General features: G+C 67.2%; 53 protein-coding genes and 1 tRNA gene (1 of these 54 running past the window's edge). 39 read left to right on the plus strand and 15 right to left on the minus strand.

Annotated elements, in window-relative coordinates; translation table 11 throughout:
* From AB3147_RS01735 to AB3147_RS01805, 15 genes are all read left to right on the plus strand, one after another.
* Nucleotides 1-624: the 3' portion of a MetQ/NlpA family ABC transporter substrate-binding protein gene (locus tag AB3147_RS01735; RefSeq protein WP_367351314.1), read on the plus strand. 183 nt of this gene lie to the left of the window's left edge; the window shows 624 of its 807 coding nt (coding positions 184-807); its start codon lies off the left edge, out of view; its stop codon occupies nt 622-624.
* A gap of 22 nt (nt 625-646) precedes the next feature.
* Nucleotides 647-1,240: an NADPH-dependent FMN reductase gene (ssuE, locus tag AB3147_RS01740; RefSeq protein ID WP_218342287.1), complete on the plus strand. Its 594-nt coding sequence runs from the start codon at nt 647-649 to the stop codon at nt 1,238-1,240.
* 14 nt (nt 1,241-1,254) lie between these two features.
* Nucleotides 1,255-2,427, plus strand: coding sequence for an FMNH2-dependent alkanesulfonate monooxygenase (gene ssuD / locus AB3147_RS01745; RefSeq protein WP_218342286.1), 1,173 nt, complete (start codon nt 1,255-1,257; stop codon nt 2,425-2,427).
* Complete coding sequence (locus tag AB3147_RS01750; protein WP_367351315.1) at nt 2,427-3,266, plus strand: ABC transporter permease subunit; 840 nt, start codon at nt 2,427-2,429, stop codon at nt 3,264-3,266. Before ssuD ends, AB3147_RS01750 begins: the two co-directional genes overlap by 1 nt.
* Nucleotides 3,266-4,486, plus strand: a complete 1,221-nt coding sequence (locus tag AB3147_RS01755) for an acyl-CoA dehydrogenase family protein (protein WP_367351316.1) — start codon at nt 3,266-3,268, stop codon at nt 4,484-4,486. Before AB3147_RS01750 ends, AB3147_RS01755 begins: the two co-directional genes overlap by 1 nt.
* Before the next feature lie 10 nt (nt 4,487-4,496).
* Nucleotides 4,497-5,297: a methionine ABC transporter ATP-binding protein gene (locus tag AB3147_RS01760; protein ID WP_367351317.1), complete on the plus strand. Its 801-nt coding sequence runs from the start codon at nt 4,497-4,499 to the stop codon at nt 5,295-5,297.
* A complete protein-coding gene (locus AB3147_RS01765; protein WP_056566920.1) occupies nt 5,297-5,959 on the plus strand; it encodes a methionine ABC transporter permease in 663 nt (220 codons plus the stop codon). The genes AB3147_RS01760 and AB3147_RS01765 overlap by 1 nt, the downstream gene beginning before the upstream one ends.
* 15 nt (nt 5,960-5,974) lie before the next feature.
* The gene (locus AB3147_RS01770; RefSeq protein WP_367351318.1) at nt 5,975-6,808 is read left to right on the plus strand and encodes a MetQ/NlpA family ABC transporter substrate-binding protein; all 834 of its coding nucleotides are present in this window, start codon (nt 5,975-5,977) and stop codon (nt 6,806-6,808) included.
* Between the two features lie 34 nt (nt 6,809-6,842).
* Nucleotides 6,843-7,742, plus strand: coding sequence for an ATP-binding cassette domain-containing protein (locus AB3147_RS01775; protein ID WP_218342282.1), 900 nt, complete (start codon nt 6,843-6,845; stop codon nt 7,740-7,742).
* Nucleotides 7,743-7,809: 67 nt separating this feature from the next.
* Complete coding sequence (locus AB3147_RS01780) at nt 7,810-8,025, plus strand: TOBE domain-containing protein (RefSeq protein WP_175123743.1); 216 nt, start codon at nt 7,810-7,812, stop codon at nt 8,023-8,025.
* Between the two features lie 132 nt (nt 8,026-8,157).
* Entirely contained in the window at nt 8,158-9,678 is a 1,521-nt protein-coding gene (locus AB3147_RS01785; RefSeq protein ID WP_367351319.1) for a DUF3300 domain-containing protein, read from the plus strand.
* Between the two features lie 23 nt (nt 9,679-9,701).
* Entirely contained in the window at nt 9,702-10,550 is an 849-nt protein-coding gene (locus tag AB3147_RS01790) for a DUF2950 family protein (protein ID WP_367351320.1), read from the plus strand.
* Nucleotides 10,551-10,746: 196 nt separating this feature from the next.
* Nucleotides 10,747-11,727 (plus strand): YVTN family beta-propeller repeat protein, encoded by a 981-nt coding sequence (locus tag AB3147_RS01795; RefSeq protein ID WP_056565095.1) that lies wholly within the window; start codon nt 10,747-10,749, stop codon nt 11,725-11,727.
* Nucleotides 11,711-12,511 carry a polysaccharide deacetylase family protein gene (locus AB3147_RS01800; protein ID WP_367351321.1) on the plus strand — a complete coding sequence of 267 codons (801 nt, stop codon included), beginning with the start codon at nt 11,711-11,713 and terminating at the stop codon, nt 12,509-12,511. Before AB3147_RS01795 ends, AB3147_RS01800 begins: the two co-directional genes overlap by 17 nt.
* Before the next feature lie 2 nt (nt 12,512-12,513).
* A complete protein-coding gene (locus AB3147_RS01805) occupies nt 12,514-13,521 on the plus strand; it encodes a sterol desaturase family protein (protein ID WP_175123739.1) in 1,008 nt (335 codons plus the stop codon).
* 128 nt (nt 13,522-13,649) lie between these two features.
* Here the strand turns inward: AB3147_RS01805 and AB3147_RS01810 are convergent, their stop codons facing one another.
* On the minus strand, nt 13,650-14,156 hold the full coding sequence (locus AB3147_RS01810; protein ID WP_056319320.1) for an acyl-CoA thioesterase: 507 nt from the start codon (nt 14,154-14,156) through the stop codon (nt 13,650-13,652).
* Between the two features lie 77 nt (nt 14,157-14,233).
* Entirely contained in the window at nt 14,234-15,847 is a 1,614-nt protein-coding gene (locus AB3147_RS01815) for a DUF1254 domain-containing protein (protein WP_367351322.1), read from the minus strand.
* A gap of 286 nt (nt 15,848-16,133) precedes the next feature.
* Between AB3147_RS01815 and fdnG the strand changes: the two genes are divergently transcribed.
* From fdnG to AB3147_RS01850, 7 genes are all read left to right on the plus strand, one after another.
* Nucleotides 16,134-19,202, plus strand: a complete 3,069-nt coding sequence (gene fdnG / locus AB3147_RS01820; protein WP_367351323.1) for a formate dehydrogenase-N subunit alpha — start codon at nt 16,134-16,136, stop codon at nt 19,200-19,202.
* Between the two features lie 10 nt (nt 19,203-19,212).
* Entirely contained in the window at nt 19,213-20,112 is a 900-nt protein-coding gene (gene fdxH, locus AB3147_RS01825) for a formate dehydrogenase subunit beta (protein ID WP_175139597.1), read from the plus strand.
* Nucleotides 20,105-20,737: a formate dehydrogenase subunit gamma gene (locus AB3147_RS01830; protein WP_175139596.1), complete on the plus strand. Its 633-nt coding sequence runs from the start codon at nt 20,105-20,107 to the stop codon at nt 20,735-20,737. The genes fdxH and AB3147_RS01830 overlap by 8 nt, the downstream gene beginning before the upstream one ends.
* 77 nt (nt 20,738-20,814) lie before the next feature.
* A complete protein-coding gene (fdhE, locus tag AB3147_RS01835; RefSeq protein WP_175186559.1) occupies nt 20,815-21,747 on the plus strand; it encodes a formate dehydrogenase accessory protein FdhE in 933 nt (310 codons plus the stop codon).
* A gap of 24 nt (nt 21,748-21,771) precedes the next feature.
* Nucleotides 21,772-23,202 (plus strand): L-seryl-tRNA(Sec) selenium transferase, encoded by a 1,431-nt coding sequence (gene selA, locus AB3147_RS01840; RefSeq protein ID WP_367351324.1) that lies wholly within the window; start codon nt 21,772-21,774, stop codon nt 23,200-23,202.
* Complete coding sequence (selB, locus tag AB3147_RS01845; protein ID WP_367351325.1) at nt 23,199-25,208, plus strand: selenocysteine-specific translation elongation factor; 2,010 nt, start codon at nt 23,199-23,201, stop codon at nt 25,206-25,208. The genes selA and selB overlap by 4 nt, the downstream gene beginning before the upstream one ends.
* A 12-nt stretch (nt 25,209-25,220) precedes the next feature.
* A tRNA-Sec gene (locus AB3147_RS01850) sits at nt 25,221-25,316 on the plus strand.
* 469 nt (nt 25,317-25,785) lie between these two features.
* On the opposite strand, the gene AB3147_RS01855 is transcribed toward AB3147_RS01850, so the two are convergent.
* The gene (locus tag AB3147_RS01855; RefSeq protein WP_367351326.1) at nt 25,786-26,433 is read right to left on the minus strand and encodes a TlpA disulfide reductase family protein; all 648 of its coding nucleotides are present in this window, start codon (nt 26,431-26,433) and stop codon (nt 25,786-25,788) included.
* Between the two features lie 111 nt (nt 26,434-26,544).
* Between AB3147_RS01855 and selD the strand changes: the two genes are divergently transcribed.
* Nucleotides 26,545-27,606, plus strand: coding sequence for a selenide, water dikinase SelD (selD, locus tag AB3147_RS01860; protein ID WP_367351327.1), 1,062 nt, complete (start codon nt 26,545-26,547; stop codon nt 27,604-27,606).
* A 144-nt stretch (nt 27,607-27,750) separates the two neighbouring features.
* Here the strand turns inward: selD and AB3147_RS01865 are convergent, their stop codons facing one another.
* Nucleotides 27,751-28,668 carry a LysR substrate-binding domain-containing protein gene (locus AB3147_RS01865; protein WP_367351328.1) on the minus strand — a complete coding sequence of 306 codons (918 nt, stop codon included), beginning with the start codon at nt 28,666-28,668 and terminating at the stop codon, nt 27,751-27,753.
* A gap of 144 nt (nt 28,669-28,812) precedes the next feature.
* Between AB3147_RS01865 and AB3147_RS01870 the strand changes: the two genes are divergently transcribed.
* The 3 genes from AB3147_RS01870 to AB3147_RS01880 all read left to right on the plus strand — a co-directional run bounded on the left by AB3147_RS01870 (nt 28,813) and on the right by AB3147_RS01880 (nt 30,093).
* Nucleotides 28,813-29,115 carry a DUF2917 domain-containing protein gene (locus tag AB3147_RS01870; RefSeq protein WP_367351329.1) on the plus strand — a complete coding sequence of 101 codons (303 nt, stop codon included), beginning with the start codon at nt 28,813-28,815 and terminating at the stop codon, nt 29,113-29,115.
* A complete protein-coding gene (locus AB3147_RS01875) occupies nt 29,112-29,762 on the plus strand; it encodes a 2-hydroxychromene-2-carboxylate isomerase (protein WP_367351330.1) in 651 nt (216 codons plus the stop codon). Before AB3147_RS01870 ends, AB3147_RS01875 begins: the two co-directional genes overlap by 4 nt.
* 157 nt (nt 29,763-29,919) lie before the next feature.
* Nucleotides 29,920-30,093 carry a hypothetical protein gene (locus AB3147_RS01880; protein ID WP_279975273.1) on the plus strand — a complete coding sequence of 58 codons (174 nt, stop codon included), beginning with the start codon at nt 29,920-29,922 and terminating at the stop codon, nt 30,091-30,093.
* Nucleotides 30,094-30,099: 6 nt separating this feature from the next.
* Here AB3147_RS01880 and AB3147_RS01885 read toward each other — a convergent pair whose 3' ends face one another.
* Nucleotides 30,100-30,477, minus strand: a complete 378-nt coding sequence (locus AB3147_RS01885; protein WP_175123723.1) for a DUF779 domain-containing protein — start codon at nt 30,475-30,477, stop codon at nt 30,100-30,102.
* Nucleotides 30,478-30,567: 90 nt separating this feature from the next.
* Complete coding sequence (gene adh, locus AB3147_RS01890) at nt 30,568-32,097, minus strand: aldehyde dehydrogenase (protein WP_175123722.1); 1,530 nt, start codon at nt 32,095-32,097, stop codon at nt 30,568-30,570.
* 222 nt (nt 32,098-32,319) lie between these two features.
* Here adh and AB3147_RS01895 point away from each other — a divergent pair, with 222 nt between their 5' ends.
* Complete coding sequence (locus AB3147_RS01895) at nt 32,320-34,326, plus strand: sigma-54-dependent Fis family transcriptional regulator (RefSeq protein ID WP_367351331.1); 2,007 nt, start codon at nt 32,320-32,322, stop codon at nt 34,324-34,326.
* 122 nt (nt 34,327-34,448) lie between these two features.
* Here the strand turns inward: AB3147_RS01895 and trpC are convergent, their stop codons facing one another.
* From trpC to rpe, 6 genes are all read right to left on the minus strand, one after another.
* Nucleotides 34,449-35,237: an indole-3-glycerol phosphate synthase TrpC gene (trpC, locus tag AB3147_RS01900; protein ID WP_367351332.1), complete on the minus strand. Its 789-nt coding sequence runs from the start codon at nt 35,235-35,237 to the stop codon at nt 34,449-34,451.
* The gene (gene trpD / locus AB3147_RS01905; protein WP_056565041.1) at nt 35,234-36,265 is read right to left on the minus strand and encodes an anthranilate phosphoribosyltransferase; all 1,032 of its coding nucleotides are present in this window, start codon (nt 36,263-36,265) and stop codon (nt 35,234-35,236) included. The genes trpC and trpD overlap by 4 nt, the downstream gene beginning before the upstream one ends.
* Before the next feature lie 11 nt (nt 36,266-36,276).
* Nucleotides 36,277-36,843, minus strand: coding sequence for an aminodeoxychorismate/anthranilate synthase component II (locus AB3147_RS01910; RefSeq protein ID WP_105237103.1), 567 nt, complete (start codon nt 36,841-36,843; stop codon nt 36,277-36,279).
* Between the two features lie 57 nt (nt 36,844-36,900).
* Nucleotides 36,901-38,421: an anthranilate synthase component I gene (gene trpE, locus AB3147_RS01915; protein WP_056565035.1), complete on the minus strand. Its 1,521-nt coding sequence runs from the start codon at nt 38,419-38,421 to the stop codon at nt 36,901-36,903.
* A 287-nt stretch (nt 38,422-38,708) separates the two neighbouring features.
* On the minus strand, nt 38,709-39,416 hold the full coding sequence (locus AB3147_RS01920; RefSeq protein WP_056319270.1) for a phosphoglycolate phosphatase: 708 nt from the start codon (nt 39,414-39,416) through the stop codon (nt 38,709-38,711).
* A gap of 10 nt (nt 39,417-39,426) precedes the next feature.
* Nucleotides 39,427-40,155 (minus strand): ribulose-phosphate 3-epimerase, encoded by a 729-nt coding sequence (gene rpe / locus AB3147_RS01925; RefSeq protein ID WP_056565028.1) that lies wholly within the window; start codon nt 40,153-40,155, stop codon nt 39,427-39,429.
* A 126-nt stretch (nt 40,156-40,281) separates the two neighbouring features.
* Here rpe and apaG point away from each other — a divergent pair, with 126 nt between their 5' ends.
* From apaG to AB3147_RS01950, 5 genes are all read left to right on the plus strand, one after another.
* Complete coding sequence (gene apaG, locus AB3147_RS01930; protein WP_056319266.1) at nt 40,282-40,656, plus strand: Co2+/Mg2+ efflux protein ApaG; 375 nt, start codon at nt 40,282-40,284, stop codon at nt 40,654-40,656.
* Nucleotides 40,657-40,696: 40 nt separating this feature from the next.
* Complete coding sequence (mltA, locus tag AB3147_RS01935; RefSeq protein WP_175123719.1) at nt 40,697-42,007, plus strand: murein transglycosylase A; 1,311 nt, start codon at nt 40,697-40,699, stop codon at nt 42,005-42,007.
* The gene (locus AB3147_RS01940) at nt 42,004-43,173 is read left to right on the plus strand and encodes a UbiH/UbiF family hydroxylase (RefSeq protein ID WP_367351333.1); all 1,170 of its coding nucleotides are present in this window, start codon (nt 42,004-42,006) and stop codon (nt 43,171-43,173) included. The genes mltA and AB3147_RS01940 overlap by 4 nt, the downstream gene beginning before the upstream one ends.
* A gap of 225 nt (nt 43,174-43,398) precedes the next feature.
* Nucleotides 43,399-44,187, plus strand: coding sequence for a DsbC family protein (locus tag AB3147_RS01945; RefSeq protein ID WP_175123717.1), 789 nt, complete (start codon nt 43,399-43,401; stop codon nt 44,185-44,187).
* Between the two features lie 68 nt (nt 44,188-44,255).
* On the plus strand, nt 44,256-45,212 hold the full coding sequence (locus tag AB3147_RS01950) for a D-2-hydroxyacid dehydrogenase family protein (RefSeq protein WP_367351334.1): 957 nt from the start codon (nt 44,256-44,258) through the stop codon (nt 45,210-45,212).
* Between the two features lie 77 nt (nt 45,213-45,289).
* Here AB3147_RS01950 and ttcA read toward each other — a convergent pair whose 3' ends face one another.
* Together ttcA and folB are read right to left on the minus strand one after the other, a co-directional pair.
* Nucleotides 45,290-46,258, minus strand: coding sequence for a tRNA 2-thiocytidine(32) synthetase TtcA (ttcA, locus tag AB3147_RS01955; protein WP_191576457.1), 969 nt, complete (start codon nt 46,256-46,258; stop codon nt 45,290-45,292).
* Between the two features lies 1 nt (nt 46,259).
* The gene (gene folB, locus AB3147_RS01960; protein ID WP_056565007.1) at nt 46,260-46,619 is read right to left on the minus strand and encodes a dihydroneopterin aldolase; all 360 of its coding nucleotides are present in this window, start codon (nt 46,617-46,619) and stop codon (nt 46,260-46,262) included.
* 121 nt (nt 46,620-46,740) lie between these two features.
* Between folB and AB3147_RS01965 the strand changes: the two genes are divergently transcribed.
* From AB3147_RS01965 to AB3147_RS01985, 5 genes are all read left to right on the plus strand, one after another.
* Nucleotides 46,741-47,643 (plus strand): NAD(P)/FAD-dependent oxidoreductase, encoded by a 903-nt coding sequence (locus AB3147_RS01965; protein ID WP_175123714.1) that lies wholly within the window; start codon nt 46,741-46,743, stop codon nt 47,641-47,643.
* Nucleotides 47,644-47,866: 223 nt separating this feature from the next.
* Nucleotides 47,867-48,835, plus strand: coding sequence for a Bug family tripartite tricarboxylate transporter substrate binding protein (locus AB3147_RS01970; protein ID WP_175139583.1), 969 nt, complete (start codon nt 47,867-47,869; stop codon nt 48,833-48,835).
* Nucleotides 48,836-49,501, plus strand: coding sequence for a 3-oxoacid CoA-transferase subunit A (locus AB3147_RS01975; protein ID WP_175123712.1), 666 nt, complete (start codon nt 48,836-48,838; stop codon nt 49,499-49,501).
* 1 nt (nt 49,502) lies between these two features.
* Nucleotides 49,503-50,213, plus strand: a complete 711-nt coding sequence (locus AB3147_RS01980; RefSeq protein ID WP_367351335.1) for a 3-oxoacid CoA-transferase subunit B — start codon at nt 49,503-49,505, stop codon at nt 50,211-50,213.
* A 176-nt stretch (nt 50,214-50,389) separates the two neighbouring features.
* Entirely contained in the window at nt 50,390-51,361 is a 972-nt protein-coding gene (locus tag AB3147_RS01985) for a Bug family tripartite tricarboxylate transporter substrate binding protein (protein WP_343739190.1), read from the plus strand.
* A gap of 1,008 nt (nt 51,362-52,369) precedes the next feature.
* Here the strand turns inward: AB3147_RS01985 and AB3147_RS01990 are convergent.
* The gene (locus tag AB3147_RS01990; RefSeq protein WP_367351336.1) at nt 52,370-54,142 is read right to left on the minus strand and encodes a M61 family metallopeptidase; all 1,773 of its coding nucleotides are present in this window, start codon (nt 54,140-54,142) and stop codon (nt 52,370-52,372) included.
* A 28-nt stretch (nt 54,143-54,170) separates the two neighbouring features.
* Here AB3147_RS01990 and AB3147_RS01995 point away from each other — a divergent pair, with 28 nt between their 5' ends.
* Nucleotides 54,171-54,947 (plus strand): enoyl-CoA hydratase, encoded by a 777-nt coding sequence (locus AB3147_RS01995; RefSeq protein ID WP_175139475.1) that lies wholly within the window; start codon nt 54,171-54,173, stop codon nt 54,945-54,947.
* A 258-nt stretch (nt 54,948-55,205) separates the two neighbouring features.
* Nucleotides 55,206-56,759 (plus strand): DUF1254 domain-containing protein, encoded by a 1,554-nt coding sequence (locus AB3147_RS02000; protein WP_175125097.1) that lies wholly within the window; start codon nt 55,206-55,208, stop codon nt 56,757-56,759.
* Nucleotides 56,760-56,921 lie beyond the last annotated feature (162 nt).

The following is a 56,921-nucleotide window of genomic DNA, read 5'->3' on the forward strand; positions in this document are numbered from 1 at the left end:
AAATTCAACGACTACCAACTCCCCAACGCCGCCCTCAACGCCGGTGACCTCGACGCCAACGCCTTCCAGCACAAGCCCTTCCTGGACAACCAGATCAAGGCACGCGGCTTCGACATCGTTCCCGTCGGCCTTACCGTCACCGCGCCGCTAGGCTTCTACTCCCGCAAAATCAAATCGCTCGACGAACTGCCCGAAGGCGCGTCCGTGGGCATTCAGAACGATCCCTCCAACGGCAACCGCGCCCTGCGTCTGCTAGCCGCCTACAAGCTCATCACCCTCAAGCCCGAGGCCGAGCAGAAGAACACCGCCACGCCGCTTGACGTCGTCTCCAACCCCCGAAAGCTCAAGCTGATTGCGCTCGACGCCGCGCAGCTGCCGCGGTCTCTTGATGATCTGACCGCCGCGTCCATCAACAACGACTACGCCGAACAGGCCGGTCTGGTGCCTGCCCGCGACGCCATCGGACGAGAGGCTGCCGATGGCCCCTATGCCAACCTCATCGCCGTGCGCACCAAAGACCGCGACCAGCCCTGGGTCAAGAAGCTGGTCTCCGCGTATCAATCGCCCGAAGTCCGCGCCTATATCGAGCGCGAATTCAAAGGCTCGCTTGTCCCCGCCTTCTAACGCATCGCCCCGGCAGATCACCATGAGCATCCTCACCCTGGCGGGCAGTCCGTCGCAGCGGTCCCGTTCCTCCGCGTTGCTCCGCCACGCCGCGCAGATCCTGCGTGCACGCGGGCTAGGCATCAGCGAACTCGGCCTGCGCGACATCCCCGCCGAAGAACTCATCGAAGGGCATTACACCGGCGCGGCCGCCAACGCCCTGCGTGCGCGGGTTGCGGCCGCCGACGCCGTGCTCATCTCCACGCCCGTCTACAAAGCCTCGTTCTCCGGCGGTCTCAAAGCCGTGCTCGACCTGCTCGATGAAAAGGCGCTCGCCGGCAAAGTCGTCCTGCCGATTGCCACCGGCGGCAGTCCCGCGCATCTGCTTGCCCTCGAGTACGGCCTCAAGCCCGTGCTGTCCGCGCTCGGTGCGCGGCACATCCTGGCCGGCGTCTACGCCACCGACAAACAGGTGCGGCTCGATGAGTCGGGCAACGCCGACATCGACGACGACGTGCGCGGACGGCTCGAGGATTCCGTCGAGCGTCTGTCCGAACACGTGCAGCCGCGCGCTGGCGCCGTCCACCCTGCCTACGACCTTGGCCGTCTCGCCCTTGCGGGCGGCTTCAGCGTCTGATCCGGAGTTTCAGCATGGATGTTTTCTGGTTCATCCCCACGCACGGCGATTCCCGTTACCTTGGCACCAGCCGTGGTGCGCGCGCCGCCAGCTATGACTACTTCCGCCAGGTCGCCGTCGCCGCCGACACCCTCGGTTATGACGGCGTCCTGCTGCCCACCGGCCGGTCCTGCGAAGATGCGTGGGTCGTTGCCTCCAGCCTCATCGGCGCTACCCGCAACCTGAAGTTCCTGGTCGCCATCCGCCCCGGCGTCAGCTCGCCGCAAGTGTCCGCGCGCATGGCCGCCACCTTCGACCGCCTGTCCGAAGGCCGGCTGCTCGTCAACGTCGTCACCGGCGGCGATCCCGGCGAGCTCGAAGGCGACGGCGTCTTCGTCAGTCATGACCAGCGGTACGCCATCACCGCGGATTACCTCAAGATCTGGCGCGGCATTCTTGAAAACAGCCACCAGGCTGAAGGCTTCAGCTTCGAAGGCGAGCAGCTCGTCTCCAAGGGCGGCAAGGTCATCTATCCGCCCGTCCAGAAACCGTACCCGCCGTTGTACTTTGGCGGCTCGTCCGAAGCCGCGCACGAACTCGCGGCCGAACAGCTCGACGTCTACCTGACCTGGGGCGAACCGCCCGATGCCGTTGCGCGCAAGATCGCCGACGTGCGCGCCCGCGCCGCGCGGCATGGGCGCACCGTGCGCTTCGGCATCCGGCTGCACGTCATCGTGCGCGAGACCAACGAAGCGGCGTGGGCCGCGGCCGATGAACTCATCAGCCATCTCAGCGAAGACGCCGTGCAGGCCGCGCAGGCCGCGTTCGGCAAAATGGATTCCGAAGGCCAGCGCCGCATGGCCGCGTTGCATGGCGGCAAGCTGACCGACGGCAACGGCGGCCGCGCGCACCTGGAGATCTCGCCCAACTTGTGGGCGGGCGTCGGGCTCGTGCGCGGCGGCGCCGGCACCGCGCTGGTCGGCGATCCCGAAACCGTCGCCGCCCGCATCCAGGAGTACGCCGACCTCGGCATCGACACCTTCATCTTCTCCGGCTATCCGCACCTGGAAGAGTCGTACCGCTTTGCCGAACTGGTGTTCCCGCTGCTGCCCGGCAAGGGCGAGCGCAAGCCGGGCAGCACCGTGCTCACCGGCCCCTTCGGCGAAGTCATGGCGACCGAGCTGGTGCCCAAGGAGTCGGCAAGCTGATGTCTGCCCCGCGCAAGCCTCCCAGCCCGAACCTGCGGGCCGCGCCTTGGCTGGTGTCCGTTCTGGCTCCCGCGCTGTCTCCACTGCTGGCCTCCCTGCTCGTTCTCGCCGCATGGCAGGCCGCCGCGCAGGCCGGCTGGCTGTCCGGCCGCCTGCTGCCCGCGCCATCGACGGTTGCCGCCGCCGCGGTGGCGCTGGCGCGCAGCGGCGAGCTGTGGAGCCATGCGGGCGCCAGCCTGCTGCGCGTGCTCGCAGGCCTGGTGTTGGGTGGCGGTGCGGCCTTGATCCTGGGCGCGATGAACGCCACCGCCCGGCGCGCCGGCAAGCAGGCCGACACCTTGCTGCAGGCGTTGGGCCTCGTGCCCGTGCTCGCGTTTGCGCCGCTCATCCTGCTGTGGCTCGGCGTGGGCGAGACGGCCCGGCTGGCGCTGTTGTCGCTGGGCGCATTCTTTCCGATCTACCGCCAGACGGTGCGCGGTATCCGCGCGGTGGATCCCGGATTGATCGCCACGGGCAGGTCTCATGGCTTGCACGGCTGGGCGCTGTTCCTGCACGTCATCCTGCCTGGCGCACTGCCGTCGATCCTGACGGGGCTGCGGCAAGGCCTGGGACTCGCGTGGCTGATCCTGGTGGCGTTGGAAGTGTTCGCGGCGCCGTCGGGCGTTGGCATCCTGGCCGAGCAGGGCCGCATCGCCGCGCGCGCCGACCTGCTGTTGCTCGGCATTGCGCTGTACGCCGCGATGAGCGCGGCGTCGCAGGCGCTGGTGCACCTGCTTGCGCGCCACCTGCTGCGCTGGAGCCCGGTGCATCGGCCCGAACTGTTTTCAAGGACCGATTGATGGCCAAGATTTCCCTGTTGCGCCAAGCGCGCCACGATGAAGGCGCCAGCGCCGATGCGGCCCATGCGGTCGGCGCTGCGTTGGAAGCGTTGGTGGCCGAGCTGGCCGCCACCGCCGTCGAACGCGACCGCGCTGGCGGTCATGCGGCCCATGAGCGCGAACGCATCCGCGCCAGCGGACTGCTTCGCCTGTCCATTCCCACCGCCTACGGCGGCACGGGCGCGGACTGGTCCACCGTGCTGGCGGCGGTGCGCCGCCTGGCCGAAGTCGACAGCGCGCTCGCGCACGTATTCGGCTTTCATCATCTGCAGGTCGCCGGCGTGCTGCTGTACGGCACGCCCGAGCAGCAGGCCTACTTTCTGGCGCCCACCGCCGAGCGCCAGCTCTTCTGGGGCAACGCGCTCAATCCGCTGGACCGCCGCGTCATCGCCCGCGCGGAGCTGGACGGCTACCGCATCGACGGCGTGAAAAGCTTCAGCTCCGGTTCGGTCGGGTCGGATCTGCTGACGTTCTCGGCCTGGCACAAGCCTTCGAGCACCGCGCTGATCGCCGCGCTGCCCACGCAGGCAGACGGCATCACCGTCAATCCCGACTGGGATGCGTTCGGCCAGCGCCAGACCGACAGCGGCACGGTGCGCTTCGATCACGTGCGCCTGGAGGCCATCCAGGTGCTGCAGGCGCCGGGCGTCACCCCAACCGCCCGCGCCACGCTGCGTTCGCAGGTGGCGCAGCTCATCATGACCAACCTTTATCTGGGCATCGCGCGCGGCGCCTTTCACGAGGCGCGCCGCTACGTGCGCGACGAGGCGCGGCCGTGGTTCGCATCCGGCGTCGATCGCCATGTCGACGATCCCTACGTGCAGGAGCGCTTCGGCGAATTCTGGCTGCGCGTGCAGGCGGCAGAGGCGCTGGCCGATCTGGCCGGATTGAAGCTGGACGCGGCGCTGGCGCGCGGACCGTCCGTCACGGCGCAGGAACGCGGCGACGTCGCGGTGGCCGGTGCGCAGGCCAAGGTGCTGGCGCATCGCGCCGCGCTGGCAGTGGGCTCGGAACTGTTCGAAGTGACAGGGGCCAGCGCCACTTCCGCGCGTTACGGCTACGACCGCTACTGGCGCAACGCGCGCGTCCACACCCTGCATGACCCGGTGTCCTACAAGATCCGCGACCTGGGTCGGTACGCGCTGCTTGACCAGGCGCCCGAACCCACCGCCTATTCCTGATGCAATCGCAATGACCGATATTTCCGACATCACCGCCGTGCCGCAGCCCGTCATCCGCCTGGATGCGGTGAGCAAGTCGTTTGCCACGCGTGCGGGACGCTTTGACGCCGTGCGCAACGTGTCGCTGTCGATCCGCGCCGGCGACACGTTCGGCATCATCGGCAAGAGCGGCGCGGGCAAGTCCACGCTGCTGCGCCTCATCAACCTGCTGGAGCGGCCGGACGAGGGCGCCGTGCGCGTGGCCGGCACCGAACTCACCGCGCTGTCCAAGCGCGACCTGCGGTCGGCGCGGCAGAACATCGGCATGATCTTCCAGCAGTTCAACCTGCTGCAGAACGAGACCGTGTTCGAGAACGTGGCCTTTGCGCTGCGCGTGCACGGCGGGCGCAGCAAGACGCAGATCGCCGACCGCGTGCGCGACTGCCTGGATATCGTGGGCCTGACCGACAAGGCGGCCAGCCATCCCGCGCAGTTGTCGGGCGGCCAGAAGCAGCGCGTGGCGATCGCGCGCGCGCTGGCCAGCGAGCCGGCCGTGCTGCTGTGCGACGAGCCCACCTCGGCGCTCGACCCCGAGACCACGCGCTCGGTGCTGAGCGTGCTGCGCGACATCAACAAGCGCCTGGGCGTCACCATCGTCATCGTCACGCACGAGCTGGCCGTGGTGCGCGCGCTGTGCCGCCATGTGGCCGTGATGGAGAACGGCGAGGTCCTGGAGCAGGCCGAGATCTCGGGCGCCAACGTGCACCTGTCCTCGCCGCTGGGCCGCGAACTGATCCGCGAAGCCACCCACCCCTACGAAGAGGTTGCATGATGCTGGACACCTTTGTGCAGTTGCTGCCCGAACTGGGCGTGGCGGTCGGACAGACCTTTCTGATGCTGGCCATTGCATTGGCCGCCTCCATTCTGCTCGGCGGGCCGCTCGGCATCCTCGTATTCCTGACCGGACCCGGCCAATCGCTGGACCGTCCGGTGCTGCACCGGTTGCTGAGCTGGACGGTGAATACCGTGCGGTCGTTTCCTTTCATCATCCTGCTCGTCGCGCTGGTGCCGTTTACGCGGGTCATCGCGGGCACGTCGATCGGGCCAGTCGCCGCAGCGGTGCCGCTGTCCTTCGCCGCGATTCCGTACTTCGCGCGGCTGGTCGAGCAATGCCTGCGTGAAGTGCCGCGCGGCGTGATCGAAGCCGCGCACGCCGCGGGCGCGTCGGAGTTGCAGATCGTGCGCCGCGTGCTGCTGGTGGAGGCGCGTTCGGGCCTTGTGCTGGCCTTGACGGTGCTGGCCGTCAGCTTCCTGTCGTACTCGGCCGTGGCTGGCGTGGTCGGCGGCGGCGGCATCGGCGACCTGGCCATCCGCTATGGCTATTACCGCTTCCAGACCGACGTGATGGTGCTCACCGTGGCGCTGCTCGTGGTGCTGGTGCAGATCATCCAGTTCGCCGGCAATACCGTCGCGCGACGCATCGACAAACGCTGACCCCATAGGACACTCATGCTGCTTACCAATCGCCTCGCCCCGACGCTCGCCGTGCTGGCCGTGCTGGCCTTCGGGGGAACCGCCCACGCGGCCGACCCCGCCAAAAAAGAAATCGTGTTCGGCGCGACGGCCGGGCCGTACAGCGACCAGATCAAGCTGGGCATCAAGCCCATCCTGGAAAGGCAGGGCTATACGGTCAAGATCGTCGAGTTCAACGATTACGTGCAACCCAACTTTGCGCTGGCGCAGGGCGCGCTGGACGCCAACGCGTTCCAGCACATCGTCTACCTGAAGAACTTCGCGGCCAAGAACAAGCTTGAACTGTCCGAACTGGTCAAGGTGCCGACCGCGCCCATCGCCATCTACAGCAAGAAGTACAAAAGCGTCGATGCGGCGCCCGACGGCGTGAGCGTGGCGGTGCCCAACGATCCCACCAACCAGGCGCGCGCGCTGGTCGTGTTGCAGGAATTGGGTTGGGTGAAACTGCGCGACGGCTATGACCCTTTGCAGGTGTCTGAGAAGGACGTGGCGGTCAACGTGAAGAAGATCAAGATCATCCCGCTGGAAGCCGCGCAACTGCCGCGTTCGCTGGAAGACACCGACTTCTCGTTCGTGAACGGCAACTTCGCGCTGGCCTCGGGTCTGAAGCTGACCGAGGCGCTGGCGCTGGAAAAGACGACGCCCACCTACCAGAACCTGGTGGCCGTGCGCACTGCGGATCGCGACAAGCCGTTCGTCAAGGACATCGCAGCGGCCTACGCGTCGCCGGAGTTTCTGGCGGTCACCGAGAAGTCGTTCGCCGGCTTCGTGAAGACCGACTACCAGCAGAAGCTGGAGGCGGCCCGCTAGGGCCGCGGACAGGGGCATACGCCGGCAGGCCGCCATGTTCATCCACCCCAACGAGTTCGAGCTCTTCCAGCACCTGCAGGCGCCTGACCGCGCCGAGCGGGACAACGCGCCGGACGAGGACGCCGCGCGTCCTGCGCCTCTGCGTGTGACGTTGCGCAAGCTGGCCGGGCGTGTTGGCAGCGACGTGCTGCATCCGCTGGACCTGGACATCGCCGCCGGGGAATTTGTGGCGGTGGTGGGGCGTTCAGACAGCGGAAAGCGCGCGCTGCTGCGGATGCTGGCCGGCGACGCCACCCCGACCGGCGAACAGGGCGGCGCGCCGCAACGCTCGCCCGTGCTGTTCGACAACTTTCCGCTGTGGGCGCCAGACCATCGTGTTCGCGCGTTGCGGGCGGATGCCCGCCTGTTGCCGTGGAAGCGCGTGATCGATAACGTCGCGCTGGGATTGCCCGAGCGCCACCGGGCGCTTGCCGCGTTGCGGCAGATGGACCTGGCGCGCCACGCCAACGACTGGCCCGCCAGCCTGACCGACGCGCAGTGCCAGCGCGTCGCGCTCGCGCGCGCGCTGGCGCACCGGCCCGGCCTTTTGCTGCTGGACGAGCCCCTGGGCCGGCTGGACGCGCTGGCCCGGATCGGCATGCAGGGCGAGCTGGAAGCCGCATGGCGCCGGCAAGGCTTTACCGCCGTGCTGGCCACCCATGACGCCGCCGAGGCGGTGGCCGTGGCGGACAGGATCCTGGTGCTGGACGCGGGCCGCGTGACGCTGGACGTGCGGGTGGACCTGCCGCGTCCGCGCGTGCGCGGATCTGCTGCCTTTACGGCGCTGGAGGCGCGCGTGCTGCGCGCCGCGCTGGGACAACCCGACACGCCGGGTCCGGACGGCAGGCCGCTTGCGCCTGTCATCCAGATCCGGCATCTGAGGCTCGCGGTCTGACGCCGCGGGCCGGCAGGCACAACCCGGCGCCGCCGTGGCGCCATCCTCATCTTTCAGGAGCAACACCATGAGCATCCAGTCCATCAATGCCCGCAACCAGTTCCGCGGCAAGATCAAGGAAATCATCCTCGGCCCGGTGGTGTCCGAAGTCGACGTCGACACGCCCGCCGGCATCGTCACGTCGGTCATCACCACCCGCTCGGTCAAGGAACTGGACCTGCAGATCGGCACCGAGGTCCTGGCATTCGTGAAGGCGACCGAGGTGTCCGTCGCCAAGCTGTAGGCCGATAGGCGCGGTTCGGGCGTACTACCGCTGGCGCTTCCAAACGGCCAGCGTTAGGCATATATTGTCTTCGCGATATCCGGCGGTTCCCTCCTGGCTTGTGGCATCTTGCTCTGTGTGCGGAGAACGGAAATGCGGCGACTGCGAACGTGGTTCTTCGGCCTGATTTGCCTGGGGCTGTCACTCTCTTTTCCCGCCATGGCGCAGATCAAGCTGAGCAACGCTCAGCTTGATCAGTTGATGGCGCCCGTGGCGCTCTATCCGGACGCGCTGCTGTCGCAGATCCTGATGGGATCCACGTACCCCGATGACGTCGCGGCGGCGGCCAAATGGTCGGCCGCAAACGCCAACCAGTCCGGCGATGATGCGGTGCGAGCCGTCGACGCCGAAACCTGGGATCCCAGCGTCAAGTCGCTGGTGGCCTTTCCCTCGGTCATGGACATGATGGGCCGCGAGCCCGGCTGGGTGAAGTCCGTGGGCGACGCGTTCCTGGCGCAGCCCGAGGCCGTCATGGATTCCGTCCAGCGGCTGCGCGCCCAGGCGCAAAAGGCCGGCAACCTGAAAAGCACGCCGCAACAGACGGTCAAGACCACCACCGCGAATGACAAGACGGTTGTGGTGATCGAGCCGGCGGATCCTCAAGTCGTTTACGTGCCCAGTTACAACCCCACGGTGGTCTATGGCGCGTGGGCATATCCGTCGTATCCGCCTTATTACTATCCCCCGCCGCCGGGGTCGGTGTTTGCGAGTTCGCTGGTGGCCGGGATCGGATTCGGCATCGGCGTCGCGGCGATCAATTCGATGTGGGGCGACGCGAACTGGGGGCATGGCGACATCGATATCGACGTGGATCGCTACAACAACATCAACGTCAACAATCGCATCGACCGCAACAACGTCAACAACAACCGGTCGACGTGGCAACACAACGCCGCCAACCGCGGCAACGCACCGTACGCGGACGCCGCCAACCGCCAGCGTTTCGACAGCCAGCGGCAGGCCGGCTTGCAGAACCGTGCGCAGGCGGGCGGCCAAGGGCTTGGCGCGGCGGGCGCGGCGCCGGCAGCCGGGTCACGCGATGCCGCCAGGCAGCGGGCGGCGCAGTCTTTTGAAGGGCGGACCGGGCAGCCGATCGCGGGTCATTCCGGCGCGGACGGCGGACGCGGCCAGGGGGCAGGCCGGGGCGACGGCGCCGCGGGCCGGGGGCAAGGGCAGGGGCCGCAAGCCGGACAGGGCGGGCGGGACCGCGGCGCCGGGACGGCCGGTGTATCGACCCAGGATCGCGCTCAGAACCGGTCAACCAGTGTCTCGACCCAGGATCGCGCCCAGAACCGGTCAACCGGCGTCTCGACCCAGGATCGTCCGCGCGACGGCGCGTCCAGCGTCGGGACGTCCGGCATCTCGACCCAGGACCGGCAGGCCGCCGCCCAGCGCCAGCGCGCCGACGAGGCGGCCGCGCGCGACCGGGCCCGGGCGTCGAACAGCCACAACGCGCTGAGCGGGGCGGGCGACGGCGACCGCATGCGGCAGCAGAACCAGCGCGGCGAAATGAGCCGCGGCGGCGGCGGGCATCGCAGCACCGGCGCCAGCGCGCCGCATCGTGGCGGCGGGGCAGGCGTCCATCGCGGCGGGCGCGGCGGCGGCCGGAGATAGGCACCATGGACAAGGGACTTTCTATGACGATCGCTCGTTTGCGCGCGCTGTGCGTGGCTTCGGTCCTTGGGCTGGGCGTGGCGGCGCCCGCCATGTCGCAGGCCGTGTATCCCAGCGCCCAGGCGGCGGCGCAGGCGTTTACCGATGCGCTGGCCTTGAACGACGTCGACGCCCTGCGCACCGTGCTGGGTCCGAACCACCGGCAGCTCGTGCCGGGCGGCGTCGATCAGGAAAACATCTATCGCTACCTGGCGGCGTGGGTGCGCAAGCACGACATCGTCGCCGACGGCGGGCGTTCGTGGGTGGCGGTCGGCGATTCCGGGTGGACGCTGCCGGTGCCGCTGGTGCGCGCCGGCCAGGGATGGCGATTCGACCCGGTGGCGGGCAAGGCAGAGATCCAGCGCCGCGCCATCGACCGCAATGAGCTGACCGCCATCGAAACCCTGCAGGAACTTCAGGCCGCGCAGACCCGGTATGCGCAAGGGGTCGGCCAGGGCCGGTACGCCACGCGGCTGGTCAGCCGGGCCGGCGAGCGCGACGGCCTGTACTGGCCCGACGTGCCCGGTGCGCCGCAGCAGGCCTTTGGCCCGGATGCGCTGGCGATGGGGCCCGACGTGCCCGTGGACGACGCGTATTTCGGCTATCGCTACAAGGTGCTGCCGGGTGGCGCGGGCAATACGTACCGCATCGTGGCCTGGCCCGCGCGGTACGGGCACACGGGCATCGGCACGTTCGTCGTGGGGCCGGAAGGCGGCGTGCTGGAGAGTGACCTGGGACCGTCCTCGGCCTCCCGCGCGGCGGCCTTGCGCGACGCCGATATCCGCGCTGGAAACTGGGTGGACGCGAACGGTCAGCCGGCGCCTGCAAGGTAGGTTTTTCGGGGCCGTATGCCGCTTTTCACGCGCCTGTTGCGGGGTCGCAACAGGCTTGCGTGTTTGCCGTCAAAGCCTGCCGGCGCGCCGCGTTTCCGTCGTCACCTGTGACCCATTTGTCAGGCGCCTGTGCCTAAAATGGCGAGCACCGGGTGCCTGCCCGATTTCCCCTTGCCGGATCTCCAAATTGAACCCCATGTCTTTTGTCCGCTACGCCCTGTTCGGCGTGGGGATGGCGCTTAGCGCCGCGGCGGCTTCCGCCCCGATTTTTGTCCTGAATTCCCTGGACGCCAACGTCAGCATCATCGATCCGGCCACCTACAAGGAACTGCGGCGCGTGCCCACCGGCAAAGAGCCGCATCACCTGTATCTGACGCCCGACGAAAAGTCGCTGATGATCGCCAACGCCACCGGCGATTCCATCACCCTGATGGATCCCAAGACCGGCGAAGTGCAGCGCACGCTGACCGGCATCGTCGATCCCTACCAGTTGCAGTTTTCGCCGGACATGAAGTGGTTCGTCACGGCGGCCAACCGCCTGGACCACATCGACATCTATGCCTGGAAGCCGCTCGAAAAGGGCTTTGACCTGACGCTGGTCAAGCGCATCCAGGCGGGCAAGACGCCCAGCCACATCATGATCGACAAGCACAGCACGACAGCCTACGTCTCGCTGCAGGACAGCGATCAGCTCATCGCCATCGACCTGGCCACGCAGACGCCCAAGTGGACGGTGTCCACGGGCAAGACGCCCGCTGACGTCTTCCTGACCCCCGACCAGAAGACGCTGCTGGTAGCGCTGACCGGCGACTCGTACGTGGAAGCCTATGACGTCAGCAACGGCCCGGCCAAGCTGGTCAAGCGCATCCAGACAGCGGCGGGCGCGCACGCCTTCCGCGCGCAGGGCGACCACCGCCACCTGTTCGTCAGCAACCGCACCGCCAACTCGATCAGCCGCATCGACCTGCAGACGCTGGCCGTCGTCGACACCTTCCCGGTGCCCGGCGGCCCGGACTGCATGGACGTGCTGGCCGACGGCAAGACGCTGCTGGTCACCTCGCGCTGGGCGCGCAAGCTGACCGTGGTGGACCTGGAGCAGAAGAAGGTCGTCAACCAGGTGCCCGTGGGCAAGTCGCCGCACGGCGTATGGACCCTGAATCATGCGCCGACCCGCTAAGGGCAAAGCCCGGTCCGCGGTCCTGTGCCTGGCGCTGGCGACCTCGGTGGCCGGCGCGGCCCCGCAGGCCACCTGCGACAAGCCTGTCTACCTGACGTTCGACACCGGCCACATGGGCGTCGCGCCGCTGGTGGCCGACGTGCTGGCCCGTCACCAGGTCAAGGTCACCTTCTTTCTGGCCAACGAGCGCACGCTGACCGACGGCACCAGCCTGGACGACGTGTGGGCGCCCTGGTGGAAGGCGCGCGCCGCCGAAGGCCACGCCTTTGCCTCGCACACCTACGACCACGTCTACTGGCAGGGCGACCTGCCGGGCGGCAAGTTTCGCGTCAAACCCAGCGCCGGGCCCGACGCCGGCAAGCGCGCCGAGTGGACCGCCGAGCAATACTGCGCCGAAATCAAACGCTCCGTCACCCGGTTCCACCAGATGACGGGCAAGAACATGCTGCCGCTGTACCGCGCGCCCGGCGGCAAGACCTCGCCCGCGCTGCTGAAGGCGGCCAAGGCCTGCGGCTTCGAGCACGTGGGCTGGTCGCCGGCCGGGTTCCTGGGCGATGAGCTGCCCAGCGACAAATACCCCAACGCCAAGCTGCTGGACCAGGCGCTGCGCACCATCAAGCCCGGCGACATCCTGCTCGCCCACCTGGGCATCTGGTCGCGCCAGGACCCGTGGGCGCCCGGCGTGCTGGAACCGCTGATTGAAGGTTTGCAGCGCAAGGGCTATTGTTTTGCCACCTTGAACACCCATCCGGCCTATCGCGACTGGATCGCTTCGCATCACTGATCATGGATACGCTTAGCCAACTCTTCGGGGACAGCCAGCAATGGCTCTTCGAGACGGCGATTCAGCCCGCGCTGTTCCACCTGGGCCTGAGCAACTTCATCGAGGACGCCTACGACGCCACCATGTGGCTGCTGGTCGGGCTGATCCAGATCGCGGTGCTGGTGCTGGTCCTGGGCCCCCTGCAGCGCCTGCGTCCCGTGGAACCGGTGACCGACCGCCGCCAGATCGGCATCGACGTGCTGTACACGCTGATCCACCGTCTGGGCGCCTTCCGGCTGCTGCTGTTCTTCACCATCGACCCGTTCTGGGACAGCATCTTCGGCCAGCTGCACGTGTGGGGCTTTGCGCCGTTCCAGCTGGATCAGTACTGGCCGGGCGTGACCGACAAGGCATGGGTCAGCCTCATCATCTACCTGCTGCTGTTCGATGCGGTGGATTACTTCTACCATCGCGCGCAGCACCGTTTCGGCTGGCTGTGGGCGCTGCATGCCGTGCATCACAGCCAGCGCCAGATGACCATCTGGAGCGACGACCGCAACCACCTGCTCGACGACATGCTGCGCGACGTGCTGGTCGTGTTCGTGTCGCAACTGGTGGGCGTGCCGCCCGCGCAGTTCGTCATGGTGGTGGCCATCACCCAGCTGGCGCAGAGCTTCTCGCACGCGAATCTGCGCATGCACTTCGGCGCGCTGGGCGAACGCCTGCTCGTCAGCCCGCGCTTTCATCGCCATCACCATTCCATCGCCTACGACGCCTCGTCGCCGGGGCCGGTGGGCGGCTACAACTTCGCCGCGCTGTTTCCGATCTGGGACGTGCTGTTCCGCACCGCGCGGTTTGGGGTGGGCTACGGTCCCACGGGCATCCATGACCAGCAGGCCGAGCTGGGCGGACGCGACTACGGACGCGGGTTCTGGTCGCAGCAATGGCTGGGCATCAAGCGCATGATCGGCCGCGACCGCGAACCCGTGGCCGCGCCGCCGGCCCCGCCGGCGGGCATCGAGCGGGCATGAAAAACCCCCGCGGCTGGGTATCAGCGGGCGGGGGTAAGCAGGGCGCGGTCCGGACGACGGGAGCCGGCCAACGGATTCCAGAGCGGGGCAACGGGCAGACAGCTGCGTGCCTGTCTTCCCCGCGATGATCAGGCGCCCGGCGTGTCGTGCGTGGTTTCGCGCTTGATCTCGCCGTGGCGGCGTTCCATTTCCTGGCGCAGTTCGCGGCGCAGGCCGGCGGCCTTGAAGCGCTGCTTTTCCTCGTGCGTGCGGGGCTCCAGCGGCGGCACGGCGGTCGGGGCGCCCTTGTCGTCCACCGCCACCATCGTGAAATAACAGCTGTTGGTGTGACGCACCAGCTTCTTGCGGATGTCCTCGGTCACGACCTTGATGCCGATTTCCATCGACGTGCGGCCCGTGTAGTTCACGGCTGCCAGGAACGTCACCAGCTCGCCGACGTGGATCGGTTCGCGGAACACCACCTGATCGACGGACAGCGTCACGACATATTGGCCGGCGTACCGGCTGGCGCAGGCGTAGGCTACCTGGTCCAGATACTTGAGGATGGTTCCGCCGTGTACGTTTCCTGAGAAATTCGCCATGTCAGGCGTCATCAGGATGGTCATCGACAATTGGTGGCTAAAGGCGTCGTCCATGGCGGGCGGCTCATTCATGAATAAAACGCCAATGGTAGCGGCTGGCGGCTGACATCGCGCCGTATTTTTGGGGGCAGTCAGGGTTTCTTGGCGGGCGGCGTGGCGGGGGCGTTTGCCTGCGGCTTTGCCGCGCCAGACGGCGATGCGGTCTTGTTTGAGACCGGCGCTTCGGACGTTGCCGGGGCATCGGTCTTCGCGGCGTCTTCCGACCCAGGTTCGCCTGCCGCAGGTTCGCCATTTCCCCCATCAGCCGCCTCCGGCACATCCCGCCGCACCGCAGGCGGCGTCCACAAGCCATCCCGCACCGCCGGTCCCGGCAGATAAACCCGCAGCAGCATTCCCACCGGCCCGGCCGCCGGAATCGGCAGCCAGTTTGATTGATCTTCCGGCGGCGGCGCCGAGTGGCTGAAGACAAGATCCAGCGAGCCGTCCGCGTTGTAGCGCAGCGGATCGCGGCTGCCGAGCGCATGGCGGTTGACGGGGTTGGGCACGGGCATGCCCTGGCTGTCATACGCCGTCAGCGACCAGAACGCGCCCGCGTCGGGCAACTGGCCGGTCTCGAGATGCAGCGCATACCGGTGCGCGCCGTCCAGCAGCGCGCCGTCGCTATCCGTGGCCAGCACCAGCACCGTCAGGTCCTCGGGCAATCCGCTGCCCGGCTGCGCCTGCGCGGCCAGCGCGCGGCGTAGCCAGTCGTTGCCATACACGCCGATGCTGCCTGTTTCCTGCAGCCAGCCGTCTGTGGCGCGCAGCGAATGGCCGGCGGCTGCCGCCATGCGGGCGCGCGCGGCGCGCACGCCGCGGCGCATGCCCTGCTTGGCGGAATGATCGAGCTTGTCGAAGTCGAACGGCCGGCCCGGCGCCAGCCCGACGCGGCGCAGCAGCGCCAGCACGGGCTGATCCGTCGCATGCGGCGGGTGCTTGCGCAGCAGCTCGGCGGCGTAGGTGAAGAACGCGTCGGTGGGCATCGAGTCCACCTGTTCGCTCACCGGGGTTTTCAGATCGAGGGACGGGTCGGGCTTGGTGCGCGGCGCTTGCGCAGGCAGGTTCCATTGCGCCAGGGGCGTCAGGACGAAGCCATCCTGCAATGTGTTTACCGCCGCCTGGTCGGCGGGGCCGTGCGTTTCGATCATCCCCTTCGCCCAGACGTGCACGGTGGGGGCGTCGATGCGCGCCATGCCGGAGGGCAGCGTGCCGCTCCAGCCCGGGGGCACGATCACGGTGTTGCCCTTTGCGGTGCCCGTGGTGCGCTTGCCCAGCGTCGCGAAGACGTCGGTCCACATATCCAGCAGCGTCAGTGTGTAGAGCCGTCCCGCCGTGTCGGGCACGGACAGCACGACGGGTCCGTCCGTCAGATCCAGCCACGCGCTGCTGCGCAGCATGTCGACGTTCGCCCACGGCGTGGCCGCGCCCGCGCGGGGCAGGGTGCGCCCGTGATGGAACGTGTTGGCCGGCGCCCCATCGGCGCCCCGCGATGGATGCGTGAACTGCCGGCGGGTCAGGTCCATCGCCACCAGCGGATAGAAATACAGATAGCCTTCTGTCGCCGCCTGCTGGGCCGCCTCGGTGGCGGCGGCGGCGGGCGACAGCGCGGCGGGCGCCGCGTGGGCGGGCGCCTGCGGCATCAGAACGAAGGGCGAGAAAGCCAGTGTCAGGGCGAGAACTCGGGCCAAGGGGGCAAGGCGGCGCATCGGCGCTCCAATGACATGCGGGAAAAAGGGCAGGCGGCGACCGGCGCAGACATGCTGCCGGATCACCGATGCCGCCGGCCATCGTAGCAGCGCTGCACTGCGGCAAAATCTGCGAAAAAAGCGCATTTTGCCGTCAAATTCGGACCAGCGCCGTCGTCTCCGGCATCGGCAGGCATGACGGTTCGCGTATCGAAGGCCTATACTTCTTCACATTTCCCTGGAAGTCGTAGGGCTTTTTCGTCCTGGAAATTTCCGCTTCCTTCATTCACCAGGAGAGGAGTGCTTCATGGTCAACATGAATCGCCGCCAGTTCTTCAAGGTGACCGGTGCGACGCTGGCGGGCTCCAGCCTGGCCTTGTTGGGGGCTGCCCCCGGCACGGCCATGGCCGAGGTGCGCCAGTTCAAGCTTGCGCGCATGACTGAAACGCGCAACACCTGTCCCTACTGTTCGGTCGCCTGCGGTTTGCTGATGTACGGCTTGGGCGATGGCTCGAAGAACGCCCGCGCCAGCATCATGCACATCGAAGGCGACCCCGACCACCCCGTCAACCGCGGCACCCTCTGTCCGAAGGGCGCGGCCCTGATCGACTTCATCCACAGCCCCAACCGTCTTAAATTCCCGGAATACCGGGCGCCCGGTTCGGACAAGTGGGTACGGATGTCGTGGGACGAAGCCCTGACGCGCATCACCAAGCTCATGAAGGAAGACCGCGACGCGAACTTCGTCGAGAAGACCGCGGACGGCAAGACGGTCAACCGGTGGCTGACCACCGGCATGCTGGCCGCCTCGGCAAGCAGCAACGAGGTCGGTTACATCACGCACAAGACAGTGCGCAGCATGGGGATGCTGGCGTTCGACAATCAAGCCCGTGTCTGACATGGCCCGACGGTGGCAGGTCTTGCCCCGACGTTTGGCCGTGGAGCGATGACGAACCATTGGGTCGACATCAAGAACGCGGACATAGTTTTGATCATGGGCGGCAATGCCGCCGAGGCCCACCCGTGCGGGTTCAAGTGGGTTACTGAAGCCAAGGCCCACAACAAGGCCAAGTTGATCGTCGTGGATCCGCGCTTTACGCGTTCGGCGTCCGTGGCGGACTTCTACGCGCCCATACGCACCGGCACCGACATCATCTTCCTGGGTGGCGTCATCAAGTACCTGTTGGATCACGACAAGATCCAGCACGAGTACGTGCGCAACTACACCGACTTTTCGTTCATCGTGCGCGAGGATTTCGCGTTCGACGCGGGCCTGTACTCGGGCTACAACGCCGAAAAGCGCACCTACGACAAACAAAGCTGGGACTACGAGCGCGGCGACGACGGCTACGTCAAGACCGATCCCACGCTGCAGCATCCGCGTTCGGTGTATCAGCTGCTCAAGAAGCATTATTCGCGCTACACGCCGGAAATGGTCGAACGCGTCTGCGGCACGCCCAAGGACAAGTTCCTGACGGTGTGCGACATGCTCGCGTCCACGGCCACCACCAACCGCGCCGCCACGATCCTGTACGCGCTGGGCTGGACGCAGCATTCCATCGGTTCGCAGATCATCCGCACGGGCGCGATGGTGCAACTGCTGCTGGGCAACATCGGCATCGCCGGCGGCGGCATGAACGCGCTGCGCGGGCACTCGAACATCCAGGGCCTGACCGATCTGGGCCTGATGTCGAACCTGCTTCCTGGCTACATGACGCTGCCCAACGAACCCGAGCAGGACTACTCCAAGTACATCGACACACGCACGCTCAAGCCGCTGCGGCCCAACCAGCTGAGCTACTGGCAGAACTATCACAAGTTCCACGTCAGTCTCATGAAGGCCTGGTGGGGCGGCGCGGCCACGGCCGACAACAACTGGGCGTTCGATTACCTGCCCAAGCTGGACAAGCTCTATGACATGCTTCAGGTCTACGAGCTGATGGTCCAGGGCAAGATGAACGGCTACATCGCGCAGGGCTTCAACCCGCTGGCCGCGGCGCCCAACAAGGCCAAGCTGAACGAGGGCTTCGCCAAGCTCAAGTTCCTGGTCATCATGGATCCGCTGGTCACGGAAACGTCCGAGTTCTGGCGTAACGCCGGCGAGGCCAACGATGTGGATCCGTCCAAGATCCAGACCGAGGTCTTCCGCCTGCCCACCACCTGTTTTGCCGAGGAAGACGGCGCGCTGGTCAACTCCGGCCGCTGGCTGCAATGGCACTGGAAGGGCGCCGAGCCCCCGGGCGAAGCCAAGAGCGACATCGAGATCATGGCGCTCATCTACACGCGCCTGCGCAAGATGTACGAACAGGACGGCGGCAAGTACCCCGACCCCATCGTCAACCTGTCGTGGCCCTATTCCAATCCGCAGAATCCCACGGCCGAGGAACTGGCCAAGGAATACACGGGCCGCGCGCTGGTGGATCTGGCCGATCCCAAGGATCCGACGAAGATCATGCGCCGCGCCGGCGAGCAGCTTGCCGGCTTTGCCGAACTGCGCGACGACGGCTCCACCGCCAGCGGCTGCTGGATCTTTGCGGGCGCCTGGAGTCCCAGCGGCAACCTGATGGCGCGCCGCGACAACAGCGACCCCACCGGCATCGGCCAGACCCTGAACTGGGCCTGGGCGTGGCCGGCGAACCGCCGCATCCTCTACAACCGCGCGTCGTGCGACCTGGAAGGCAAGCCGTTCGATCCGCGGCGCAGCGTGGTGTCATGGAACGGCAGGGCGTGGGTAGGCGCCGACATCCCCGACTTCAAGGGCGACGAGAACCCCGCGGGCGGCATGGGGCCGTTCATCATGAACCCGGAAGGCGTGGCGCGCTTCTTTGCGCGGGCGGGCCTGGCCGAAGGGCCGTTCCCGGAACACTACGAACCCTTCGAAAACCCGCTGGGCTACAACCCGCTGCATCCCAAGGCCAAGGGCGTCACCAGCAACCCGGCCGCGCGCATCTTCAAGGATGACCTCGCGGCGATGGGCACGGTGGAAAACTTCCCGTATGTCGCCACCACCTATCGCCTGACGGAGCACTTCCACTACTGGACCAAGAACGTCCGCATCAACGCGATTCTCCAGCCGGAGCAGTTCGTGGAGATCGGCGAGGCGCTGGCCAAGGAGCTGGGCATCCCCAACGGCTCCCGCGTCAAGGTGTCGTCCAACCGCGGCTACATCAAGGCCGTGGCGCTGGTCACCAAGCGCATCCGTCCGCTCACCATCGAAGGCAAGACGGTGCACCAGGTCGGCATTCCCATCCACTGGGGTTTCGTGGGCATCGCCAAGCCGGGCTTCCTCACCAACACCCTGACGCCATTCGTGGGCGACGGCAATTCCCAGACACCGGAATTCAAGTCGTTCCTGGTGAAGGTCGAAAAGGTATAGGAGAACCGACATGTCAATGCAATCCCTGGACATCAAGCGGCGCTCCGCCACCACAACGCCGCCGCCGGGCATCCGTGAACCTGTCACGGGCTCGGTGGCCAAGCTGATCGACGTCTCCAAGTGCATCGGTTGCAAGGCCTGCCAGAGCGCCTGCATGGAGTGGAACGACCTGCGCGACGAGATCGGCGTCAACGTGGGCGTCTACGACAACCCGGCCGACCTCACCGAGCACTCCTGGACCGTCATGCGCTTCTCGGAATTCGAGAATCCCGCCGGCGACCTGGAATGGCTGATCCGCAAGGACGGCTGCATGCACTGCGAGGACCCGGGCTGCCTGAAGGCCTGTCCCTCGCCGGGCGCCATCATCCAGTACAACAACGGCATCGTGGACTTCCACGAGGAAAACTGCATCGGATGCGGCTACTGCATCACCGGCTGTCCGTTCAACATCCCGCGCATTTCCAAAAAGGACAACAAGGCCTACAAGTGCACGCTGTGTTCCGATCGCGTCGCGGTCGGCATGGAGCCCGCGTGCGTCAAGGCCTGTCCCACCGGCGCCATCGTCTTCGGCACCAAGGACGACATGCACCAGCATGCGGCCGAACGCGTCGAAGACCTGAAGTCGCGCGGCTTTGCGCAGGCCGGCGTGTATGACCCGCCCGGCGTGGGCGGCACGCACGTCATGTACGTGCTGCATCACGCCGATCAGCCGGGGCTGTACCACGGGCTGCCTGCCGATCCGAAGATCAGTCCGATGGTGTCGTTGTGGAAGGGCCTGGCCAAGCCGCTGGGCCTGGCCACGATGGCGCTCACCGCGCTGGCGGGCTTTTTCCACTATGCGCGCGTGGGCCGCAACGAAGTGACCGAGGAAGACGAACGCAGGGCTGAAGAGGAGGTGCGCCATGAGTGAAGAACACCACTACCGCCGCATCAAGCGCTACACGCCGGGCGAGCGCACCAACCACTGGATCATCGCGCTCACGTTCATCCTGCTCGCGCTGTCCGGGCTGGCGCTGTTTCATCCATCCATGTATTGGCTGTCCAACCTGTTCGGGGGCGGACCCTGGACGCGCATCCTGCATCCGTTCATCGGGGTGGTGATGTTCGTCTGCTTTGCCGTGTTTGCCGGGCACATGTGGCGCCACAACCTGCTGACGCGCGCGGATCGCCAGTGGCTCAGGCAGCTCGACGACGTGGTCGAGAACCGCGAGGAAAAGCTGCCCGAGGTCGGCAAGTACAACGCCGGCCAGAAGCTGCTCTTCTACGTGCTGATCCTGTGCATGCTGGGGCTGATGGTCAGCGGCATCGTGATCTGGCGCGAGTATTTCGCGTTCTACTTCCCGATCGAAGTGGTCCGCGCCGCGTCGGTGCTGCACGCGGTTTGTGCGCTGGTGCTGATTTGCGCGATCATTGTGCATATTTACGCGGCGATCTGGGTGAAGGGGTCGCTCACGGCAATGCTGCGCGGCTATGTCACCGCCGGCTGGGCGTGGAAGCACCATCGCGCCTGGTTCCGGGAGCAGGTGAAGAAGTAACCCCCGGCATGTCGTGATCGACGGCTGCTATCCTCTTTGCAGGCTGGCAGCCGTATTTGTTTTTCTGGAGACGAGAATTGCAGCGAATTCTTCCACGCGGCGAGATCGAAGCGCTAGACCATAACGCCATTCCCCGCATCACCCTGCCGGAACGGACATCCGTTTTCGCGGCGCGGGCGGCGCGCCTGCGGCAGCTTGCCGACGGCAATCCGGTCGGCGACTACCTGCAGCTCATGGCGCATCTGGTCGACGCCCAGCATCGCGCGCTGCAGGACTGCGCCGCGCCGCCCGCCACCGAAGACCGGATTTCGCTCGCACAGGCGCATGGCATGCCGCCGCTGCAGGCCATCGGCTGGCCGCGCGATGCGCTGTGGCGCCGCATCCTGGGCCAGTTGCTGGACGACGTGTCGCGCGCCCCTGGCGTGCCCGCCGAAGCGCTCGACGTCTGCGCCGCGCTGCGGCGCGCGCTGGCCGACGATCCCGAATCGCTTGAAGACCTGGCGCAGGCCGTGCTGTCCGAGCAGGACGAAGGCGTGGACAGCGCGGCCGCGCCCTTTGTCATGGCGGCGCTGCAGGTCTACTGGACGGACCTGGCCAACCGCTTCGATCCCAAGCAACTCCCCGTCGCCAGCCCGTTCGGCGTGTGTCCGGTGTGCGGCAGCCTGCCGGTCGCCAGCATCGTGCGGGTCGGCGGCCAGTACGAAGGCTATCGCTATCTGTGCTGCAGCCTGTGCGCGACGCAGTGGCACATGGTGCGGGTCAAATGCTCGCACTGCGAGGACGTGGAAAAGGTCGCGTACCAGTCCATCGAGGGCCGCACGCCAGCCATCAAGGCCGAAACCTGTGACAACTGCCACACGTACCGCAAGATCTTCTACCAGGACAAGGATCTGTACGTGGAGCCGGTGGCCGATGACCTGGCCAGCCTGATGCTCGACGTGCTGGTCGGCGAGGCCGGTTATTCGCGGTCCAGCGGCAATCCGCTGCTGTGGCATGGCGCCGAGGACTAGCGCCGCTCAATGACGGAGTCTCGCATGGCAGATCAACTGTCCGGCGCCGGCCTTGCCGCCGCGTCCGACATTCCTTCGCTGGACCGCCTGCTGAATGCCGACGCGTTGCAGCCGGCGCTGGCAACCCACGGCCGGACACAAGTGGTGGCGGCCCTGCGCCGTGACCTGGACGCGCTGCGCAAGCGCGCGCTGGACGGCGGCGTGCCGCGTCACGAGCTGGACGCGGCCGCGGTGGCGGCGCGCACATCAGCCGCGCTGGACGAGGCCGCGCGGCCCCGTCTGCGCGCGGTCTACAACCTGACCGGCACCGTGCTGCACACCAACCTGGGCCGCGCGCTGCTGCCCGACGAAGCGGTGGCCTCGGTGCTGCGCGCGCTGACCACGCCCGCCAACCTGGAGTTCGACCTGGACACCGGCGGCCGCGGCGATCGCGACGACCTCATCGACGACCTGCTGTGCGAGCTGACGGGCGCCGAGGCCGCCACGGTGGTCAACAACAATGCCGCGGCCGTGCTGCTGATGCTCAACGCCCTGGCGGATCGCCGCGAAGTCGTGGTGTCGCGCGGCGAACTGGTCGAGATCGGCGGCGCGTTCCGCATCCCCGACATCATGAAGCGGGCGGGCGCCAGGCTCGTCGAAGTCGGCACCACCAACCGCACGCACGCGGCGGATTATGAAAACGCCATCGGCCCGCGCACCGCGATGCTGATGAAGGTGCATTGCAGCAACTACGCGGTGACCGGCTTCACCAAGAGCGTGAGCGTGGCCGAGGTGGCGGCGCTGGCCCATGCGCGCGGTCTGCCGGCCACGGTGGATCTTGGCAGCGGCACGCTGGTGGACCTGACGCAATTCGGGCTGCCGAAAGAAGACACCGTGCGCGAGACCATCGCTGCGGGCGCCGATCTGGTCACGTTCAGCGGCGACAAGCTGCTGGGCGGACCGCAGGCGGGCCTGTTGGTGGGCCGCGCCGACCTGATCCGCAAGATCAAGAAGAATCCGCTCAAGCGCGCGCTGCGCGTCAGCAAGCTGACGCTGGCGGCGCTGGAACCCGTGCTGCAGCTGTATCGCGCACCGGAGTTCCTGGCGCAGCGGCTGACGACGCTGCGCCTGTTGACCCGGCCGCTGCGCGATATTCAGCCGCAGGCCGAACGGCTGCGCGGCGCGCTGGCGCATGCCGCAGGCCCGGGCTATGCGGTCGAGGCGGTGCCGATGTTCAGCCAGATCGGCAGCGGCGCGTTGCCCATCGACCAGCTTCCCAGTTACGGACTGGCCGTGCGCCATGCGGGAACCGGCCGCCCCGGGCGGCATCTGGACCGGCTGGAGACGCTGTTGCGCAAGCTGCCGGTGCCCGTCATCGGCCGCATCGCGGATGACGCGTTGTGGCTGGACCTGCGCTGCCTGGAAGACCGCGACGAAGCCGCTTTTGCGGCGCAGCTGGCGGAGCCGCTGGCATGATCGTCGGCACCGCAGGGCATATCGACCACGGCAAGACAACGCTCGTGCGTGCGCTGACGGGCGTGGACACGGACCGGCTGAAGGAAGAAAAGGCGCGCGGCATTTCCATCGAACTGGGCTACGCCTACACGCCGCTCGCCAACGGCGACGTGCTGGGCTTCATCGACGTGCCGGGGCACGAGAAGCTCGTGCATACGATGGCCGCCGGCGCCAGCGGGATCGATTTCGGCTTGCTGGTGGTGGCGGCGGACGACGGCGTCATGCCGCAGACGCGCGAGCACCTGGCCATCCTGTCGATGCTGGGCGTGGCGCGCGGCGCGGTGGCGCTGACCAAGACGGATCGCGCGGATGCGGCACAACTGGAAGCCGTGCGCGGCGAGATCGCGGCGTTGACGGAAGGGACGTTCCTGCAAGGCGCGCCGGTGTTCGGCACGAGTGCGACGCAGATGGCTCAGGTGAGCCAAACATCCCACGCGGCCCACGCTGAAGCACCTGCCGAGGCGGCGCAAGCCGGCGATCCCGGCGTGGCGGCGCTGAAAGACTATTTGCACGCGCAGGCGCAGGCCCTGTCGCGGCCCGAGGCTACGGGCCTCTTCCGGCTGGCGGTGGATCGCGTGTTCACCTTGTCCGGGCACGGCACGGTCATCACCGGCACGGCGCACGCCGGCCAGGTCCGCGCGGACGACGACGCGACCGATCTGCGCCTGATGCCGGCCAATACACGCGTTCGCGTGCGCGGCATCCACGCGCAGAACCAGCCCAGCGAGACGGGCTCGGCCGGCCAGCGGTGTGCCTTGAACCTGGCGGGCATCGACAAGAACGCCATCTCGCGCGGCGACTGGATCGCGGACGCGCGCTGCTTTCTGCCCTCGAAGCACGTGGATGTGGCGCTGACGCTGCTGCCGTCCGCGGATGCGCCAGTGCGGGCGTGGGCGCCGCTGCACGTGCACATCGGCGCGGCGCGCCATGTGGCGCACGTGGTGCCGATCAGCGTCGAGTCGCTGTCGCCGGGCCAGTCGGGATGGGTGCAACTGGTGTTCGACGAACCGGTCTGCGCGATGCCGGGCGACCGCTACATCGTGCGCAACGCACAGGCGACGCGCACGGTGGGCGGCGGCCGGGTGCTGGATCCCAATGCGCCGGACCGCAAGCGCCGGTCGGCGTCGCGGCTGGCGGGCCTGCAGGCGCTGACCGACATGCTGGATGGCGGCGGCCTGCAACCGGTGCTGGCGCATGCGCCGCAGGGCCTGGACGAAGCGGCGTTGCAGCGTCTGACGGGCCTGCCGGTCAGCGACATCGCGGCGCCCGAAGGTGCGGTGTGGATCGAGCCGCGCAATGCGCAGGGCGCGCGCACGCTGATCCTGGACGCGCATTGGAAGGCGCTGCGCGATCGGACCGAGCAGGCGCTGGCGTCGTTCCACCAAAGCGCGCCCGACGAACCCGGTCCGGACAGCGCGCGGCTGCGGCGCATGGCGTTTCCTGCGATGTCCGACACGCTCTGGACATCGCTGCTCGACGAACTGCAACGCGACGGCCATATCGCGCGCAATGGTCCCTGGCTGCATCTGCCTACGCACACTGCGACGCTGGGAGCGGCCGAATCCGCGCTGGCAGCGCGTCTGTTGCCGCTGCTGGACGCGGGCGCGTTCGATCCGCCGTGGGTGCGCGACCTGGCGAAGCTGCAGGCGCAGCCCGAGGACGCCGTGCGCCAATTGCTGCGCAAGCTGCTGCGGCGTGGCGAGGTGGCGCAGGTAGTGAAGGATCTGTTCTATCACCGCGATCAGGTGCGCAAGCTGGCGGCGCTGGCAGCAGACCTGGCCGCGCGGCCGCCGGGCTTGAACGCCGCGGTTTTCCGGGACGCGACGGGCCTGGGCCGCAAGCGGGCGATCCAGATCCTGGAGTTCTTCGATCGCGTGGGCTACACGCGGCGGGTGCGGGATACGCATGTGCTGCGCGGCGAAAGCGCGTACGCGGCGATGCAGCCGCCCGCCGAGCCGGTATCATAGGCGGTCCGCCACGGAAGGCATTCGTGCCCGGCGGCACGGCCGGGCTTCAAACCCGGTTGGGGGCGTCAGACGTTCCCAGGTAGGTTCGACTCCTGCTGCCTTCCGCCATTTGGGCTCTTCTGCCGGTCCCCACGTAGGTGTCTGATTCCCGTACGAGATAGTCGTCGTGATACTGCATGGCGTCCGGGTGTCTGACACCGGGGCTGATACTGGGTCGTGTCCGGGTGTCTGACACCGGGCTGTCGGTTTGTGTTCTTCTGCCGCCCGCGGCGTCGCGGGGTTCGCGTTGCGGGCCTCCGATGGCGGTCCGGAGCCTTCGCTCCGGACTTCCCCGTGCTCATCCTCGTCCGCCTTCGGCTCCCTTCGGATTCCGCCGGGCACCATCTAAACGGCCCGCAACGCGAACCCCGCGCCACCACGGGCTCTTTCAGGGGCTGATCGGGCTGTCGTTGGGGTGGACGGCGGACCAAATGCCGATATACCCCGATGCAGGTGTCTGGCACCCTTACGAGATGTCCGTCGCAGTGCGTAGCTGCGCCCGGGTGTCTGAACACCGGCGCAAATGGGCGGCTCTCCATCAACTGCGCAGCATGCGCGTCACCACGCCGCCTATCTCGTGCGACTTCCAGTTCAGTTCACCCAGATGCCAGAACCGGATCGTGCCGGCGCGGTCGACGAGGTAGTTGGCGGGCAGCGCGGCGGCCTCCCATTTCTTCGATGCGGCGCTGTTGCGGTCGTGCAGGACCGTGCCGTTGATGGGGGTCTTTTTCAGGAAGGCGGAGATCTTGGCGGGCGCTTCGCCGACGTTGACGGCGACAAGGCGCAGGCCTTCCTCGCGATGCCGCTTGGCCATGGTCGACAGAACGGGGAGTTCGTCGCGGCACGGCTCACACCAGGTGGCCCAGAAGCTGACGATGACGACGCTGCCGCGCCAAGCAGAAAGCTTTTGCTCGCGCCCGCCGAGGTCGGGCAGGACGAGCGGCAAGGCCGGGCCGGTCCATGGCGCCCAGTTGGGGCCGGTGGCGGCTTTCAATGCGTCGGCTGTCTGGGCGGCATTCTGGGCGGCACTGGGAGTGCCGTTCGGGTTGCCATTCTGGGCGCCATTTGCCGGGCCTTTTCCGACGCCAGCCGCGGCGTTGCTTGCCGCATTGTTCGCGGCGCCGGCCCACGCGGGCAGCGCCGCAAGCGACAGACCGGTTTGCAGAAGGCGGCGGCGGCTGATCAAGGCGGACTCCTGCAAGCGAGCGTTCAATGGCGAGGGCCTGGCTGCGTTCGATCATAGGGCCATTCACCGGGCCGGTGCTATCCTTTTTCCGACTGACTCACGGAGACTGAGATGACCCAGGATGTTGCGTCCACCAACGCGCCGCGCTTGACTTCCCTATCGCATGGCGGCGGCTGCGGCTGCAAGATTGCGCCGGGTGTACTGTCGGCGCTGCTGGCACGGTTTGGCCCCGCCGCCAGCTATCCCAACCTGCTGGTGGGCACGGAAACCGCGGATGATGCGGCGGTGTACCGGCTGAACGACGAGCAGGCGCTTATCGCCACCACGGACTTCTTCATGCCCATCGTGGACGATCCCTTCGACTTCGGCCGCATCGCCGCGACGAACGCGCTGTCGGATGTGTACGCCATGGGCGGCACGCCGATCATGGCGCTGGCGATCGTCGGCATGCCGATCAATGTGCTGCCGCACGACGTGATTGCCCAGATTTTGAAGGGCGGCGAATCGGTCTGTGCCGACGCGGGCATTCCGGTGGCGGGCGGCCACAGCATTGATTCTGTCGAACCCATCTATGGCCTGGCCGCGATGGGGCTGGTGCATCCGGACCGCATCAAGCGCAACGCGGATGCGCGCGCCGGCGACGTGCTGATTCTGGGCAAGGGCCTGGGCGTGGGCATCCTGTCGGCGGCGCTCAAGAAGAATCTGCTGGACGTGGACGGTTATCGCGTGATGATCGACACGACGACGCGGCTGAATCGTCCCGGCCCCGCGCTAGCGGCGCTGGACGGCGTGCATGCGATCACCGACGTGACGGGCTTTGGTCTGCTGGGCCATGCGCTGGAGATGGCGCGCGGCGCCACACTCACGGCTCGCGTGCGGTTGGATGCGTTGCCCTGGCTGCCGGGTGTGCAAGCGTTTGCCGCCGACGGCGTGATCACGGGCGCGTCCGGCCGCAACTGGACGTCGTACGGCGAATCGGTGCGTCTGGGCGCCGGGGTGTCGGACACCCAGCGTGCTTTGCTGACGGATCCGCAGACCTCGGGTGGCCTGCTGGTGTCGTGCGCACCGGAAGCCGCGGATGCGGTGCTCAAGATCTTCCACGGACAGGGGTTCGGCCAGGCCGCCGTGATCGGCGAGATGGCAGCGGGTCCGGCGCAAGTCGTGGTGGACTGACCGGCAGGCTACACAAGGCACGGCGGGCTGCACCCGAGCGGTCTGGTGGTCGCCGGTCTGGTAACCAGGGCATGGGCGGCTGCTGTGCCACCCGCGTTCGCCCCTGCGCGTGCCCGCCGCCCCGTTCGCCGCGGCGACGTGCGCTCAACCCGTCAAATCCCGCGCCGTCGCCGCCGCCTGATCCACCAGCCACTGCGTGACGACGTCGGCATCCGGCGTGCTGCGCCGCGCGTTACGCACCAGCCAGTAGGCGTGTTCGGTGGCGCTGGCCGCGGGGCTGCCAACGAGGGCCAACCGCCGGTCCGCCAGCATGGGCGCAATCAACGCCAGCCGTCCCAGCGCGATGCCGTGGCCGGCCAGCGCGGCATGTACGATCTGGTCGTACTGGTTGAAGCGCAACATGCCTTTCGGGCGCACACGGCCCAGGCCGCGCGCGTTGAGCCATTCCGACCATTGCAGCCAGGGCCGCGTGGGATCGTCGAATTCCAGCAGCACATGGCGCTGCAGCTCGCGCGCATCCAGTTCGCGCGCGTTGAGCGACGGATGGGCCACGGGCACTACCGACTCGCCAAAGAGCCACACGGCGCCATCTGAGACCGTGTTGCGCTCGCTGTAGCGGATGGCGATGTCGACGGCTTCGCGGTCGATGTCGATGAGCCGGTTGTCGGCGGCCACGCGCACGTCGATGTCGGGATGCGCCGCCTGAAAATCGCCCAGCCGGGGCAGCAGCCACAACGAGGCCACGCCGATGGTGGTGGTGACGGTGACAGGCGTGCGCCGCTCGGGGGCGCGCAGTTGTTCGGTCAGGTCGCCGAGCTGACTGAGCCATACATCGGCCATCCGGAAAAGCTGCGCGCCTTCAGAGGTGAACGTCACGCTGCGAAACCCGCGCACCAGCAACGGCACCCCCAGATGGGCTTCCAGCGCGCGGATCTGGCGGCTGACGGCGGACTGCGTGACATGCAGATCCTGCGCGGCAAGCGTGATGCTCATGCGGCGGCCGACGGCGACAAAGCCGCGAACCAGATCAAGCGGAGGTAGTTTCGCTAGCGGATATGGCATTCGTGAAACTCATGCGTGTCGAGCGGAAAAGTCGCTTGAGCAATAGTACGCCGCGGGCGTCCAATATGACTCAGACGTTGGGTGACCGGGACCAGGTCGTGGTCATCCGCCGTGATCGCCGCTGCTGCGGCCGGGAGGGGCGCCATGTTCCAGTTATGTTGCACCGCAGGCATGTCATTCCGTTTGGGCGGCGGCTCGACTATGCTGCTCAAGCGCGCTTCGGGCGTCCGCATCGAGTGTCACGCTGGCGCCGTGTGGGTCTCCGAGTACCGCCGCTTCGATGACAGCGTGCTGCAAGCGGGCGAATCCCTGACCGTGCACAGCGATCGCGACGTCGTCCTCAGCGGCCTGCCGGATGCGCAGGTCGCGTTACTTTTGCAGGGCGGTCAGGCGCAGCGCGCCAGGGCCACGCCCCGCTGTGCAGGCCAACCGGAGTTTCAGCCATGACTGCGTCCTTGCCCGATACGCCCCGCATCGAAATGTGGTTCGACTTCGCCAGCCCGTACAGCTATCTGGCGATCGAGCGCATCGACCGTCTTGCGCGCGAGGCCGAGGTCAATGTGGATTTGCGGCCGTTTCTGTTGGGGCCGATCTTCCAGGCGCAGGGCTGGAACGACACGCCGTTCCGGCTGTTTCCCGGCAAGGGTGCGTACATGATGCGCGACATCGCCCGCCTGGCCGAGAAGTACGGCGTGGTCTACAACCGCCCGCGCCTCTTTCCGCGCATGAGCGTGCTGCCGGCGCGCATCGCGCTGCTGGGCCAGGATGAACCCTGGGGACGCGATTTCTGCGTCGCGGTGTTCCGCGCGAATTTCCAGCACGACCTGGACATTCAGTCCGAAGACGTCGTGCGCGATCTGCTCATTGGCCTGTCGCTGGATGCCGATGCGCTCATCGCCCGGGCCAAGACGGAAAGCGCCAAGGAGGCGCTGCGCAAGCAGGTCGACCGTGCGCGCGACCTGGGCATCTTCGGCGCACCGACGCTTTTCGTGGAGGGGGAAATGTTCTGGGGCAACGACCGATTGGAAGACGCACTGGCGTGGACGCGCCGCAAAGCGCCGGCCAGCGCCTGGTCTCCGCATGCGGGCGTGTAGATAGCCGCGCCTGGCCCGCCGCCGCACCTCGCCGGCCGCAACTAGCCGGGCGCACCTAGCCGGCCGCACCTGGCCGGCCGCACGGCAACGGCTGTACGTCGTCAGCCGCTCCGCCCAATCATCCTTCGCAAGATTTCTCGTCAACGCATCATCAGCAATGAAAAACGCAAGCAGCGCCTATCGCGGTGCGCCCATGCCGGGCGGCCGTTCGTTCACGCAATTCCGCGCCGCCCGCATCCGGCGGGTGTCCTTCCAGTGGAAACAGGCCGAACGCGCCGGCCTTCAGGACGAGACCTTGTCCAAGGGCGGCGGCCACGGCAAGCGCGGGTAAGGCGCGTTATCCCTTCGTCACCGGCCCGACGTTCGCCCACTCGTCATCCGAGTACAGCCGCGACCGCAGCAGAAACCGCTTGCCCTCCGCGCTGTCCAGTGAAAACGCGCCACCGCGTCCAGGCACGGCGTCGATGACGAGCTGGGTGTGTTCCCAGTAAGCGAACTGGTCTTCACCGATCCAGAACGGGCAGCCTTCCAGATCGCCCAACAGCACATCCGAGCCGCCCACCATGAACTCGCCCTGGGGATAACACATGGGCGAGCTGCCGTCGCAGCAGCCCCCGGACTGGTGAAACATCAGCGGCCCGTGCTTGGTGCGCAGGGTGTCGATCAGCTGGCGCGCCTCGTCGGTCGCAACCACGCGTGGCGTGTGCTCTGGCATGGCGGGATTCCTCTGCAAGCGCGCCGGGCGGACCCGGCGCGCAGGTTGGCCGCGCAAGCGGCTTGGGGTGAAGGGATCAAGCCTGCCGGATCAGAAGAACCCCAGCTTCTTCGGCGAATAGCTCACCAGCAGGTTCTTCGTCTGCTGGTAATGGTTGAGCATCATCTTGTGGTTCTCGCGTCCGATGCCCGATTGCTTGTAGCCGCCGAATGCCGCGTGCGCGGGATAGGCGTGATAGCAGTTGGTCCACACGCGACCCGCCTTGATCGCGCGGCCCATCCGGTAGCACGTGTTGGCGTCGCGCGACCACACGCCGGCGCCCAGGCCGTACAGCGTGTCGTTGGCCAGCGCCAGCGCATCATCCGCATCCTTGAACGTGGTGACCGCCACGACCGGCCCGAAGATTTCTTCCTGGAACACGCGCATCTTGTTGTGGCCCTTGAACACGGTGGGCTGCACGTAGTAGCCGCCTTCCAGCCCGCCCTGCATCTGCGCGCGCGAGCCGCCCGCCAGCACGTCGGCGCCTTCCTGCTTGCCGATATCCAGGTAGGACAGGATCTTTTCCAGCTGCTCGGTGGAAGCCTGCGCGCCCAGCATGGTGTCGGCGTCCAGCGGGTTGCCCTGCTTGATCTCGGCCACGCGTTTCAGGGCGCGTTCCATGAACTTGTCGTAGAGCGATTCCTGGATCAGTGCGCGGCTGGGGCACGTGCACACCTCGCCCTGGTTCAGCGCGAACATGACGAAGCCCTCGACGGCCTTGTCCAGGAAATCGTCGTCCTGCGCGGCCACATCCGCAAAGAAGATGTTGGGCGACTTGCCGCCCAGTTCCAGCGTGACCGGGATGATGTTCTGCGACGCGTACTGCATGATCAGCCGCCCGGTGGTGGTTTCACCGGTGAACGCGATCTTGGCGATGCGCTTGCTCGATGCCAGCGGCTTGCCGGCTTCCAGCCCGAAGCCGGTCACCACGTTGACGACGCCCGGCGGCAGGATGTCGCCGATCAGTTCCATCAGCAGCAGAATGCCCAGCGGTGTCTGTTCGGCCGGTTTCAGCACCACGCAATTGCCGGCGGCCAGCGCGGGCGCGAGCTTCCACGCAGCCATCAGAATGGGGAAGTTCCACGGGATGATCTGGCCGACCACGCCCAGCGGTTCATTGAAGTGGTAGGCCACCGTGTCGTGATCGATCTCGGACAGCCCGCCTTCCTGGCTGCGGATGCACGACGCGAAATAGCGGAAGTGGTCGATGGCCAGCGGAATGTCGGCGGCGCGGGCCTCGCGGATGGGCTTGCCGTTGTCCCAGGTTTCCGCCGTGGCCAGGCGTTCCAGGTTGGCTTCCATCACGTCCGCGATCTTCATCAGCATGCGGGCGCGTTCGGCGGCCGGGGTCGAACCCCATTTCGGCGCGGCGCGATGCGCGGCATCCAGCGCCAATTCGATGTCGCGCTCCTTCGAGCGCGCGTTGCGGCTCAGGGTCTGGCCCGTGACCGGCGTGACGTTGTCGAAGTATTCGCCATCCGCGGGCGACTGCCACTTGCCGTCGATGAAATTGTCGTACTGCGTCCTGAGGTCCAGGCGGGTGCCGTAGGTCTCCGGGGTAACGCGGGTCGCGATATCCATGCTTGTCTCCGTATTGTTGGGATGGTGGCAGTGGGCTGCCTGTCCGGTATCAAGCAAAACGCATGCCAGTCGGGGCATCCCGGCTGGACAGCCCGCCGCACGCGTGCGAAAGTAGTTTTTCGCTTGTTCCATGTCGCAATCCGCGACGATGTCGCGCAACAGGTGTCGCGCAACGGGTGTCGCAGCACAGGCGTCGCAGAACGCCGGTCCCAGGAGACATACATGGCCTCTCACTCCGGTAGGCAGACGCTGACGCAGGCGCGCCTGCTCTTTAACCAGCAGGGCGCGGTGCCGGGCGGCATGGTTGCCGAACCCATCCTGCGTTCCTGGCGCCGCTGCGCCGACCTGGGCTTCGACATGCGTGGCGTGCGCCGCGCCGATCTCATGACGCAGGGCGAACTGCGCGAAGCCCAGCAGCGCAACGAAGCGCTGCGCCGCATGTCCGAACCCGCCATCGCCTATCTACGCCGCCAGGCCGGCGGCAGCAGCAACCTCGTCATCCTGTCGGACGCACAGGGCCTCGTGCTGGACTCGGACGGCGACACGGGTTTTGCGCATCGCGCCTCGCGCGTGGCCCTGATGCCGGGCGCGCCGTGGGACGAAGCCGCCGCCGGCACCAACGCCATCGGCACCGCGCTGGTCGAAGGCCGGCCCATCGCCGTGCACGGCGCCGAACACTATTTCGAACCCAACCGCATCCTGACCTGCGCGGCCGTTCCCATCACCGACAGCGAAGGACGCACGCTCGGCGTGCTTGATCTCTCCAGCCAGGCCCGCGACGTGCGCCCCGATGTGCTGGCACTGGTGCGCGGGGCAGTGGACCGCATCGAACACCAGTTGTTCGAAAGCGCCTATGAACCCTGCACGGTGCTGCGCCTGCATGCCGACCCCGCCGGGCTCGGCCAGCCCGGCGAAGCGCTGCTGGCCTTCCAGGGCGACCTGCTGATCGGCGCCAACCGGCGCGCGCTGCAGGCGCTGGCGCTGGCGGCGACGGCGCTGGGCGTGTACCGCTACGCGGACGTATTCGACGGCGACATCGAACGATGCCCGGACGCGACGGGCAGGGTGCACACACGCACAGGCGCGGTCTATCACGCGCGGCTGCGCATGCCGCGCTCGCGCGCACCGCAACCGCCCGCCGCGCCCGCGTCGCGCGCGCCGGGCGCGCTGGCCAGGACGCCAGCCCCCAGCTTCGATGCCGGGACGCTAGGCGCGCTGGCGCGCGCCGTGCATCTGGCGGACGCCGGCGTGTCGATCCTGCTGCAGGGCGAAACGGGCGTGGGCAAGGAAGTGTTTGCGCGTCAGATCCATGCGCGTGGGCAGCGCGCGGCCGGCCCCTTCGTGGCGGTGAACTGCGCCGCCTTGCCCGAAAGCCTGATCGAATCGGAACTGTTCGGCTACGAAGACGGCGCCTTCACCGGCGCGCGCCGCCAGGGCAGCAAGGGCCTGTTGCGACAGGCGCATGGCGGCGTGCTGTTCCTGGACGAGATCGGCGACATGCCGCTGCTGCTGCAATCCCGCCTGCTGCGTGTGCTGCAGACGCGCGAGGTCTCGCCATTGGGCGCCGCGCGGCCCGTGCCGGTGGACTTCACCCTGGTATGCGCCACGCATCGGCCGCTGGCGCACGAAGGCCCGGACGCACCGGTGCGTCCTGATCTGTACTTCCGGATTGCTGAATACACCGTCACGCTCGAGCCTCTGCGCGCGCGGGCGGACCGCCTGGAATTGCTGCGCGAGCTATGGGCGGCGCAAGGCGCGGGTCCCGCGCTGCCGCCCGCTATTGAAGCCGTGCTTGCGGCATATTCCTGGCCCGGCAATTACCGGCAACTGGCGTCGGTGCTGCGCACGTTGCATGTGCTGGCGGGACCAGCGGGCAGGGTGGATGCGGACATGCTGCCGGCGGAATTGCGCGGCGCAGCGAGCGCCGCGAAGATCGAAGCCATCGCGTCGGGCGTCGACACGTCGGGCGCTACTACGTCGGGCGTCGATACGTCGGGCGTCGACACGCCGGGCATCGCGACGCCGGGCGTCGATGCCTCGCGCACCGCAACAACGACGCTCGCGCCGGCCGGCGGCTCCGGCGATCTGCACGCCATGACGGACGCCGCCATCCGGGCCGCCTTGGCCGAGCACGGCGGCAGCGTCAGCCGCGCGGCGCGCGCGTTGGGCGTGCACCGCAGCACGGTGTACCGGCGCGGCGCTGCATGGGGATTGGCTCGGCCGAAATAGCTGTTGGATGTAGAAACGAGCGAGGGATCAGCCGATTGGCCGATCCTTCGTCTGGCGATGCGCCGCATGACGCATGCGCCGTCCGGCACGGCAAGACGGCAACGCCGCCCGCCGCCGCGGGTTCACCCGATCAGACGCGCCAGTTCCGCGCCAGGATCCTTCGCGCGCATGAAAGCTTCGCCCACCAGGAACGCGTCGACCTTGTTCTCGCGCATCAGCTTCACGTCTTCCGGCTTGAGGATGCCGCTTTCGGTCACGACGCGTTTGCCTGCGGGAATGCGCGGCAGCAGGTCCAGCGTGGTCTGCAAGCTGGTCTCGAACGTGCGCAGGTTGCGGTTGTTGATGCCCAGCAGCGGCGTCTTGAGCGTGAGCGCGACTTCCAGCTCCTGGGCGTCGTGCACTTCGACGAGCACGTCCATGCCCAGCTCGATCGCCAGCGTTTCGTAGTCGCGCAGTTGCGCGGGCGTAAGCGCGGCCACGATCAGCAGCACGCAGTCGGCGCCCATCGCGCGCGCGGCGACGATCTGGTAGGGATCGATCACGAAGTCCTTGCGCAGCACCGGCAGCGCGCACGCGGCCCGCGCCTGGCGCAGGTGGTCGTGCGAACCCTGGAAGAACTGCACGTCGGTCAGCACGGACAGGCAGGCCGCGCCGTGCACGGCGTAGGTGGCCGCGATTTCGGCGGGCGCAAAGCCCTCGCGGATGACGCCCTTGGAGGGCGAGGCTTTCTTGATTTCGGCGATGACGCCGGCCTTGCCTTGCGAGATCTTGTCTTCGATGGCTTGAGCGAAGCCGCGCACGTCCTGGCGCGCCTGCGCTTCGCGCAGGACTTCGGCTTCGCTGCGCATCTGGCGGGCGGCGGCGACTTCCTCGGCCTTGACGGCGAGGATCTTCGCGAGAATATCGTTCATTTCTGGAATGTCCGGGTGTATGCGCAGAATTCTTCCAGCTTGGCTCGCGCCGCGCCGGTGGAAATTAGTTCAAATGCTAGCGCTAAGGCTTCGGGAATGGAATCGGCTTTGTTGCCGGCATAGATGGCGAGCCCGGCGTTCAGGGCGACGATGTCTCTGGCCGCGCCTTCGACATTCTCCAGCGCCTCTATGACAAGCTCGCGCGACTGCTCGCGATTGGACACCTTGATGCTTCGGTTGGACATCATGGATAGCCCGTAGTCCTCGGGATGAATCTCGTACTCGCGGACCACGCCGTCCTTCAGTTCGCCGACCATCGTGGCCCCGCCCAGCGAGGCCTCATCCATGCCGTCCTTGCCGTGCACGACCAGCACGTGGCGCGAGCCCAGGCGTTCCAGCACGCGAACCTGGATGCCGACGAGGTCGGGGTGGAAGACGCCCATCAACTGGTTGGCGGCGCCGGCCGGGTTGGTCAGGGGACCCAGGATGTTGAAGATCGTGCGCACGGCCAGTTCCTTGCGGACGGCGGCCACGTTCTTCATCGCGCCGTGGTGGGCGGGCGCAAACATGAAACCGATGCCGGTCTCCTGGATGCATTCGGCCACCTGCTCGGGCGTCAGCACCAGGTTGGCGCCCAGCGCCTCCAGCACGTCGGCGCTGCCGCTGGACGACGAGGCGCTGCGGTTGCCGTGCTTGGCGATCGGCACGCCGGCCGCGGCTGCGACGAACATCGCAGTTGTGGAAATGTTGAACGTGTGGCTGCCGTCGCCGCCCGTGCCGCACATGTCCAGCAGGTCGTTCGGATTGGGCGTGACCACGGGCGTGGCGAACTCGCGCATGACCTGCGCCGCGGCGGTGATCTCGCCCACGGTTTCCTTTTTGACGCGCAGGCCCATCAACAGCGCGCTGGCGATCTGCGGCGACATCTCGCCGCGCATCAGCATGCGCATCAGGTGCAGCATTTCGTCGTGGAAAATTTCGCGGTGTTCGATGCAGCGCGTCAGCGCTTCGGAGGGGGAAATCGTCACGGTGCGTCCTTTCAGGCGAGGTTCAGGAAATTGCGCAGCAGGGCGTGGCCGTGCTCACTCAGTACGGATTCGGGGTGGAACTGTACCCCGTATAGCGGCAGGGTCTTGTGCCGCACACCCATGATGTCGCCATCCGGCGCCGTCGCGGTGACCGCCAGGCAGTCCGGCAGGGTGGCCGGATCGATGGTCAGCGAGTTGTAGCGGATGACAGTGTACGGCGTCGGCAGGCCTTCAAAGATGTCAGTGCCCGTGTGCGACAGCTGGATCGTCTTGCCGTGCATGATCTGCTGCGCGCGCACGATGTCGCCGCCGAAGGCCGCGCCGATGGCCTGGTGGCCCAGGCACACGCCCAGGATGGGCTTCTTGCCGGCGTACGCCTGGATCAGCGGCACCGAGATGCCGGCCTCGGCCGGCGAGCACGGGCCGGGCGACACGCAGATCTGGTCGGGATTGAGCGCAGCCACTTCTTCAAGCGTGATCTGGTCGTTGCGCGCCACGCGCACGTCCACGCCCAGTTCGCCAAAGTACTGCACCAGGTTGTAGGTAAAGGAATCGTAGTTGTCGATCATCAACAGCATTTTTTTCTCCTCTGGGCCGTTCTGCGGCCCGGACGGTAATTCGGTGTGGCCGGGGCCTCAGATGGGTTCGTCCAGGCCGTGCTGCACCTGCTCGGCCGCGCGCAGCACGGCGCGCGCCTTGGCTTCGGTCTCGGCCCATTCGGCTTCGGGGTTCGAATCGGCCACGATGCCGGCGGCCGCCTGCACGTACAGCGTGCCGTCCTTGATGACGCCGGTGCGGATGGCAATGGCCACGTCCATCTCGCCGCCGTAGCTCAGGTAGCCGGCCGCGCCGCCGTAGATGCCGCGGCGCACGGGTTCCAGTTCGTCGATGATCTTCATGGCCTCGACCTTTGGCGCGCCGGTCAGCGTACCGGCCGGGAACGAGGCGCGCAGCACATCCATGCTGCTCATGCCGGGATTCAGGGTGCCGGTCACGTTGGACACCAGGTGCATCACATGCGAGTAGCGCTCGATCACCATGGTGTCGCTTACCTTCACCGAGCCCACCTGCGCGACGCGGCCCACGTCGTTGCGCGCCAGGTCGATCAGCATGACGTGTTCGGCGATCTCCTTGGGATCGGCCTTCAGTTCGGCCGCCAGCGCCGCGTCTTCCTCAGGCGTGCCGCCACGCTTGCGGGTGCCGGCCAGCGGACGGATCGTGATCTGCGACTTCGGCTCGCCGTTTTCCACGGTGCGTTCCTGGCGCACCAGGATCTCGGGCGATGCGCCCACCACCTGGAAATCACCGAAGTTCCAGAAGTACATGTAGGGGGAGGGATTGAGCGACCGCAGGGCGCGGTAAAGGGACAGCGGCGAATCGCGGAAGGGCTTGGCGATGACCTGGCCGATCTGCACCTGCATCAGGTCGCCGGCGGCGATATGTTCCTTGGCGCGCAACACGGCCGCCAGGTAGTCCTCTTTCTTGAAATCGCGCCGTTCCTCGGTCTGCATGCTGGCGTGGCTGTACGGAATCTCCACGGGGCGGCGCAGACGCGCGCGCAGGTCGGTCAGGCGCTGCTGCGCGCGGCTGTAGGCCTCGGGCTGGCTGGGGTCGGCATAGACCATCAGGTAGATACGGCCGGCCAGGTTGTCGACGATGACCAGTTCGTCCACGTGCATCAGCATCAGGTCGGGCGTGCCGCCTTCCATGCCGGCCGGGAACGGCTTGACCGCGGGACCCAGGCACGGCTCGATGTGGCGCACGGTGTCGTAGCCGAAGTAACCGGCCAGACCGCCGCAGAAGCGCGGCATGCCCGGGCGCAGCGCGACCTTGAAGCGGCTCTGGTATTGCTCGATGAAGGCCAGCGGATCGCCGTCGTGCGTCTCGGCGACCTTGCCGTCGTGCAGCACTTCGGTGCGCGTGCCGCTGGCGCGGATCACGGTGCGCGCCGGCAGGCCGATGAACGAATAGCGGCCGAAGCGCTCGCCGCCCACCACGGATTCCATCAGGCAGGTCATGCGGCCGGCCAGGGGACCGGAGTGCGCCAGTTTCAGGTAGATGCCAAGCGGGGTGTCCAGGTCGGCGTAGGTCTCGGCCACCAGCGGAATGCGGTTGTAGCCTTGTGCCGCTAGGGCCTTGAATTCGATTTCGGTCATGTCGGGTCTCGTAAGCGGTGTCTGCTTTCGGACCGGGCACGCAACAAAAAACCCGGTCCAGTTGACTGGTTCCGGGTTGGGCGCTGTTTACACAGTGTCGGCGCTAGGCGGCAAGGTCGCGTCTAGGGCCGGGAAGGGGAATCATCGCCACCCGGAAGACAAACGCCACCAACGCCACGAGGCGCCGAGCATTTGGTTCTGGATGGAAACGTTCATTTAGCGGTTCGGTAATGAAGTACGCGGAAGTGATGCGCGGTAGTGAATTCTTGCCTGGGTTGCGACGTGCTTCAAGCGGGGACTTTTGCTGCGTTCTGGTTTTGATTCCAGAGCGCGACCCACTGGGCGGCGTCAACAAGCGTGTCAACTATACCATCGACATCCAGCTCGCGCACGTCACGTCCTTCGTTGTAGCCATATGGCACCACTAGGACCTGCGTGCCGGCGCTGCGGCCCGCCTGCGCGTCATTGATGGAATCGCCGATCGTCACGGCCTCGTTCACGCCCACGCCCATCAGGTCGCACGCATGGTGGATCTGGTCGGGATCGGGCTTGCGGCGCTCGCAGGTGTCGCCGCACACCACGGCCTCGAAAAAGCCCGCCAGCCCCGTGCGCTGCAAGAGCGGCAAGGTGAATTCCGTGGGCTTGTTGGTGACCACGGCCAGCTTCAGGCCCTGGTCGCGCATGAGTTTCAGGCCTTCGATCACGCCCGGGTAGACCTGCGCGCGCTCGCCGTTGACCAGGTGGTAGTGGCGGTAGAAAGCCTCGCGGGCGCGCTGGAATTCGTCGGGGGCCGGGTCGGCGGCATCGAGCGAACCGGCCAGGCTGCGCCGCACCAGGTTGTCCACGCCCTTGCCGACGAACGTGGCGACCACGTCCTCGCGCAGCGCGATCATGCCAAGTTCAACACGCATGGCGTTGGCGGCAAAGGCCAGATCGGGAATGGAGTCGAGCAGGGTACCGTCCAGGTCCAGCAGCGCGGCGCGAAAAGCGGTCATGTCGGGTTCCTTAGACAGCGGTGGTTTCGCCGATGGCGATCTGGTCGCGCATGGCCTTGATGATGCCGGCGTAATCCGGCTTGCCGAAGATGGCCGAGCCGGCCACGAACGTGTCCGCGCCCGCGGCGCGGATCTCGGCGATGTTGTCGATCTTGACGCCGCCGTCCACCTGCAGAACGATCTCCTGGCCGCCGGCCTGCATCCACGCGTCGATGCGGGCGCGGGCCTCGCGCAGCTTGGTCAGCGCCGCCGGAATGAAGCTCTGGCCGCCAAAGCCCGGGTTCACCGACATGATGAGCACCAGGTCGATCTTGTCCATCACGTAGTCCATGTAGGACAGCGGCGTGGCGGGATTGAAGACCAGACCGGCCTTGCAGCCGCTTTCGCGGATCAGGGACAGCGTGCGGTCCACGTGGGCGCTGGCGTCGGGGTGGAAGCTGATGTAGTCGGCGCCGGCCTTGGCGAACTGCGGCACCAGCGCGTCCACGGGCTCGACCATCAGGTGCACGTCGATCGGCACCTCGACGTGGGGGCGGATCGCGGCACAGACCATCGGGCCGATCGTCAGGTTGGGGACATAGTGGTTGTCCATCACGTCCACGTGGATCCAGTCGGCGCCCGCGGCGACGACGTTGCGGACTTCCTCGCCCAGCCGGGCGAAGTCAGCCGACAGGATGCTGGGAGTAATGCGGGTGGAGGCCGTTTGCTTGGACATGATGTTCGGGGTCGGGGAGGGCATAATGTGCCATTATTGCAGTTTGAGGCGCCGCAGCGGGTATGCCCCGGCTGGCGCGCCTGAAATTCCGTCTTTCAAGCGTGGGCGCCCATGTTCCGCCGCCCGCGTGCAGCCACACAGGGAAGGACTGTGAAACCTTACGACCTGAGCGTCTCTGTCTCTCCGCGCTTCGTGCCCGAACAGTCCGACCCCGGCGAACAGCAATTCGTGTTCGCCTACACCGTCCGCATCACCAATACCGGCGAACATCCCGCGCAGGTGATCAGCCGCCACTGGATCATCACCGACGGCAACCAGCGCGTGCAGGAAGTGCGCGGCCTGGGCATCGTGGGGCAGCAGCCCCTCCTGGCCCCGGGCGAGACCTTCGAATACACCAGCGGCTGTCCCCTGCCCACGCCGGTGGGCACGATGCGCGGCATCTATCACTGCGTCGGCGAGAACGGCATTCCGTTCGAGGTGCCGATCTCCGAATTCGTCCTGGCCATGCCGCGCACCTTGCACTGAGTATGGTCCGGCCTTCCGTTGCACGTTTTTCCCTCTGCACATGAAGCGCATTCTTAGCCTGTCCGTGCTGTCGATCCTGCTGGCGGCATGTTCCACCCCCTCCGATATTCCCCCTGATTCCGGATCCGGCCTGCCGGCTACGCCCGGTGCTCGCACGCCCGCGGCCGACGGCCCGCTCGTCGTGCCGCCGCTGGGTTCGTTGCCCGACACCCCGCCGCGCGCGCTGGCCGGCAAGTTGAAGCCGGCCAACTGGTCTGAGCTGCCCGGCTGGAGCGCCGACGACCTGTCGCAGTTCTGGCCCCTGTTCCTGCGCAATTGCAAAGGGCTGATGCGGCCCACCAGCGGCAACCTGGCCGCGCCCGCGCGCGCCACGCCGCGCGCCTGGCAGCCGGTCTGCGCCGCGGCCATCGACCCGGCCCGCGCGCCCGCCGCTGGCGACGCCGAAGGCGTGCGCCGCTTCCTGCAGACCTACCTGCAACCGTGGCGCCTGAATGCGGCCGACGGCAAGCCGGCCACCAATACGGTGACGGGCTACTACGAACCCCTGGTGCGCGGCTCGCGCCGCCAGGGCGGTGTCTACCAATGGCCGCTGTACGCGGTGCCCGCCGACCTGCTGACGATTGACCTGGGTTCCATCTACCCCGACCTGGCCGGCAAGCGCGTGCGCGGCAAGCTCGACGGCAAGCGCGTCGTGCCGTACGACACGCGCGCCGCCATCGAATCGTCGTCCGGCCGACGCCCGCCCGTGGTGGTCTGGGTGGACGACCCCGTGGACAACTTCTTCCTGCAGGTCCAGGGGTCCGGGCGCGTACAGCTGACCGACGGACCCGACGCCGGCAAGACCATCCGCGTCGCCTACGCCGACCACAACGGCCAGCCCTACGTGTCCATCGGCCGCTGGCTGATCGACCGCGGCGAACTCACCGCCGACCAGGCGTCCATGCAGAACATCCGGGCCTGGGCGCAGCGCAATCCCAAGCGTGTCCAGGAAATGCTCAACGCCAATCCGGCCGTGGTTTTCTTCCGCGAAGAGGCGGTCGTGGATCCTGAACAAGGCCCCAAGGGCGCTTATGCCATCCCGCTGGCGCCGCGGCGCTCGGTGGCGGTGGATGCGACCTTCGTGCCGCTCGGCACGCCGCTGTTCCTGTCCACCACCTATCCCGCGTCGGACCGGCCCTTGCAGCGCCTGGTGTTCGCCCAGGACACCGGCACCGCCATCCGGGGCGCGGCCCGCGCCGACTTCTACTGGGGTTACGGCGAAGAAGCCGGTCAGCAGGCCGGCCGCATGAAGCAACGCGGCCAGATGTGGCTGCTGTGGCCCAAACAGGCCGGGGAGCCTTCCGCACGATGAGCCATCAGATCGTAGTTTGCGGGGCCGGCATCGTCGGCCTGTCCACCGCCCTTGCGCTGGCCCGCCGCGGCCAGCGCGTGGCCGTCCTGGCGCCGCGCGCCGCCGTGCCGCCCGCCGATCCCAACCGCTATCATCCCCGCGTCTACGCCATTTCGCCGGCCAGCCAGCGCTTCCTGGCCGACATCGGCGTGTGGGACGCCATGCCCGCGTCGCGGCTGATGCCGGTGCAGGCCATGGAAATCCACGGCGACGCGGACGGCCAGGTCAACCTCAATGCCTGGCAGGCCGCGCTGCCGCAACTGGCCTGGATCGTCGAATCCGGCGAGATCGAGCGCGTCCTGATCCAGGCCGTGCGCATGTTCGGCATCGCGTGGCTGGAAGACCGCTGCACCGGCTACCAGAACGGCGCGATCGACACCGAAGGCGGCGCCCGCATCCAGGCCGAACTCTTCGTCGGCGCCGATGGCGCGGCCTCGCCGCTGCGCGAGGCGGCCGGGCTGAAGCACGAAGCCCAGTCCTACAACGACACCGGACTCGTCGTGCATCTGGACGCGGAACTGCCGCACCAGGGCACGGCGATCCAATGGTTTCGCGACGACGGCGTGCTGGCGTTGCTGCCGCTGCCCGATACCGCGGACGGCCCCCAGGTTTCGATGGTGTGGTCCATGCGCAGCGAGCTGGCCCAGCAACTGCTGGACCTGCCGCAGGAAGCGCAAACCGCCCGCCTGGAAGCGCTGCTGGCCGAGGCTGCCGAAGGGCGGCTGGGCCGCCTGAAGGTCCGCAGCAAGCTGCACGGTTTTCCGCTGACGCTGGAGCGCGCCCAGATGGTGGCGCCCGGCATCGCGCTGGCCGGAGACGCCGCGCACCGCCTGCACCCGCTGGCGGGGCAGGGCCTGAACCTGGGGCTGGGCGACGTCGAGGCGCTGGCCCGCATCGTCGCCGAGCGCGAACCCTACCGGCAGGCCGGCGACCTGCGCGTGCTGCACCGCTACCAGCGGGCGCGCGCCGAACCGGTCCTGGCCATGCGGCTGGCGACCGACGGGCTGCACAAGCTGTTCGGATCGAAGGCGACGCCGCTCGTCTGGCTGCGCAACGCCGGCATGCACTGGGTCGAGGGCGCGCCCCTGATCAAGCGCCGGCTGATCGCGGGGGCGTCGGCCAATTAGGGCTGACCCGGCCCAACCCGGGCCAACTCGGCCAAACCCGGCCCCGATTCGGTCCGATTCGGCCAAACCTGGCCCGATTCGGCCCGACGCCGGCGCCGGGCGGAACCTGCGGCGGCCGGCGCCCGTCTGATACGAATCCGCCCACCCGCCGCCTGCCGCGGCCGCCCGACCCGGATCGGTTACGCTTTCCGGCTGAGCACACGACTGACAAGACCAGGAGTACCGATGAAATTCCGCATTCCCGCCACGCTGGCGGCCTGTTTCCTCGCCGCGGGTATCGGCTTGTCCGCCACGGCACATGCGCAGGGCGCAAAATCCGTCTCCACGCAGTCCGTGGGTCAGGCGGCCAAGGGCGAAAAAAGCGTCTCCACCACCGAACTCGATCCGCAGTCGGCCGCCGTCAAGGAACGCTTTCAGCAACGCTTCTCCGGCATGAACGTCACGACCGTGCGCCGCACGCCTTATGGCCTGTTTGAAGTGCAGCTCGGCATGGACCTGATCTACACCGACGAAGGCGTGACGTGGGTCATGGAAGGACCGCTGATCGACGCCGCGACGCGCCGCGACGTCACCCGCGAATCCCAGGAAAAGCTCAGCGCCGTCACGTTCGACCAGCTGCCGCTGGACCTGGCGATCAAGCAGGTCAAGGGCGACGGCTCGCGCAAGGTCGCGATCTTCGAAGATCCCAACTGCGGCTATTGCAAGCAGTTGCGCAAGACGCTTGAAGATGTGGACAACCTGACCGTCTACACCTTCCTCTACCCCATCCTGTCGCCGGACTCCAAGGTCAAGGTGCGCAATGTCTGGTGCGCCAAAGACCAGGGCAAGACCTGGGACGACTGGATGCTGCGCGGCAAGACGCCGCCCAACGCCAATTGCGACGTGCCTGAAGACAAGCTGCTCGAGCTTGGCCAGCAACTGATGGTGCGCGGCACGCCGACGCTGTTCTTTGCCGACGGCTCGCGCATCAGCGGCGCGCTGCCGCTGGACCAGCTCAAGGCCCGTTTGAACTGACCGGCGTGCGTCGCGCCGGCCCGGGAAAGGGGGGGCGCGGCAAGCGCCATCCCTCCCGGAGACAAGACTTGAAAATCGCAATACTCGACGATTACCACGACGTAGCCCGGCGCTATGCGGACTGGACCTCGCTGGGCGGTGACGCCGAGGTGCAGATCTTCAACAACTTCATTCCCGACGACCAGGTCGAGGCCTCGCTCGAGCCCTTCGACGTGATCGTCGCCATGCGCGAGCGCACGCCATTTCCCGCCGAGCGCATCCGCGCGCTGCCCAAGCTGCGCCTCCTGGTCACGACCGGCATGCGCAACAACGCCATCGACATGCAGGCCTGCGCTGAGCAGGGCATCGTCGTGTCCGGCGCGCCCGGCAGTGCCGACGCCAACACCGCCACGGCGGAACTGGCCTGGGCGCACATCCTGGGTCTCTTCAAGCACCTGCCCGCCGAAGACGCCGCCATGCGCCGCGGCATGTGGCAGACGGCCATGCCCGAGCCGCTGGCCGGCAAGCGCCTGGGCGTGGTGGGCCTGGGCAAGCTGGGCGCCGCGGTGGCCAAGGTGGGTCTGGCCTTCGGCATGGACGTGGTGGCCTGGAGCCCCAACCTGACCGACGAGCGCGCCGAGGCCGCCGGCGTCACGCGCGTGGACAAGCACGAACTCTTTTCCACGTCCGACGTGGTGAGCCTGCACCTGATCCTGTCCGATCGCAGCCGCAACGTGGTCGACGCCACCGCGCTGGCCTCGATGAAACCGACCGCGTATCTGGTCAATACCTCGCGCGCCGGACTTGTCGATCAGGAAGCGCTGATGGACGCATTGATCAAGTTCCGCATCGCCGGCGCGGGGCTGGATGTGTATCCCGAAGAGCCGCTGTCGCCCACCGACAGCGTGCGCGACCTGGACAACGTGATCCTGACCCCGCACCTGGGTTACGTCAGCCGCGAAAACTTCGAGGCCTTCTACCAGAACTGCCTGGAAGCCGTAAAGGCGTGGGCAGCGGGCTCGCCGATCCGGGTGTTGAACGCCTGATTGCGCCCGAGCAAAAAAATGGGGCTGCCTATCGCAGCCCCATTTTCATTTGGGATGGTCGCGTTGCACGCGGCGCATCACCCGCGCGAGAACACCACTTTCTTCTCGATGATCGCGCCCGGCTCCAACGCCGGCGGCGTATCGCCGCACGCATCGTCCGACTCGTCCGTGGGATCGACCGTATCAAACGCCGTGTCGCCGTTGGCATCCGGCACGCCCGTGGGCTTCAAGCCGACGAAATCGAACAGGTCGCGGTCCATCAGATGCGAAGGCACCACACGCGACAGCGCATTGAACACGTTCCACGACCGGCCCGGGTGCTGCTTGTCCCACTCCTTGATCATGCGGCCCACTTCCTTGCGCTTCAGGTTCTCTTGCGAGCCGCAGAGATTGCACGGAATGATCGGGAACTGCTTGAGTTCGGCGTAGGCGATCAGGTCGGACTCGACAACGTACGCGAGCGGGCGGATCACCGTGTGGCGGCCGTCGTCGGACACCAGCTTGGGCGGCATGCCCTTGGCCTTGCCGCCATAGAACAGGTTCAGGAAGAACGTGGCCAGGATGTCGTCGCGATGATGGCCCAGCGCGATCTTCGTGGCGCCCAGTTCCGATGCGACGCGGTACAGAATGCCGCGACGCAGCCGCGAACAGAGCGAGCACATCGTCTTGCCCTCTTCCAGCACGCGCGTCACGATCGAATACGTGTCCTGCGTCTCGATGTGGAAGGGAACGCCCAGTTCCTTCAGGTACTGCGGCAGGATGTGGTCAGGAAAGCCCGGCTGCTTCTGGTCCAGGTTCACCGCGATCAGTTCAAACTTGAACGGCGCGCGCTTCTGGAGCTGCAGCAGGATGTCCAGCATGGCATAGGAATCCTTGCCGCCGGACAGGCAGACCATCACGCGGTCGCCTTCCTCGATCATGTTGTAGTCGGACAAGGCGCGCGTGGTCTCGCGCGCCAGCCGCTTGGTCAGCTTGTTGCCTTCGTGGCGTGCCTTTTCGTCGGCGGGCGTGCGAAATTGCACGCCGGGGGGAGCGATATCGTTCATGTCAGCGATTGATCTGGATTTCCACGCCCACCGCCGCACAGTCGGAGAAGGCCATGGGCTTGCTGATGCGCAAGCGCAGCGCGCGGATTTCCTGGAAGTCCGCCAGGAGGCGCGCCGCCACTTGTTCGGACAGGGTTTCGATCAGGTTCACATGCGCCTGCGTGCATTCCTCGACGATGGCCTCGCGCAGCCGGCGGTAGTCCAGCACGCTGTGGATATCGTGGTCGTCCACCGAACGCTGGATGTCGACGTCGAATTCGGCATCGACGTGCAGGGGCTGGGTGGCGCGGCGCTCGTGTTCGAGGATGCCGATGCGGGCGTCGAGCGCAAGGCCGGAAAGAATGATGCGGCGAGTGGGCATGATGAAAACCTGGGTGGAATAGCCCGAATTGTAAGGCGGCGGCGGATGGGGGGACGCGCTGGCTACAATTCGGCCATGTCCGGGCGCCCGCGAGGCGCCGGCGCAGTCAATAAGGGGTGAAATGCAACAGATGCACGATTCGGTCATTGTAGGCGGCGGCCCGGCCGGCGCCTCCTGCGCCCTCTGGCTGGCCCGCCTGGGCCTGTCGCCGTTGCTGGTCGAGGCCAGCGCCCGTCTGGGCGGGCTGGGCAATGACAACCCGTTCGCCGACGACTGGATCGCCGTGTTGCCCGGCGTGACCGGCCAGCAGGTGGCCGCCAACATCGACACCAGCGTGCGCGCCGCCGATGTGCCGGTACGGCTGGAAACCCGGGTCACCGGCGTGCGGCCCTGCAAGGGCGGCATCGAGGCCACGCTCGCCGGTCCGGACGGCCAGGAAACCCTGGCCCGCGCCCGCACTCTGGTCATTGCCTCCGGCGTGCGCGCCAAGGGACTGCCCGACCACCCGCCGGGCGCGTCCTGGCCGGGCGTGCTGATCGGCCCCGGCTCACCCATCGTGGCGCAGGACTATTCCGGCCTGTCGGTCGCGGTGCTGGGCGGGGGCGACAACGCCTTCGAAAACTACGTCTACGTGCGCAACCGCGGCGCGCGCAATGTCCATCTCTACGCCCGCAGTGTGCGCGCCCAACAGCAATGGGTGACGCGCGCCGGTACCGAAGGCGTGCACATCGGACCCTACAAGGTCGACCCGGCCACCCGCAGCGTGGACGGCCGGCAGTACGACCTGATCCTCGTCTTCTACGGCTGGGAACCACAGGCCGCGTTTGCCGACGACCTGAGGCTCGCGCGCGACGAGCGCGGCTACATCCGCACCGACTTCGCCACCGCCGAGACCAGCGTGCCCGACATTTACGCCATCGGCGAGGTCGCGCACCGCATGCACCCCTGCGTGGTGACGTCGATGGCGGACGGCGTGGTCGCGGCCAAGGCCATCCAGCGGCGCTGGGAGCGCGCGGGGGCGTAATACCCGACGCCCGGCGGCCGCCACTGAACACGCCGGCCGGCCGCCGCAGCGTTGGCCGGCAAGGCCATCGTGGCGCCCGCGGCATTGAAATCGCGTCGGCCAGAATGCGTACTTCAGCCCAGGCGAACCCACACCTCCGGATTCCGGAATAGGCAATTGCCACCCCCGCGCCCACACTCGTGCTCACGAGTTGACCAATCAATGGTCACGCAGGGAGACAAGCATGATGTGTGCGCATCGCTGGCTGGCGGCCGGCGCGATGGCCATCGCCATCGCGAACCCGGCGCAGGCGGCCTGGCCTGAACGGCCCATCACCCTCATCATCCCGGCCGCGCCGGGCGGCACCACCGACATCTCGGCACGCCTCATCGCCGACAAGCTGTCCGCCAAGCTCGGCCAGCAGGTCATCGTGGAAAACCGCGCCGGCGCCGCCGGCATCATCGGCGCGCAGGCGCTGGCGCGCGCCAAGCCCGACGGCTACACGCTGCTGATGGGCAACATCGGCCCCAACGCCATCAACTACGCGCTCTACAAGACGCTGCCCTACAAACCCGCCGACTTCGCGCCGGTGACGCTCGTGATCTCGGTGCCCAACGTCCTCGTCGTCAACGAAGCCTCGCCCGCCCGCAGCGTCGCGGATCTACTGGCGCAGGTCAGGCAGGACCCCACCAAGGTCTCCTTCGGCAGCTCCGGCGCGGGCCAGTCGCCGCACCTGTCCGCCGAAATGTTCAAGCAGCGCGCCGGCATCCCTGGCACGCACGTCGCCTACAAGGGCGCCGGCCCCGCCGTGGCCGCGCTGCTCGGCCAGCAGTTCACCTTCATGATCGACAACCTGCCCAGCTCCATGCCGTACATCCAGGCCGGCAAGCTGCGCGCGCTGGCCGTCACCAGCGACAAGCGCCTCGCCGAATTGCCCGACGTGCCGACCATGGCCGAGGCCGGCGTCAAGGACATGGTGGTCACCGCGTGGTTCGGCCTGGTCGCGCCCGCGGGCACGCCGCAGGACGCCATCGACAAGCTCTACGCCGCCACGCGCGACGTGGTGCGCAGCCCCGAGATCAGCGAGCGCTTCAAGGCCATGGGTGGCCAGGCCGGCGGCAACACGCCCGCGGAGTTCGCGGCTTTCATCGACCAGGAACGCGCCCGCTGGAAAAGCATCGTGGACGCCGCGGGTCTCGTGCAGGAGCAATAAGTGATCGACAAGATTCAGGAATCCATGGCGCAGGCCGTGGCCGTCATTCCCGATGGCGCATCCGTGCTGGTGGGCGGCTTCGGCGAAGCTGGCGTGCCCTACGAACTGCTGCACTGCCTGGCCGAACTGGACCGGCGCAACCTCACCATCATCTCCAACAACGCCGGCACTTTCGAACGCGGCATCGCCGCGCTGCTGGTGCGCAAGCAGGTCCGCAAGATCATCTGTTCGCACCCGCGCCCACCCAACTCCGAGGCTTTCGCGCGCGCCTACCGCGCAGGCGAGGTCGAACTGGAATGCGTGCCCCAAGGCACCCTGGCAGAACGGCTGCGCGCCGCCGGCGCTGGACTCGGTCCGTTCTACACGCCCACCGGCTACGGCACTGAACTGGCCGAGGGACGGCGCCAGGAAGTCATCGACGGCATCGGCTATGTGCTCGAGCAGCCCCTGCGCGCCGACTACGCCCTCATCCGCGCGCACCTGGGCGACCGCTGGGGCAACCTCATGTACCGGCACGCCGCGCGCAACTTCAATCCCGTCATGTGCATGGCCGCGGGACACGCCATCGCGCAGGTCGACGAGATCGTGCCGCTGGGCGCGCTGGTGCCCGAACAGATCATGACGCAGGGCATCTTCGTGAAATCCGTCGTGCGCGTGGAGGCCTGACATGCAAGACATCATCGGCCTGACCCGCCAGCAGATCGCCCAGCTTCTGGCCAGCGACATTCCCGACGGCGCCATCGTCAACCTCGGGATCGGCATGCCGACCCTCGTCGGCGACTACCTGCCACGCGGCCGCGAAATCCTGCTGCACAGCGAAAACGGCATTCTCGGCATGGGCCCTGCCGCCACCGGCAACGACATCGACCCCGACCTCATCAACGCCAGCCGCCAGCCCATCACCCTGCTGCAAGGCGCGTCCATCACCGAACACACTGTCTCTTTCGCCATGATGCGCGGCGGCCACCTGGACTACGCGGTCCTGGGCGCCTTCCAGGTGTCCGAACGCGGTGACCTGGCCAACTGGAAAACCGACGCCCCGGACGCCATCCCCGCCGTCGGCGGCGCAATGGACCTGGCCGTTGGCGCCAAGCAGGTCCTGGTCACCATGGAACACCGCGGCCGCGACGGCACGCCCAAGATCCTGCGGCAATGCACCTATCCGCTCACCGGCAAAGGCGTGGTGTCGCGCATCTATACGGACCTTGCCGTCATCGACGTCATGCCTGTGGGTTTGGAGGTGCACGCGATGAAGGCGGGCGTGACCGAAGACTTCCTGCGGTCAGTCACCGACGCGCCGTTGCACTTTCCACAATCGCCGCGAACGATCGTCGTGGATGACACGGGCGTGCCGCGATACGCGCAATCGACCCGCTGACGCAGACGCGCCGCGACACACATAAGCGGGATTCTGCGCGGGGCGCGTCGCGATGTGCGTAAGCGACCGGCTTGCGCAGCCACGCCGAGATGTGCGCAAACGACTGGCAGGCGCAGCCGTTCCTGCCGCCCTGATGATGACCCACGTCCGCCCCGCGCCGGGCAAAGGAGCTACCGATGATCCGTTCAATCCTGGCAGCCGCGTCGGCAAGCGTGCTGTGTCTAGGCGCCAGCGCCGTCGCGCACGCCGCGCCAACCTATCCGGACAAGCCCATCACCTTGCTGATCCCGTACCCGCCGGGCGGCAGCGCAGACATGCTCGCGCGCCCGCTGGGCGCAGAACTCCAGAAGAAGTGGGGCCAGCCGGTCGTCCTCGAATACAAGCCCGGCGCAGGCGGCGCCATCGCATCCGCCCAACTCGCGCGCGCCAAGCCCGACGGCTACACGCTCCTCATGGTGCTGGCCGCCCACACCATCAACCCCAGCCTTTATCCCTCGCTGCCCTACGACACCCGCAAGGACTTCGCGCCGGTCTCCCTCGTCGCCACACTACCCATGCTCGTCGCCGCCCCGCTCGCCACGCCCGCCAACACCGTCAGCGAACTCATCGCCTACGGCAAGGCCAACCCCGGCAAGCTGAGCTTCGCGTCCGCCGGCAACGGCAACACCAGCCACCTGGCCGCCGAGATGTTCAAACACCAGACCGGCGCCGACATGATGCACGTGCCGTACAAAGGCAGCGGTCCTGCGGTCGTTGCACTGCTCGGCGGCGAAGTGTCCTTGATGTTCGACAGCATCTCGACCTCGCTGCCGCAAGTGCAGGCCGGCAAATTGAAAGCAATCGCCGTCACCGGCGAACACCGGTCTCCGCTTCTGCCCGACGTCCCGACCGTCGCCGAAACCGTTCCCAACTTCGTCGTCAACGGCTGGTACGGAATATTGGCGCCGGCGGGCACGCCGGGGGCCGTGGTTGATGCAGTCAGCAAGGGAATTGCGGAGGCGGTGGCAGTGCCTGCGTTGAAGGGGCAGTTGGCGGGGTATGGGTATGAGGTGGTGGGGTCTACGCCTGGGGAGTTTGGGGCGCATATCGAGCGGGAGTTGGGGACTTGGAAGAGGGCGGTTGAGGTGTCTGGGGCTAAGGTGAATTGAAGGGTTGTCTCGGCTGAGGAAGGCTACGTTAAGTGTCTGATACCGGGCTTCGTGGCGATAGTCTTCGTAGGTCGCCCGACGCCGCGGTCACCGGGGAGGCGATCGCCCACGATTGCGGTCCGGAGCCTTCGCTCCGGACTGCCCCGTCGTCATCTTCGTTGTCGCCTTCGGCGACTGCCTTCAGATTCCCTCGGGCGCATCGACGGCGCTCGCCTCCCCGGTGACCACGACGCCGTGCTACGAGGGTCTTTGGTATGGGGCGCAGTAAGACCTGTGGTCAGGGAAGGGGATCTGCGGGGCCGCCGGGTTGCTGCCGCCCGGACGGCGGCAACCCGGCATTGGGCCGGTGGGGCGTCGTGGCGGTGGTCGCTTCGCGCTAGCGGAGATTGGTTTGCTAATGGCCCGCCGTCACGGGGGGAGGGGCGGTGATGGGCGGCGCGTCGACGTTCAGCCACAACTTGCCGACCCGTACGCGCCGCCCATCGGGCACTGGAGTTCAATTGACGATTATTGCCGTCGCTGCCTGAACCTGCCGATAGCGTCTGCCGCTGCTGGTGTCTGACACCCTCGAGAGACGCACTTGTTATGAGGCGAATCTCACCCGGGTGTCAGATACCTAGAGCAGAAGCAGCCACACGCGAAGCGTCATCGCTACGCCGCAAGACGCTGCGTAAGTCTCCGGAGGCCGCCCGCGCGGCCGATCGGAGACGGGCACCGCAAGATGCTTCTAGCTTGAACATCACGGCGCAAAAATGCCAAGCACGCTGGTCGTCCCAGCGGCCTAAAGACTTGAATTGCCAGAGTCCGGTGCGGTGGCGGCCCGGGGTGCGCGGGGCGTCGATAAGCCCGAGGGAATCTGAAGGGAGCCGAAGGCGGACGAAGATGACGACGGGGCAGTCCGGAGCGAAGGCTCCGGACCGCAATCGTGGCCCCGCGCACCCCGGGCCGCCACCGTGCCGGACGTCTTAAGAACTCAAACTTCGGGAAGCCACAGCACCGACCCAGACGTCAAACCAACACACACTCCGAAGCCTCAGGCCCACTCAACCGCACCCGAAACTCCCGCAGTTCATCCCGCCGAAACACATGCACATTCACCCGATCCCCGGCCCGGTACTGCGCCAATAACAGCTCCAACCCCGCCGGCGCATCCACCCGCAACCCATCGATCGCCACCAGCACATCCCCGGCAGATAACCCACCCTTATGCCCAGCCCCGCCTTCAAGCACGGTCGCCAGCGTCAGTGACTCACCTTGCTTGCGCGTCCGCACGTCCAATGACGGAATATTGGCCGACGCCTTCCACTGCAGCTTCACTCCCTGCGTTTCAAGCAAGTCAGCCAACGGCACATCCGCCGTCCCGTAAGCATGGCGAGCGATGAACCGGCGCGTATCCACGCCCGTCGCTTCCTCGATCAGCGCGGGCAATCCATCCTCCGGCAACCCTTGCGGCTTGCCCCGATAGAAATCCCGCCCATAGCGATCCCACAACAACCGCATCACATCATCCAGCGAACGCGCGCCAGAAGATTCGTCCCGGATCAGCAGATCCAACCCCAGCGCCACCAACGCGCCCTTCGTGTAATAGCTCACCAACGCGTTCGGCGAATTCTCGTCCTGCTTGTAATACCGCGTCCAAGCATCGAAAGAGCTTTCGGCGACCGACTGCTTATGCCGCCCCGGCGTGCGCGCCACGCTCGTGATCGTCTTGCCCAGCAGACGCAGATAATCTGCACGCGTGATCGCGCCCGAGCGCAACAGCAGCAGATCGTCGTAGTAAGACGTAAAGCCCTCAAACACCCACAACAACCGCGTCAGATCCGGCTGCGAAAGATCGTAAGGCGCGAACACATCCGGCTTGATCCGCTTCACGTTCCAGGTATGGAAATACTCGTGGCTCACCAGCCCAAGGAATCCCCGGTAGCCGTCGCCCTGGCCTTGCTGGCCCAGCACAGGCAGGTCCTTGCGCGCCGTCATCAGCGCCGTGCTTGCGCGATGCTCCAGACCCCCGTAGCCGTCGCCCGTCACCATCGTCATGAACACATAGCGGTCCGCGCTGTCCAGGAACGGCGCCCGCTTCGTGCGCGGTTCGAAAAACGCAATCTGCGTCTCGCAGATCTTCTTCACGTCTTCCGTAATCCGCGCCAGATCCAGATTCGGCGCAACCCCCGTGAACACCAGCTCGTGCTCCGCGCCGTGCGCCACAAATCGCGACACCTGCGGCGTGCCCATTTCGACAGGGTGGTCGATCAGCGCGTCATAGTCCGGCGCCAGATACAACCCGAACCCGTGCCGCCGCGCCGCGCCCTTGTGGCCTGCGGCCTCCGGCAGGCTCGTGTACACCTTCCAGCCGTCGATGCCTCGCGGCGGCGCCAGGTCCACCAGGCAGGGTTCATGGTCCTGGCCCTGCACGCGCAGGAACACGCTCGTACCGTTGAAGAACCCGTGCGTCTCGTCCAGATGCGCGCCGCGCACCGACAGATCCCACGCATACACCGTGTATTCAATCCGCAGCGGCCCCTCGCAAGGCGCTGCCTGCCACGTGTGGTTGTCTGTTTTGTCGACATTCACCCGCCGCGTTCCCGAATACGCGGTCAGCGACTCTATCTGCCGCGAGAAATCGCGAATCAGGTAGCTGCCCGGAATCCATGCCGGCAGCGACAGGCGCTGGCCCGCGGGCGAGGGCGATACGATCGTAAGGGTTATCCGGTAGCGGTGGCCGGCGGGATCGTGCGGCGCAAGGCGGTAAAGTATGGGCGGTACGTCATCAATTTTTTTCATGGCTCATATCTTATTACCGGAGACATTCATGAGCGAGTCGTTTGTACTGGTCGAAACCCGGGGCCGAGTCGGCCTGCTGACGCTGAATCGTCCCAAGGCGCTCAACGCGCTGAACGATCAGCTCATGGATGAACTCGGCGCCGCGCTGCTCGCGTTCGAGGCCGATCCCGAAATCGGCTGCGTCGTCATCACCGGCAGCGAAAAGGCCTTTGCCGCTGGCGCTGACATCGGCGCCATGAAAGACTGGTCCTACATGGACGTCTACGGCAGCGAATACATCACCCGCAACTGGGAAACCCTCAAGCGCATCCGCAAGCCCGTCATCGCCGCGGTCGGCGGCTATGCGCTCGGCGGCGGCTGCGAACTCGCCATGATGTGCGACATCATCATCGCCGCCGACACCGCCAAGTTCGGCCAGCCCGAAATCAAGCTCGGCGTCATTCCCGGCGCCGGCGGCACGCAACGCCTGCCGCGCGCCGTCGGCAAGGCCAAAGCCATGGACCTCGCGCTGACCGCCCGCATGATGGGCGCCGAAGAAGCGGAACGCGCCGGTCTCGTCTCGCGCGTCGTCGCCGCCGACAAGCTGCTCGAAGAAGCCCTCGACGCCGCCACCGTCATCGCCTCCATGTCGCTGCCCTCCGTCATGATGGCCAAGGAATGCGTCAACCGCGCATTCGAGGGTTCGCTCAACGAAGGGCTGCTGTTCGAACGCCGCGTCTTCCACTCGCTCTTTGCCACCGAAGACCAGAAGGAAGGCATGGCCGCGTTCACCGAAAAGCGCAAACCCGACTTCAAACACCGTTAATCCTTGTTACGTCCGGGCCTGCATCCACAGCAGGCCCTTCATTGCCCCGCGCGCCCTATGACGGCGCGCTTTTTCATGGCCATCTGCGGGCAATCCCCAGGTTTCGCCTTGAAACTTCTGGCTAGCACCTTGTTGCAGACTTCGGCCCTATCCTGATTGAGCGTCATCCCGAGGTGCCGCGCCAGAGCGGCTTGCCCCCCACACTGGCAAGTCCCGCGCGGCGGCTCGATTGCAAACAAAATCAAGAAGGAGCCTTGCATGCGTATACCTACCGCTACCCGCCGGCTGTCGACGGCTGCGCTCGCCGGCGCGCTCAGCGTCTGCTTTCTCAATGTTGCCCAGGCTCAATCGCCGCAGTCCACGCTGCGGCTGGTCTCCGAGACGCCTTATCAGGCCGGCCAGGCCGCCGCACCGCAGATGAGCGAGGCCGAGTTGCGCGACACCGCCATCGACGCCTACGTCTATGCGTATCCCATGGTGCTGATGGAACTGGCCCGCCGCCAGGCCACGGCCGTGCAAAGCCCGCTGGACGGCAAGGCGCCGATGAACCAGTTCGGCCACAAGGCCGCCTTCCCCGACCCGCGCGCCACCGACGCGCCGTGGCCCAGCGCCGACGCGCTGTATTCCAGCCTGTGGTTCGACGTCTCGCGCGCGCCGCTCATCATCAGCCTGCCTGACACCGGCGGCCGCTACACCGTGCTGTCCGCGCTGGATATGTGGAGCGACGTCTTCGCCTCGCGCGGCACGCGCACCAACGGCCATGGCGCCCAGTCCTTCGCCATCGTCGGTCCGCACTGGAACGGCACCGTGCCGGCGGGCGTCGACGTGATCCGCGCCCCGACCTCGACCGGCTGGCTGATCGGCTGGACGCAGGCCGGCGGTCCGCAGGACTACGCCGCGGTCAATCAGATCCAGTCCGGCATGACGGCGCGTCCGCTGCTGGTGCCCGTGACCCCGGCCACCACGCCGCGCGGCCGCAATGCCGGCAACGCCTTCCCGCAGACCGGCTCCAGTGTCGGCACCGCACCGATCGGCAGCACGCTGCCCATGCCGGCCCCGGCGACCACCGTGCCCGATGGCACCCCGGCCGAGCAGGTCGCGGGCATGGATGCCGCCTCGTTCTTTGCCGTGTTCTTCGACGCGCTGCGCAACAACCCGCCGCATGCCAACGACACGCCCATGCTGGACCGCATGCGCCGCATCGGCCTGGATGACCGTCAGCCGTTCTCGTATGGCCGTCTGAGCCCGGCCGTGCAGCAGGCCCTGACGGATGCGCAACCGCTGGCGGGCCGCCGTATCGCCGACAACGTCTCGCGCCTGGCCACGCCGATCAACGGCTGGAACACCGTGCTGACGGGCATCGGCACCTACGGCACCGACTACACGCGCCGCGCCGCCATCGCCTACGCCGGCCTGGGCGCGCCGACGCCGGAAGACGTGCTGTATCCGGTCACCGTGTCTGATTCGAAGGGCCGTCCCCTGGACTCGAACGAAGACTACGTGCTGCACTTCGACAAGGGTCAACTGCCCCCGGCGCAGCTCTGGTCGCTGCATGTCTACAACAGCAAGTACGGCTTTGCCGAAAATCCGGCCAACCGCTACGTGATCCGCAGCACCGACGGCCTGAAGTACAACGCCGACGGCTCGCTCGACATCTACGTCCAGCGCCGTGACCCGGGCGAGTCCAAGCGCGCCAACTGGGTCAGCACGCCGGCCGCCGATGGTCCGTTCGTGCTCAGCATGCGCCTGTACGCGCCGCAGAACAGCGCCCTGGACGGGCAGTGGGCGCCGCCGCCGGTCAAGGAAGACTAAGGTCCGGCAAGGGCGCGTTCGGCAAGCGCCCGTCTGTGAAGCCCATCGGGCGCGCGGTTTCCTGCAAGGGGCCGCGCGCCTTTTCATGAGGGGCGCGCGCTTGCGGACACGCCTCGGCGGGCCGCTCGCTCGTCCCCAATTTTTCTGTCGCAAGCGGGCGTT

This window comes from Achromobacter animicus, assembly GCF_040775605.1.
Lineage (GTDB): Bacteria > Pseudomonadota > Gammaproteobacteria > Burkholderiales > Burkholderiaceae_B > Achromobacter > Achromobacter animicus.

Coding starts and splice junctions, on each gene's coding strand:
- ttcA (WP_191576457.1), bottom strand. CDS start 46,258: ATGAACGATATCGCTCCCCCCGGCGTGCAATTTCGCACGCCCGCCGAC.
- AB3147_RS01795 (WP_056565095.1), top strand. CDS start 10,747: ATGTCTTTTGTCCGCTACGCCCTGTTCGGCGTGGGGATGGCGCTTAGC.
- AB3147_RS01910 (WP_105237103.1), bottom strand. CDS start 36,843: ATGCTGTTGATGATCGACAACTACGATTCCTTTACCTACAACCTGGTG.
- mltA (WP_175123719.1), top strand. CDS start 40,697: ATGAAGCGCATTCTTAGCCTGTCCGTGCTGTCGATCCTGCTGGCGGCA.
- AB3147_RS01885 (WP_175123723.1), bottom strand. CDS start 30,477: ATGCCAGAGCACACGCCACGCGTGGTTGCGACCGACGAGGCGCGCCAG.
- AB3147_RS01790 (WP_367351320.1), top strand. CDS start 9,702: ATGACGATCGCTCGTTTGCGCGCGCTGTGCGTGGCTTCGGTCCTTGGG.
- fdxH (WP_175139597.1), top strand. CDS start 19,213: ATGTCAATGCAATCCCTGGACATCAAGCGGCGCTCCGCCACCACAACG.
- AB3147_RS01765 (WP_056566920.1), top strand. CDS start 5,297: ATGCTGGACACCTTTGTGCAGTTGCTGCCCGAACTGGGCGTGGCGGTC.
- AB3147_RS01980 (WP_367351335.1), top strand. CDS start 49,503: ATGCAAGACATCATCGGCCTGACCCGCCAGCAGATCGCCCAGCTTCTG.
- trpE (WP_056565035.1), bottom strand. CDS start 38,421: ATGACCGAAATCGAATTCAAGGCCCTAGCGGCACAAGGCTACAACCGC.
- AB3147_RS01865 (WP_367351328.1), bottom strand. CDS start 28,668: ATGCCATATCCGCTAGCGAAACTACCTCCGCTTGATCTGGTTCGCGGC.
- AB3147_RS01815 (WP_367351322.1), bottom strand. CDS start 15,847: ATGCGCCGCCTTGCCCCCTTGGCCCGAGTTCTCGCCCTGACACTGGCT.
- trpC (WP_367351332.1), bottom strand. CDS start 35,237: ATGAACGATATTCTCGCGAAGATCCTCGCCGTCAAGGCCGAGGAAGTC.
- AB3147_RS01755 (WP_367351316.1), top strand. CDS start 3,266: ATGGCCAAGATTTCCCTGTTGCGCCAAGCGCGCCACGATGAAGGCGCC.
- ssuD (WP_218342286.1), top strand. CDS start 1,255: ATGGATGTTTTCTGGTTCATCCCCACGCACGGCGATTCCCGTTACCTT.
- AB3147_RS01990 (WP_367351336.1), bottom strand. CDS start 54,142: ATGAAAAAAATTGATGACGTACCGCCCATACTTTACCGCCTTGCGCCG.
- AB3147_RS01805 (WP_175123739.1), top strand. CDS start 12,514: ATGGATACGCTTAGCCAACTCTTCGGGGACAGCCAGCAATGGCTCTTC.
- AB3147_RS01970 (WP_175139583.1), top strand. CDS start 47,867: ATGATGTGTGCGCATCGCTGGCTGGCGGCCGGCGCGATGGCCATCGCC.
- AB3147_RS01875 (WP_367351330.1), top strand. CDS start 29,112: ATGACTGCGTCCTTGCCCGATACGCCCCGCATCGAAATGTGGTTCGAC.
- AB3147_RS01920 (WP_056319270.1), bottom strand. CDS start 39,416: ATGACCGCTTTTCGCGCCGCGCTGCTGGACCTGGACGGTACCCTGCTC.
- AB3147_RS01810 (WP_056319320.1), bottom strand. CDS start 14,156: ATGGACGACGCCTTTAGCCACCAATTGTCGATGACCATCCTGATGACG.
- AB3147_RS01895 (WP_367351331.1), top strand. CDS start 32,320: ATGGCCTCTCACTCCGGTAGGCAGACGCTGACGCAGGCGCGCCTGCTC.
- AB3147_RS01870 (WP_367351329.1), top strand. CDS start 28,813: ATGTTCCAGTTATGTTGCACCGCAGGCATGTCATTCCGTTTGGGCGGC.
- selA (WP_367351324.1), top strand. CDS start 21,772: ATGGCAGATCAACTGTCCGGCGCCGGCCTTGCCGCCGCGTCCGACATT.
- adh (WP_175123722.1), bottom strand. CDS start 32,097: ATGGATATCGCGACCCGCGTTACCCCGGAGACCTACGGCACCCGCCTG.
- AB3147_RS01760 (WP_367351317.1), top strand. CDS start 4,497: ATGACCGATATTTCCGACATCACCGCCGTGCCGCAGCCCGTCATCCGC.
- AB3147_RS01750 (WP_367351315.1), top strand. CDS start 2,427: ATGTCTGCCCCGCGCAAGCCTCCCAGCCCGAACCTGCGGGCCGCGCCT.
- selD (WP_367351327.1), top strand. CDS start 26,545: ATGACCCAGGATGTTGCGTCCACCAACGCGCCGCGCTTGACTTCCCTA.
- AB3147_RS01945 (WP_175123717.1), top strand. CDS start 43,399: ATGAAATTCCGCATTCCCGCCACGCTGGCGGCCTGTTTCCTCGCCGCG.
- AB3147_RS02000 (WP_175125097.1), top strand. CDS start 55,206: ATGCGTATACCTACCGCTACCCGCCGGCTGTCGACGGCTGCGCTCGCC.
- AB3147_RS01995 (WP_175139475.1), top strand. CDS start 54,171: ATGAGCGAGTCGTTTGTACTGGTCGAAACCCGGGGCCGAGTCGGCCTG.
- AB3147_RS01940 (WP_367351333.1), top strand. CDS start 42,004: ATGAGCCATCAGATCGTAGTTTGCGGGGCCGGCATCGTCGGCCTGTCC.
- AB3147_RS01785 (WP_367351319.1), top strand. CDS start 8,158: ATGCGGCGACTGCGAACGTGGTTCTTCGGCCTGATTTGCCTGGGGCTG.
- AB3147_RS01775 (WP_218342282.1), top strand. CDS start 6,843: ATGTTCATCCACCCCAACGAGTTCGAGCTCTTCCAGCACCTGCAGGCG.
- AB3147_RS01880 (WP_279975273.1), top strand. CDS start 29,920: ATGAAAAACGCAAGCAGCGCCTATCGCGGTGCGCCCATGCCGGGCGGC.
- folB (WP_056565007.1), bottom strand. CDS start 46,619: ATGCCCACTCGCCGCATCATTCTTTCCGGCCTTGCGCTCGACGCCCGC.
- AB3147_RS01770 (WP_367351318.1), top strand. CDS start 5,975: ATGCTGCTTACCAATCGCCTCGCCCCGACGCTCGCCGTGCTGGCCGTG.
- AB3147_RS01965 (WP_175123714.1), top strand. CDS start 46,741: ATGCAACAGATGCACGATTCGGTCATTGTAGGCGGCGGCCCGGCCGGC.
- rpe (WP_056565028.1), bottom strand. CDS start 40,155: ATGCCCTCCCCGACCCCGAACATCATGTCCAAGCAAACGGCCTCCACC.
- AB3147_RS01830 (WP_175139596.1), top strand. CDS start 20,105: ATGAGTGAAGAACACCACTACCGCCGCATCAAGCGCTACACGCCGGGC.
- AB3147_RS01985 (WP_343739190.1), top strand. CDS start 50,390: ATGATCCGTTCAATCCTGGCAGCCGCGTCGGCAAGCGTGCTGTGTCTA.
- AB3147_RS01780 (WP_175123743.1), top strand. CDS start 7,810: ATGAGCATCCAGTCCATCAATGCCCGCAACCAGTTCCGCGGCAAGATC.
- ssuE (WP_218342287.1), top strand. CDS start 647: ATGAGCATCCTCACCCTGGCGGGCAGTCCGTCGCAGCGGTCCCGTTCC.
- selB (WP_367351325.1), top strand. CDS start 23,199: ATGATCGTCGGCACCGCAGGGCATATCGACCACGGCAAGACAACGCTC.
- AB3147_RS01800 (WP_367351321.1), top strand. CDS start 11,711: ATGCGCCGACCCGCTAAGGGCAAAGCCCGGTCCGCGGTCCTGTGCCTG.